The sequence below is a fragment of the Gottfriedia sp. NPDC057948 genome (assembly GCF_042887255.1).
Lineage (GTDB): Bacteria > Bacillota > Bacilli > Bacillales > Bacillaceae_G > Gottfriedia.
The window spans coordinates 421,837-464,438 of sequence record NZ_JBHVPN010000002.1; the positions used below are offsets into that span (position 1 = coordinate 421,837).

At 35.7% G+C, this 42,602-nt stretch carries 32 protein-coding genes, 1 tRNA gene, 1 other RNA gene and 1 pseudogene; 32 read left to right on the forward strand and 3 right to left on the reverse strand.

Annotated elements, in window-relative coordinates; all coding sequences use genetic code 11:
- The first annotated feature begins 47 nt into the window (after positions 1–47).
- The 11 genes from ACFVRR_RS05940 to chbG all read left to right on the forward strand — a co-directional run bounded on the left by ACFVRR_RS05940 (position 48) and on the right by chbG (position 8,153).
- Positions 48–120: transfer RNA gene (locus tag ACFVRR_RS05940), tRNA-Arg, on the forward strand.
- 205 nt (positions 121–325) lie between these two features.
- Positions 326–481, forward strand: a complete 156-nt coding sequence (locus tag ACFVRR_RS05945; RefSeq protein WP_387325789.1) for a hypothetical protein — start codon at positions 326–328, stop codon at positions 479–481.
- Between the two features lie 304 nt (positions 482–785).
- Positions 786–1,079, forward strand: coding sequence for a DUF6509 family protein (locus tag ACFVRR_RS05950; protein WP_335483863.1), 294 nt, complete (start codon positions 786–788; stop codon positions 1,077–1,079).
- 334 nt (positions 1,080–1,413) lie between these two features.
- A complete protein-coding gene (locus ACFVRR_RS05955; RefSeq protein WP_387325792.1) occupies positions 1,414–1,716 on the forward strand; it encodes a PTS sugar transporter subunit IIB in 303 nt (100 codons plus the stop codon).
- A gap of 43 nt (positions 1,717–1,759) precedes the next feature.
- Positions 1,760–3,118, forward strand: a complete 1,359-nt coding sequence (locus tag ACFVRR_RS05960) for a PTS sugar transporter subunit IIC (protein ID WP_387325795.1) — start codon at positions 1,760–1,762, stop codon at positions 3,116–3,118.
- A 24-nt stretch (positions 3,119–3,142) separates the two neighbouring features.
- Positions 3,143–3,463, forward strand: coding sequence for a PTS lactose/cellobiose transporter subunit IIA (locus ACFVRR_RS05965; RefSeq protein WP_387325798.1), 321 nt, complete (start codon positions 3,143–3,145; stop codon positions 3,461–3,463).
- A 442-nt stretch (positions 3,464–3,905) separates the two neighbouring features.
- Positions 3,906–4,208 (forward strand): PTS sugar transporter subunit IIB, encoded by a 303-nt coding sequence (locus tag ACFVRR_RS05970; RefSeq protein WP_097973524.1) that lies wholly within the window; start codon positions 3,906–3,908, stop codon positions 4,206–4,208.
- A gap of 44 nt (positions 4,209–4,252) precedes the next feature.
- Positions 4,253–5,608, forward strand: a complete 1,356-nt coding sequence (locus ACFVRR_RS05975) for a PTS sugar transporter subunit IIC (RefSeq protein WP_387325802.1) — start codon at positions 4,253–4,255, stop codon at positions 5,606–5,608.
- Between the two features lie 22 nt (positions 5,609–5,630).
- Positions 5,631–5,951, forward strand: coding sequence for a PTS lactose/cellobiose transporter subunit IIA (locus ACFVRR_RS05980; RefSeq protein WP_029715362.1), 321 nt, complete (start codon positions 5,631–5,633; stop codon positions 5,949–5,951).
- A gap of 72 nt (positions 5,952–6,023) precedes the next feature.
- Positions 6,024–7,361, forward strand: a complete 1,338-nt coding sequence (locus ACFVRR_RS05985; RefSeq protein WP_387325806.1) for a 6-phospho-beta-glucosidase — start codon at positions 6,024–6,026, stop codon at positions 7,359–7,361.
- Positions 7,362–7,436: 75 nt separating this feature from the next.
- Positions 7,437–8,153 (forward strand): chitin disaccharide deacetylase, encoded by a 717-nt coding sequence (chbG, locus tag ACFVRR_RS05990; protein WP_387325808.1) that lies wholly within the window; start codon positions 7,437–7,439, stop codon positions 8,151–8,153.
- A 54-nt stretch (positions 8,154–8,207) separates the two neighbouring features.
- On the opposite strand, the gene ACFVRR_RS05995 is transcribed toward chbG, so the two are convergent.
- Positions 8,208–10,928 carry a sigma-54-dependent transcriptional regulator gene (locus tag ACFVRR_RS05995; protein ID WP_387325811.1) on the reverse strand — a complete coding sequence of 907 codons (2,721 nt, stop codon included), beginning with the start codon at positions 10,926–10,928 and terminating at the stop codon, positions 8,208–8,210.
- Between the two features lie 148 nt (positions 10,929–11,076).
- Here ACFVRR_RS05995 and rpoN point away from each other — a divergent pair, with 148 nt between their 5' ends.
- The 9 genes from rpoN to ACFVRR_RS06040 all read left to right on the forward strand — a co-directional run bounded on the left by rpoN (position 11,077) and on the right by ACFVRR_RS06040 (position 21,533).
- Positions 11,077–12,378 carry an RNA polymerase factor sigma-54 gene (gene rpoN, locus ACFVRR_RS06000; protein ID WP_387325813.1) on the forward strand — a complete coding sequence of 434 codons (1,302 nt, stop codon included), beginning with the start codon at positions 11,077–11,079 and terminating at the stop codon, positions 12,376–12,378.
- 19 nt (positions 12,379–12,397) lie between these two features.
- Positions 12,398–12,631 (forward strand): glutaredoxin family protein, encoded by a 234-nt coding sequence (locus tag ACFVRR_RS06005; RefSeq protein WP_097973595.1) that lies wholly within the window; start codon positions 12,398–12,400, stop codon positions 12,629–12,631.
- Between the two features lie 192 nt (positions 12,632–12,823).
- Positions 12,824–13,852 carry a sugar-binding transcriptional regulator gene (locus ACFVRR_RS06010; protein ID WP_387325816.1) on the forward strand — a complete coding sequence of 343 codons (1,029 nt, stop codon included), beginning with the start codon at positions 12,824–12,826 and terminating at the stop codon, positions 13,850–13,852.
- Between the two features lie 41 nt (positions 13,853–13,893).
- Complete coding sequence (gene gap, locus ACFVRR_RS06015; RefSeq protein ID WP_097973513.1) at positions 13,894–14,901, forward strand: type I glyceraldehyde-3-phosphate dehydrogenase; 1,008 nt, start codon at positions 13,894–13,896, stop codon at positions 14,899–14,901.
- Between the two features lie 242 nt (positions 14,902–15,143).
- Positions 15,144–16,325 carry a phosphoglycerate kinase gene (locus tag ACFVRR_RS06020; RefSeq protein WP_387325819.1) on the forward strand — a complete coding sequence of 394 codons (1,182 nt, stop codon included), beginning with the start codon at positions 15,144–15,146 and terminating at the stop codon, positions 16,323–16,325.
- A gap of 78 nt (positions 16,326–16,403) precedes the next feature.
- The gene (tpiA, locus tag ACFVRR_RS06025) at positions 16,404–17,159 is read left to right on the forward strand and encodes a triose-phosphate isomerase (protein WP_387325822.1); all 756 of its coding nucleotides are present in this window, start codon (positions 16,404–16,406) and stop codon (positions 17,157–17,159) included.
- Complete coding sequence (gene gpmI, locus ACFVRR_RS06030) at positions 17,159–18,691, forward strand: 2,3-bisphosphoglycerate-independent phosphoglycerate mutase (RefSeq protein WP_387325825.1); 1,533 nt, start codon at positions 17,159–17,161, stop codon at positions 18,689–18,691. Before tpiA ends, gpmI begins: the two co-directional genes overlap by 1 nt.
- A 64-nt stretch (positions 18,692–18,755) precedes the next feature.
- On the forward strand, positions 18,756–20,051 hold the full coding sequence (eno, locus tag ACFVRR_RS06035) for a phosphopyruvate hydratase (RefSeq protein WP_387325828.1): 1,296 nt from the start codon (positions 18,756–18,758) through the stop codon (positions 20,049–20,051).
- A gap of 231 nt (positions 20,052–20,282) precedes the next feature.
- A complete protein-coding gene (locus ACFVRR_RS06040) occupies positions 20,283–21,533 on the forward strand; it encodes an MFS transporter (protein ID WP_387325831.1) in 1,251 nt (416 codons plus the stop codon).
- A gap of 96 nt (positions 21,534–21,629) precedes the next feature.
- On the opposite strand, the gene ACFVRR_RS06045 is transcribed toward ACFVRR_RS06040, so the two are convergent.
- Positions 21,630–22,190, reverse strand: a complete 561-nt coding sequence (locus ACFVRR_RS06045; protein WP_387325833.1) for a DUF2238 domain-containing protein — start codon at positions 22,188–22,190, stop codon at positions 21,630–21,632.
- Positions 22,191–22,396: 206 nt separating this feature from the next.
- On the opposite strand from ACFVRR_RS06045, the gene ACFVRR_RS06050 reads away from it, so the two are divergent.
- From ACFVRR_RS06050 to secG, 3 genes are all read left to right on the forward strand, one after another.
- Positions 22,397–22,618, forward strand: a complete 222-nt coding sequence (locus ACFVRR_RS06050; RefSeq protein ID WP_098565796.1) for a hypothetical protein — start codon at positions 22,397–22,399, stop codon at positions 22,616–22,618.
- Positions 22,611–23,540 carry an alpha/beta fold hydrolase gene (locus ACFVRR_RS06055; protein WP_387325835.1) on the forward strand — a complete coding sequence of 310 codons (930 nt, stop codon included), beginning with the start codon at positions 22,611–22,613 and terminating at the stop codon, positions 23,538–23,540. Before ACFVRR_RS06050 ends, ACFVRR_RS06055 begins: the two co-directional genes overlap by 8 nt.
- Positions 23,541–23,624: 84 nt before the next feature.
- Positions 23,625–23,858: a preprotein translocase subunit SecG gene (gene secG / locus ACFVRR_RS06060; protein ID WP_025569105.1), complete on the forward strand. Its 234-nt coding sequence runs from the start codon at positions 23,625–23,627 to the stop codon at positions 23,856–23,858.
- A 162-nt stretch (positions 23,859–24,020) separates the two neighbouring features.
- On the opposite strand, the gene ACFVRR_RS06065 is transcribed toward secG, so the two are convergent.
- Positions 24,021–24,512 carry a DinB family protein gene (locus ACFVRR_RS06065; RefSeq protein ID WP_098233456.1) on the reverse strand — a complete coding sequence of 164 codons (492 nt, stop codon included), beginning with the start codon at positions 24,510–24,512 and terminating at the stop codon, positions 24,021–24,023.
- A 276-nt stretch (positions 24,513–24,788) separates the two neighbouring features.
- Here ACFVRR_RS06065 and ACFVRR_RS06070 point away from each other — a divergent pair, with 276 nt between their 5' ends.
- From ACFVRR_RS06070 to ACFVRR_RS06110, 9 genes and pseudogenes are all read left to right on the forward strand, one after another.
- Entirely contained in the window at positions 24,789–25,529 is a 741-nt protein-coding gene (locus ACFVRR_RS06070) for an alpha/beta hydrolase (RefSeq protein WP_335477086.1), read from the forward strand.
- A gap of 65 nt (positions 25,530–25,594) precedes the next feature.
- The gene (rnr, locus tag ACFVRR_RS06075) at positions 25,595–28,051 is read left to right on the forward strand and encodes a ribonuclease R (protein ID WP_387325840.1); all 2,457 of its coding nucleotides are present in this window, start codon (positions 25,595–25,597) and stop codon (positions 28,049–28,051) included.
- Between the two features lie 94 nt (positions 28,052–28,145).
- Entirely contained in the window at positions 28,146–28,613 is a 468-nt protein-coding gene (gene smpB, locus ACFVRR_RS06080) for an SsrA-binding protein SmpB (RefSeq protein ID WP_097973496.1), read from the forward strand.
- A gap of 213 nt (positions 28,614–28,826) precedes the next feature.
- Positions 28,827–29,184, forward strand: a transfer-messenger RNA (tmRNA) gene (gene ssrA, locus ACFVRR_RS06085).
- Between the two features lie 247 nt (positions 29,185–29,431).
- Positions 29,432–29,797, forward strand: a pseudogene (locus ACFVRR_RS06090) (nucleoside hydrolase); the annotation flags it as partial.
- Between the two features lie 596 nt (positions 29,798–30,393).
- Complete coding sequence (locus ACFVRR_RS06095) at positions 30,394–31,824, forward strand: spore germination protein (protein WP_387325843.1); 1,431 nt, start codon at positions 30,394–30,396, stop codon at positions 31,822–31,824.
- 6 nt (positions 31,825–31,830) lie between these two features.
- Entirely contained in the window at positions 31,831–32,928 is a 1,098-nt protein-coding gene (locus ACFVRR_RS06100) for a GerAB/ArcD/ProY family transporter (protein WP_387325846.1), read from the forward strand.
- Positions 32,925–34,043, forward strand: a complete 1,119-nt coding sequence (locus ACFVRR_RS06105; protein WP_387325849.1) for a Ger(x)C family spore germination C-terminal domain-containing protein — start codon at positions 32,925–32,927, stop codon at positions 34,041–34,043. Before ACFVRR_RS06100 ends, ACFVRR_RS06105 begins: the two co-directional genes overlap by 4 nt.
- A gap of 763 nt (positions 34,044–34,806) precedes the next feature.
- The coding region (locus tag ACFVRR_RS06110; protein ID WP_387325852.1) for a S8 family serine peptidase at positions 34,807–42,602 on the forward strand (7,796 nt) is incomplete at its 3' end.

A 42,602-nucleotide genomic window follows, 5' to 3' on the forward strand; every position in this document is an offset into this window, starting at 1 on the left:
GATTGGGGCGACAGATAAGGTATACTTATTTACCCATATATTAAAATGCGTTCGTAGCTCAGTGGATAGAGCATCGGTTTCCGGTACCGTGTGTCGCAGGTTCGAATCCTGTCGAGCGCGCTAAAAGAATAAACCGAGTGATAAAATCTGTAAATTCACAGATTTATCACTCGGTTTTTATTTTTCCTCCGTTAACCACTGAATCTCAGTACAAAATCCTATCTTTACCCTACAACTAAAGATGTACTAAAACTCCATCCAATGAAGAATGGGTTCCCTTAACTTAAAATCATATATTTAAAGTAAATAAAGGGAGGTCATTCAAATGGATATGAATTCTTGGTTTCTTGAAGAAATGGCTCAAATCAATAAAGATGAAATAGAAAGAGAATTAAAATTTAATGAAACCTATAAACTGTACTCAACATCTAAAAAGAAAAAATACTGCATCGACTTAAAAATCATTAAATTCTATATCTAAACTGAAGACTGTTTAAAATATTTACTAAAAAAAGATCAGATAAATTTTATAAATATAAAATTTATCTGATCTTTTTACTCCTTCTATTTTTTTCCTCTATCCTTTTTCTTAAATATATGATATATTACTCTTTGCGATGAGCTAATTTGAGTAAGACGAGAGATATGCGCAAGCTAAACGCGCGGATGTGGCCGCCCGGTCTCTCGCCTCAAACGCATCAAGACGTCTGCTGCGGCAGGCGTCTTTCTTTTTGTTCATTTCTTTGTGTATAATAGTACATATTATAATTGAAGGGAATGTTTTTGTGTTAACGATTACAGAATACACTGTAGAAGAAATAAAAGATCCATTTGGTATCATTGAAGGGGATCGATATGAGTTTATACTTTATATCAATGTACCAGAGGATGATGAATTATATAATGAAAAAGGTATATACATAAAAGCGCTTTTTGGAGTAAAAGGCGACGAGTCGAAATTAATAAAATATGACTTGTATGAAGCTGAGTCAAATCAGTATTTAGATTTTGATTTGGAAGAAGATGAAGAAAAAGAAGTATTCGAATTTTGTAAAACTCATTTAACAGTTGAAGATTAATATTAATGTGTTATTAAATGACACACTTCAGCTTAGGAGATATCCTATTTTGGGTATTTAACAACACACTATTGATTAATTGTAAACACAGTACCAATTGTGTGTACACACATATAAAACACTAATATTTTGAATAAATGTTACGTTTTGAAAACCTTGATTTATCAAGGTTTTTTTGTTGTGATTTTAAATAAATAGATTTTTTTGAATATTGGCACAGAATTTGCAATATTTAAATTGATAACACAACTTGTCCTTGTAACGCGTAATTCTTTTGTCATTATTTGTAAAAATGTAAGCGTTTCACCGACGAGAAAAATTGAGGAGGTGTAGGATGAAGATCTTATTGGTATGTTCTGCAGGAATGTCGACTAGTCTACTTGTTACAAAAATGGAACAAGCAGCTAAGGCAAAAGGAATTGAGGCAACAATATGGGCTGTTGCTGGTGATGAGGCAAAAGATAATTTAGTCAAAGCGGATGTATTACTTCTTGGTCCTCAGGTTCGTTATCTAGTCTCAGAAATGAAGAAACTAGCTGAGCCTAAAGGGATACCAGTAGATACGATTAATCCGGTGCATTATGGATTGATGAATGGTGAAGCTGTACTAGAAATGGCTTTAAATTTGAAAAAATAAAACGGGGAATTAAAAATCTAGAGAGAAAAGAAGGTGTATTTGAATGATGCATTTTGCTGAGAAGTATATAATGCCTGCCGCAGCGAAGTTTGGTAATCAACGTCATTTGTTAGCGATCCGTGATGCGTTAATTGGAATGATTGCCATTACGATGATTGGAGCTTTTGCTGTACTTATTAATAACTTAGGTGGAGCAATCCACGGCTACGATAAAATGATGGAAACAGTCTTTGGTGCAAACTGGAAAACACTAGGCAGTGATATTTGGTGGGGAACATTTGCATTTATGACAGTATTTGCCGTAGTAGGGATTGCGCATAGATTAGCTCGTTCTTATGGTGATGAAGGTTTTGAAGCAATGCTTGTTGCATTAGCGTGTTACTTTGTACTTGTTCCACAATCATTAGCTGCAGTTTCTGTTACGTTAAATGGTGGTAAGACAGCTACAGGTGGAACTTGGGGATTTATTAGTTGGAATTCATTAAACTCAACGGCTTTATTTACAGGAATTATCGTTGCGATTGTTGCGACTGAAATTTTTGTACGTTTAGGTAGAGTGAAACAATTAGTTATTAAATTACCAGATGGCGTTCCACCTGCAGTATCAAAAGCATTTGCAAAGTTGTTACCTGGTATGTTAACAATCTTTATCGTTGCATTAATTGGCTTATTGTTCAGATTATACATTTCAAACGGCGTATTCTTTAATGAGTGGTTAAATTCAGTTCTTGTAAAACCGTTAACTGATGCAGCCGATTCATTAGGATTTGCAGTTGCGATTGCATTCTTTGTACATTTCTTCTGGGCACTTGGATTACATGGTCCAAATATTTTAGGGGGGATTACAACTCCTTTATTAACAACTCTAGGTAACCATAACATCGATTTATATGCAAAAGGTGTGACAGATCTAGATAAGTATTCAGTCTTAGCAGGGCCATTCTTAGATGCATTCGTATATATGGGTGGATCAGGTACTACAATCGGTTTGCTTGTAGCAATGTTCTTAGTTAACCGTAAACGTCATAAACAGATGATTGCTTTAGGAACACCACCAGGATTATTTAATATTAATGAACCTATTATTTTCGGTTTACCAATCGTGTTAAACCCAGTCTGGTTAATACCATTTATCTGTACTCCAATTATTTTAACCATTATTTCTTATTTAGCTGTTCAATCACATATTGTTTTCCCAGTTGTTTCTACAATCCCTTGGGTAACTCCACCAGTTATAGGTGGCTATTTAGCAACAGGTGGTCACTGGAGCGGTGCAGTTTTAGCCCTTGTTAACGTAGTGATTTCAATCGTTATTTACTTACCATTCGTTGTAGTAGCAGAAAGAATGGAAGCTAGAAAGTCAACTGAAACAACGACCAGTAGTAATTCATTAAATGTATAATAGATGTGAAGGAGAAGAGTGCAAATGCCTACCGACACAAATAATGAACAAATTGCATTTCAGCTTATATTACATTCCGGTAATGCTAAGAGTTTATTAATGGAAGCAATGTATAAAGCTCGTGATGGAGAGTTCGAGGAAGCTCGTAGAAAAGTAAACGAGGCAAATGCCGAACTTAGGCTGGCTCATCATTCACAAACTTCACTTATACAAAGTGAAGCAGGAGGGCAACAATACAAAATTAATATTCTTTTAGTACATGCACAGGATCATTTAATGAACACTTTAACAACAAGAGATTTAGTAGAAGAAATTATTTATTTACATGAGAAAATTTCACTTTAATAATTGCTAAAAAAAGTGGTGTAGACTAATTCTACATCACTTTTTTTCATAGATTACATAGAACAAATTGTATAATTTAAGTAAGAATCGAAAAGTGTTTTAAAACACTATAATTTAGTGTACTTAAATCATGACACACTAACAGGGTAATAACACACTAAAACAATTTCAGAAGTTTAACAAACTAGATTTAACACACTAGCTGTTTTAAGCTACTTTCCTTTTAAAGAAGAAAAAAAGATTTTATGACGATGAGTCCTTATAGGACAAGGTTTCATTGTGTAAATTACATATTTTTGAGAATGTCAGAAAAAGTTGGCACGCCATTTGCTATATAAAGAGTGTACAAAATAATTTAATTTGTAGATGCTACTAGGAACTGTTTCTTACTTTTAAACAAATCTGTAAGCGCTACACTAAATCTAAAACTGGAGGAATAACAATGAATATTTTATTAGCTTGTTCAGCAGGAATGTCTACTAGTTTACTAGTAACTAAAATGGAGGATGCAGCAAAAGCAAAGGGGATTGAAGTGAAAATTTGGGCAGTTTCGGGTGATGCTGCAAAAGAAAACTTAGATAAAGCAGATGTTCTTTTATTAGGTCCACAAGTACGTTATTTAGCTGCTGAAATGAAAAAAGTTGCCGAGCCAAAAGGGATACCAGTTGATGTAATCAATCCAGTACATTATGGACTTATGAATGGTGAAGCTGTTTTAGAATTAGCACTTAGTTTAAAAAAATAGTCATGTACGTTGCATACATTTAAACCAAAAGGGAGTCTTAAAAAATGATGAGTTTTGTAGATAGATATATAATGCCAGCTGCAGCAAAGTTCGGTAACCAACGTCATTTATTAGCAATACGCGATGCGTTAATCGGGATGATTGCCATTACAATGGTCGGTTCATTTGCAGTTTTATTTAATAATTTAGGTGGAGCGATCAAAGGTTACGACAAAATAATGGAAGCTCTTTTTGGAGTGAACTGGAAGACATTAGGTGGAGACATTTGGTGGGGAACATTCGCATTTATGACTGTTTTTGCAGTTGTAGGGATTGCTTATAAATTGGCACGTTCTTATGGTGATGAAGGATTCGAAGCAATGCTTGTTGCATTAGCGTCATATTTTGTACTAGTGCCACAATCATTAAACACTGTAACGGTTACATTAGAAAATGGAAAAACAGCTACTGGTAGTGTTTGGGGATTAGTGAACTCTACTTATACTAATTCAACTGCACTTTTTACCGGAATAATCGTTGCCATTATTGCAACAGAAATTTTTGTTCGCTTATCAAGAATAAAGCAATTAGCTATTAAATTACCAGATGGTGTACCACCAGCAGTTTCCAAAGCATTTGCAAAGCTATTACCTGGTATGCTAACAATCTTTGTGATCGCGATTGTTGGATTACTATTCAGATTATATTTATCGGATGGAGTATATTTTAATGATTGGTTAAGCTCAGTGCTTGTTAAGCCATTAACGAATGCTGCAGACTCTTTACCGTTTGCAATCGGTATAGCATTCTTTATTCATTTCTTCTGGATGCTTGGCTTACATGGACCAAATATACTAGGTGGAATTACGACACCATTATTTACAGCTTTAGGAAATGAAAATATTGATTTAGCAGCAAAAGGTGTTACAAAGTGGAGTGAATACAATGTAATGGCGGGCCAGTTCTTTGATGCATTTGTATTCTTAGGTGGATCAGGTGCTACGTTAGGGTTAATCATTTCAATGATATTAATTAATCGAAAACGTAATAAACAAATGATTGGATTAGGTGGGGCACCAGGTTTATTCCAAATTAATGAACCAGTTCTTTTCGGATTACCAATCGTGTTAAATCCAATGTGGTTAATTCCATTCATTGGTACACCAATTATCTTAACAGTTATTTCATATTTAGCGATTTCTTTAGGCATGGTTCACCCAGTAACTACGAATATTCCATGGGTAACACCACCAATTTTAGGTGGGTGGTTGATTACAGGAGGACATTGGACAGGTGCAGCCTTAGCAGCATTTAACTTAGTGATCTCAGTGGTCATCTATTTACCTTTCGTTGCATTACAAAGACGAATGGAATCTAAAAAAATGAGAGAAGCAGCAAATAATCAAAGTGCTGCAATGTAATGTAGTTTGAGGAGGATACGAAATGAGTACTTTAACGACAATTGAGCAAACAGCATTCCAATTAATCTTACATGCAGGAAACGCAAAAAGCTCTTTAATGGAAGGTATGCAGGCTGCTCGAGCGGGTAATTTAGAAGAAGCAAATAGTAAGATTGAAGAAGCAAAGAAAGAATTAAATCTTGCGCATCAGGCACAAACTTCGTTAATTCAAGGTGAAGCACGTGGAGAGAATGTTGAATTAAGTATCTTATTAATTCATGCTCAAGATCATTTAATGAATGCATTAACGATGAGAGACTTAGTAACAGAAATAATTTTCCTACATGAAAAATTAAATAAATAAGAGAAAATAGAAAAGTAGTTTTCTAGAATGACCGGGCTACTTTTCTCCTATCATATAGAAGGAGTGAAGAAAATGAGAAACGGTATTAAAATAGCAACAATTGGTGGCGGTTCAAGTTATACTCCAGAATTAGTTGAAGGATTTATTAAACGTTATGATGAACTACCTGTAAGAGAGTTATGGTTAGTGGACATTGAAGAAGGTAGAGAGAAACTTGAAATCGTTGGAAACCTTGCGAAAAGAATGGTAGAAAAAGCAGGAGTACCAATGGAAATTCATTTAACACTTGATCGACGTGCTGCTCTTAAAGATGCTGATTTTGTTACGACACAATTTCGTGTAGGCTTACTTGAAGCTCGTATGAAGGATGAGCGTATTCCTTTAAAATATGGGGTAATTGGTCAAGAAACAAATGGTCCAGGTGGTCTGTTTAAAGCACTTCGTACAATACCGGTTATTTTAGATATCGTTAAGGATATTGAAGAGCTTTGTCCAAATGCTTGGCTCGTAAACTTTACGAATCCTACGGGGATTTTAACAGAAGCGATTTTAAGATACACAAATTTCCGTAAAGTAGTTGGTTTATGTAATGTACCAATTCATATTCACATGAACATTGCAAAAGGTCTAGGGGTAGAAGCTGAGCGTGTGCATATTGATTTTATGGGATTAAATCATATGGTTTATGGAACGAAAGTATTATTAGATGGAGAAGATGTAACAAGTCGTGTTGTAAGTGAGTTTGCACGCCCTGCTGAAAGTATGACGATGCAAAATATTAAGGCAATGGATTGGAATCCTGATTTTATAGAAGCACTTGGAGCGATTCCATGTCCGTATCATCGCTACTACTATCAAACGAAAGTAATGCTAGAGGAAGAGCTTGAAGCAGCGAAAAAAGATGGTACGCGTGCTGAAGTTGTAAAAAAATTAGAAGAATCATTATTTGAATTATATAAAGATCCTAATTTAAATATTAAGCCACCACAATTAGAAAAACGCGGTGGAGCTTATTATAGTGATGCTGCATGCCGATTAATTTCATCTCTATATAACAATAAAGGTGATATCCAACCTGTTAACACAATGAATAATGGTGCTATTGCATCAATTCCAGATGATTGTGCTGTTGAAGTAAGTGCCGTTATTACAAAAGATGGTCCAAAACCACTTACAATGGGTGATTTGCCGGTTGCAGTACGCGGTTTAGTTCAACAAATTAAATCATTCGAACGTGTTGCTGCAGAAGCTGGCGTAACTGGTGATTATAAAACAGCATTACTTGCAATGTGCATTAACCCACTAGTTGGATCTGATCATTTAGCAAAACAAATTCTAGATGAAATGTTAGAGGCTCACAAAGAGCATTTACCTCAATTCTTCAAAAACGAAAAAGTGGCAGCAAATTAACGATTAAAAAGAGGGATGTAGCTCGAATGAAAGAGTGCATCCCTTTTTATCATACTAAAAAAAGGGGAATGAATGATGACAAAGCTTATTGTAAATGCAGATGATTTCGGGTATTCAAAAGGTGTAAATTATGGCATTATTGAAGCACATTTAAATGGAATAGTGAACTCCGCGACTATGATGATGAATATGTATGCTGTGGAGCATGGAATTGAATTAGCAAAATTACATCCTACATTAGGATTAGGTGTACATCTTGTATTAACTGCGGGCAAACCATTATTAACAGGTCTACAAACAATTGTAGATCAAAATGGGGATTTCCTTAAAAATAGCTATTGGTATGACAATCCAGTTATAAATGTTGAAGAAGTTGAAAAGGAATGGGATGCTCAAATTCAAAAGTTTCTTTCTTATGGATTGAATCCTTCACATCTAGATAGTCATCACCATGTACACATGACTCCAATTCTACACCCAGTAATTGCAAAGTTATCGCAAAAGTATAATCTTCCAGTCCGAATTTCTCCAAAGAGTCAAATAGACGGAATCACACCTTTTACGGATCAATTATTAACCGATTTTTATGGTAGTGATATTCCTATAAACTATTTTGAGACAATAGAAGACAGAATAAATAATCGTATTGAGTCAGTAGAGGTAATGGTACATCCTGCATTAATAGATAATTATTTAAAAAATGGTACATCTTATTGCTTTGAGAGATTAACAGAACTAGATATCTTAACGAACTCAAAACTTCCTAAGGGAGTAGAGTTAGTAAAGTATTAATATAGTGTAAAAAGCCAAAAGCCAGTTCCTTCATCGAAGTAACTGGCTTTTTTCTTATTTTATATAAAATTCTTCATCTAATCTGCTAATTTCATTTCTAGAATAAAATTCCATTAAGTAACATATTTCATCATCAGGTATGATAATGTCACAAGCATCCTCAATTTGTTGCATTATTTTTTTAATTTTTAAATATAGCATATAGTCACTATTTATTTTATCTTCTTTATCTTTAAATGGGATTAGAGGTTGTGAGTTTTGAATTCGGTCGATCATGCAACTCATATGAATAACAATTCCCATTAGATCCTCATTTTTGAAAAATGTATCTGTTTGGACTTGTATATCATTTAAGGCACGTCTAATCACACTAATTACTTTTTTAGCATCCTTTAAAGAAATAGTCTCTTGTAATGTTTCAGCCATTTTTAAATACGTTTCTTCATAAGTGATCAATTCTTGTATTGTCTTTGTAGCCTTCATATTTAATACATCCTGTAAATGAAACGTATTAAATGGAACATTTATATCAAAATTTGAAACAATACAAACGATACTTCGTTCTTTAGATATATCATTTAACATTTTTTGTAATTCATCTTTATTTAAAAGGCTAATTGGTACGATTTCTAGCATCTCTTTATCATAGACCAAGTTATTCGCTAGTATATTTTTAATGGCTATTGCACTTCCCTGACCAGTCAGACATGCAGTTAAAATGACAGAACGATTAAATTCAGGTTGTTTCGTTTTATTCGCATGAGAATTGATGAAGAAAGTAGTTAAGTTTCGCACGTCCTGATAAAGCTCGTCTAAGTTATAACCTAGTGTCGCTTTTCTAGAAGCTTCGATTACATGTGCAGTACTTACCATTTGAATCACTCGTACAGGAATTGAAAATTCAGCTTCAATTATGTCACCGATATATGATAGTGACCCCATATCGATGCAAAGTAGAATTCCATTTAATTTACCTAATGATTTAATATAATCTTTTACACGAATTAAAAAATCTTGAGGTGGTTCACTTAATGGCATATCAATACCGATAACTTCCTCGTTTTCTAGTAGCTCATTTGTTACATTTGCCATCTCTCTAGCAATACCATTACCGTGAGCTAAAACTATTACTTTTACATTTGAACTAGGCACTTTAAAATCTTCGTTTCCATAAACGAAAAACATCGTTATAAATGCTACTTCATCAAATGGGATTGAAACATTTGAAAAATCTTCAATCATTTTTACACATTCAATTGAAACGGAAAACTCTTTTTTATACTGATCTCTGATTTGCGTAATATTTGGATGATAAATTTTCTTGTTTGACTGTATACGTTGTAATAGCGTTTGTATATGTAGGCTAAGTGCAACAAGGATTTTTTCGTTAAATCTCTTACTTAATTTTTCTTCTGCTAGTTTTAGTACTTTTTCACTTAGTGAAACGATTTCAGGCTTGATTATTTTTTGGACATTTTCTTTACTAGATAGTTTACGATTTATAGAAGTTAAATAATGCGTGAAATAGCTTTCGATATCGTTTTCCATTAGTAAGGATAACTCGTCCTGAGCAACGCCACGTTGTTTCAGTTCTTCGTATTTTGTATCAATTCGGTCATAAATTGTATCTGCAGAGGGATCCAATTGTTGGTTACTCGTAATACCCTTTGTTGGTGAAAATTCGAAATGCTCGTTTAACAGTGTGACAGCATGCTTTACTTTTTTTTCAATGAATAAGCCTTCCTTAACATACCAGTTCAAATCAGTGCTATAAATACGTATTTTGTCATGTTTATGTGTAATAAAATCTGCGTAAGCCTTTGCACAAGCTAATTGAATGTCGGCTTTAAGTTGTCCGATATTGTTTTGACACGAATAAAATAGAAAAGAGCGAATAGTATTTGCACTTACAACAATCTCTTTTCCTAGACGAACACTTTCTTCCGTGAAAAATCGTTTAATCAGTGTCAATCTCTCTTCATATGTTCGATCACGAAGAGCTGGTAATGTAATGACCATTGGGATCCGGCGCGTAAATGTAGATAATAAAGTGGATCCGGGATCCTCTGTTGTTGCTGAAATGATTAAAACATTCGATGTTCGTTCGTTTTCTGTCTCTCCTAGTCTTCTATACAACTTATAATCAATAAACGTAAATAACATTTCTTGACCTTCAGGAGTAAGACGATGAACCTCATCTAAAAATAATATTCCATTATTTGCTTTTTCAAGTAGACCTTTTTGTTCTGTTGCACCTGTATAAGCACCTTTTCTTACACCGAAAAGCTGACCTAATAATAGTTGTGGATTATTTGCATAGTCTGCGCAATTAAAAATAATGAATGGAGAATCCTTTTCTAAAACATTCGAATGAATTGCGAAATCATGCATTCTTTTTGCAAAAGCAGATTTACCAACACCAGTCTCACCGAGAATTAATGTATGCATTCCATTTGGTGGATAGAGTATAGCTGATCTTGCTTTTTCGATGGCAGGTCTTAAACTAATATTTTCCTCATAGAAATATTCATATTGATAGTCTGAACTTGCTATCTTAATATGAGATTTATTCGTTTGTTGTAAAGTATGAGATAGAAGTTTAAATACGACCGGTCTAGAATTTGTTTTAATTAATAATTCTTCTTTAGCTAATTTATTTAAATCACTGCTAACGTTTGCTCTATCTAAACCAAGCTTTTGAGCAATCTCATTAGCGGTAAAACCTTGCTCCTTACTTTGAAGAAAAACTTCATAAATTTGATTTTTTCTGTTCATAATGGCCCACCCATCATAAAGAGTTGTATACTTTTACTATACAGGAAAAAGTAAACGTTTTCACTATATTTAAATTAGTATAACAATTCGTCAAGTACTATGAAAAAGATAAATATCGAGTAAAATAGTAATAAGGGAGTGAAGTAGTATGGAAATGAATTTAATGCAAAAACAATCATTGAAACTTGCAATGACTCAGGAACTACGACAAGCCATTACAATGCTTCAATTTAATGCCCAAGAACTTACTGATTTTTTATTTGAGCAATCATTAGAAAATCCCTTAATTGAAGTCGAAACTCCTTATAACGATTACACTTCTTCAAAAGTCAAACAACAAACTACTTCCAGCGGACAAGGAATGGAGTTATATACTCGCAGAACAGAAACATTACAAGAAGAACTTGTTAGTCAGTTAAATGAGTTGAGAATTGATAATGAGGAATATAAAATTATAAAATATTTAATTTATAACCTAGATAAAAATGGATTTTTGATGGAATCAGACGAAGAGCTTATACATGAATTAAATATTTCTTTCGTTCAATTACAAATCTGCATTGAAACACTTCAACGTTTTGAACCCTCAGGAGTTGGAGCAAGATCGGTTAAAGAGTGCTTATTAATTCAACTAAATGGACTTGAAGTTGATACAACTATTGCAAAACAGGTTATTAAAGATTATTTTGATTTGTTTGTTAATAAAAACTGGAAAGAAATAGCGAAAAAACTTAAGATTAGCTTACCTGATTTACAAAAAGAAATTGACTTAATTTTAACCCTTCAGCCAAGGCCAGGTTTAAATTATTTCCAAGACCAAGTAAATTATGTAGCTCCTGATTTAACAGTTGAAAAAATAGGCGGCGAATTTGTTGTACTGATTAATGATAAAATTATGCCGCGTTTAAGAGTACTTAATGAATACTCTTCAATTTTAAATGGTCAACATGAGAAGGAAGTTTCAACTTATTTAAAGGATAAAAATACGCAAGTTAACTGGTTAATGAAAAGTTTGGAAGAACGAAAATCAACGATGTTAGCTGTAATGAATTGTATTCTTCGAAAGCAAATTGCTTTTTTTGAAAAGGGTCCTGCAAATTTAAAAACGCTTACTTTAAAAGAGATAGCGGAAGAACTTTCATTACATGAATCGACAATTAGCCGTACTTGTAAAAACAAATATGTACAGACACCATTTGGTTTATATGAAATGAAGAAATTCTTCCATCAAGGTGTAAATGTGGACGGCGAGGAGCTCGCATCAACGAGTGTACAGGTATTCATCAAGCAACTAGTAGATGGAGAAAACAAAGAAAAACCATTATCAGATCAAAAGCTAGTTGAATTATTAGCTGAAAAACATGGAGTGGAAATCTCTAGAAGAACTGTAGCTAAATATAGAGATATACTTAGAATTCCTGGTTCATCAAAACGAAAGCGCTTTAGTTAAAAAGGAGAATGGGATGTCGATTAAGTTAACTTTATTTACAAAAGAGAATTGTGGATTATGCGAAGAAGCAAAAGATGCAATTCGTTTGGTTCAATCTGAATATGAAATCGAAATAAATGAAATTGATATTTATTCTGATGACGCATTATTAGAGGAATTTCAACTAATGATCCCTGTTATTCAAATGAATGGGGAAACAGTTGCATACGGAAAAATTCATAAAATTGACATATTAAATGCCATAAATGGGTAGTTATCAGTTGAAAGAAATGATTGACCCTGTTACAATGTAAATGTAGCAGGGTTATTTCACTTCTGGAGTAAATCTTGTTCAAAAAAACAACGTTGAAAAACGCTGTAATTTTTTTAAAACAAGTGGGACATAATATGTCATAGTGGGACACATTAAGACCCAGGTGAATACTCTGTGAAAGAGGAGATGAAAATGAACCAAGTTTTAAAGCTACAACAAAAATTATTACCTGATCTAATACCTGTTATCCAAAAAAGATTTCAAATCCTACAATATATACGAATTATGCAACCGATTGGTCGTAGAAACTTGTCTGCAAGTGTAGGGTTAACAGAAAGAGTACTTAGATCAGAAGTTGCTTTATTAAAAGAGCAAAGACTGATTAATGTTGCATCTTCTGGCATGACATTAACGGATGAAGGACTAAGCTTACTTCTAGACCTAGAAGAACCAATGCGTGAACTGTTCGGTTTGAAAAATATCGAAGACTTGCTTAAGGAAACATTTAATCTTAAAGAAGTAATCGTTGTTTCAGGCGATAGTGACGAGCTGGACTGGGTAAAAAAGGAGATGGGTCGAGCTGCTGTTGGTTGTATAAACCAAAGGCTAGAAACAAATAATATTGTTGCTGTTACTGGTGGTTCCACTCTAGCTGCCGTAGCTGAAATGATGAATGATGACTCTAAAGATCTAAATACCTTGTTTGTACCAGCGCGTGGCGGTTTAGGTGAAGAAGTAAGAAATCAAGCAAATACGATTTGTGCAAAAATGGCAGAAATGGCAAAAGGTAATTATCGATTACTTCACTTGCCAGATGAACTTAGTGAAGAAGCCTATCTAACAATGATGGAAGAACCAAGAGTAAAAGAGGTTCTTAATTTAATTCGATCTTCTTCAATTGTCGTTCATGGCATTGGAGATGCATTTACGATGGCAAAACGAAGACAGTCTTCATCAGAACAGTTAGAAATCTTAACTGAATCTGAAGCTGTAGGAGAGGCATTTGGATATTACTTTAATGAAAATGGTGAAGTTGTTTACAGAGTAAGAACAATTGGTTTACAACTGAATGAATTGGAGAAGATACCTTATGTACTGGGAGTAGCTGGAGGATCTTCTAAAGCAAAAGCAATGGCATCTTTCTTAAAGAAAGGTCATGTAAACATCCTCGTCACAGACGAAGGAGCAGCAAAAGAGTTAATTAAAGGATGTACCCTTTAAAATAAAAAAAGCTTCTACCTATTAAAAGGAGGAAATTAAAAATGGCAACTAAAATTGGTATTAATGGATTTGGACGTATCGGACGTATGGTTTTCCGCGCAGCTTTAAACAACCCAAACGTAGAGGTTGTAGCAATTAATGACTTAACAGACGCTAAAACTTTAGCTCACTTATTAAAATATGATTCAGTTCACGGTTCAGTAAACGCTGAAGTAGCAGTTAACGGCGATTCAATCGTTGTAAACGGAAGCGAAATTAAAGTAATTGCAGAGCGTGACCCAGCAGTTTTACCTTGGAGCGATTACGGAGTAGAAGTTGTAGTAGAATCTACTGGTCGTTTCACAGATAAAAAAGACGCTGAAAAACACTTAGGTGGATCAGTTAAAAAAGTAATCATCTCTGCACCAGCTTCTAATGAAGATATCACGATCGTAATGGGTGTAAATGATGACAAATACGATGCAGCTAGCCACAATGTAATTTCTAATGCTTCTTGTACAACTAACTGTTTAGCTCCATTTGCTAAAGTATTAGACGAAAAATTCGGTATCAAACGTGGTATGATGACAACTGTTCACTCTTACACAAATGACCAACAAATTCTAGATTTACCACACAAAGATTTACGTCGTGCACGTGCTGCTGCAATGAGCATGATCCCAACAACTACTGGTGCTGCTAAAGCAGTTTCATTAGTATTACCTCAATTAAAAGGTAAATTAAACGGTGGTGCTGTACGTGTACCAACTGCTAACGTATCTTTAGTTGACTTAGTAGTAGAATTAAATGCTGAAGTTACTGCTGAAGAAGTAAATGCTGCATTTAAAGCTGCTTCTGAAGGCGAATTAAAAGGTATCTTAGGATACTCTGAAGAGCCACTAGTATCAATCGACTATAACGGTTGCACAAACTCATCTACAATCGATGCATTATCTACAATGACTATGGAAGGCAACATGGTTAAAATCCTTTCTTGGTACGATAATGAAACTGGTTACTCAACTCGTGTAGTTGACTTAGTAGCTCACATCGCTTCAAAAGGTCTATAATTTTAATAAAAATTAATATGAGGGCGAGGGGATTTTCCTCCCCTCTTTTGTTTGAAAAAATCCTCTTTTGTCACTAATCCAACACAATATTAAAAAATACTCTAGAAATAAATTCCAATTGATATACATAATCTGTTAAAATTGCGGTGACAATATCACAGAATAGATACGACTTTATATGAGACGGATCGACCAGTGGGATTGAAAATGGATGAATAAAAACAATACTGGAGGCACCTACTATGAACAAAAAGTCATTACATGACATTGATGTAAAAGGAAAACGCGTATTTTGCCGTGTAGATTTTAACGTACCAATGGCAAATGGAGAAGTTACAGATGATACTCGTATTCGTGCTGCTCTTCCTACGATTCAGTATTTAATAGAAAACGGAGCAAAAGTTATTTTAGCATCTCACTTAGGACGTCCAAAAGGACAAGTAAATGAAGACATGCGTTTAAATGCAGTTGCAACACGTTTAAGTGAAAAATTAGGTAAAAACGTTATTAAAGCTGATGAAGCATTCGGACCTAAAGTTCAAGAAGAAATCAGCAAAATGAACGAAGGCGATGTTTTATTATTAGAAAACGTTCGTTTCTACCCAGGCGAAGAGAAAAATGATGAAGCTCTAGCAAAAGAATTTGCTTCTTTAGCTGATGTATATGTAAACGATGCTTTTGGTGCAGCACACCGTGCACATGCTACAACTGCTGGTATTGCTAAACATATCCCAGCTGTAGCAGGGTTCTTAATGGAAAAAGAAATTAATGTTTTAGGTAAAGCACTTTCTAATCCAGAGCGTCCATTTACAGCTATTATCGGTGGAGCGAAAGTTCGAGATAAAATTGGCGTAATAGAAAACTTATTAGAAAAAGTAGATAACTTAATTATTGGTGGCGGACTAGCTTATACTTTCTTAAAAGCTAAAGGCTATGAAATCGGTCAATCTCTTTTAGAAGAAGATAAAATTGATTTAGCAAATGAATTTATACAAAAAGCAGAAGCTAAAGGCGTTAAATTCTATATGCCAATTGATGCAATTATTGCTGACAAATTCGGTGAAGATGCTAATACTCAGGAAGTTGATATTGATAGCATTCCTGCAGATTGGCAAGCTCTTGATATTGGTCCAAAAACAACTGCTCTTTATGCAGATGTAATTAAGAGCTCTAAATTAGTCATTTGGAATGGACCTATGGGTGTGTTTGAAATCGATAAATTTGCACAAGGTACAAAAGGAGTAGCACAAGCATTAGCAGATTCAGATGCTTACTCAATTATCGGTGGAGGAGACTCAGCAGCTGCTGCTGAAAAATTCGGCTTAGCAGATAAAATGAGCCATATTTCTACTGGTGGCGGTGCTTCATTAGAATTTATGGAAGGTAAAGAGCTTCCTGGAGTAGCATTATTAAACGATAAATAAGTCTTATAGCTTTACAATATTTAGTAATTGAAATAGAGTAAGATGTTATATCTTACCAATTGTAGGAAGGTGTTTCTCATGCGTAAACCAATTATCGCAGGTAACTGGAAAATGAATAAGACGCTTAACGAAGCGATGACTTTTGTTGAAGAAGTAAAAAATAGCATTCCATCATCTGAAACAGTAGATTCAGCAGTTTGTGCCCCTGCATTATTTATTGCACCAATGTTATACGGTACAAAAGGAACTGAATTAAAAATTGGTTCTCAAAATGTAAGTGATAAAGATAGTGGCGCTTATACTGGAGAAATTAGCCCAGTAGCACTTAAAGATTTAGGTGTAACTTATGCGATTATCGGACATTCTGAACGTCGTGAGTATTATGGCGAAACAGATGAGTTTATTAATAGTAAAACAAAAAAAGCTTTCGAACACGGTCTTACACCAATTCTTTGTTGCGGAGAAACGCTTGAAGAACGTGAAGGCGGTAAATTTGAGGAAGTTATTCGTACTCAATTAACAGCTGATCTTGCAGGTCTTACAGATGAGCAAGTAAAGAATTTAGTAATTGCATATGAACCAATCTGGGCAATTGGAACAGGGAAATCTGCTACAGAAAAAGATGCTCAAGATTCATGTAAATTTGTTCGTGATGTTGTAGTAAGTCTTTATGACGAAACTGTTGCAGAATCTGTACGTGTACAATATGGCGGTAGTGTAAAGCCTGAAAACATTAAAGAATATATGGCTCAACCTGATATCGACGGTGCGTTAGTAGGTGGAGCAAGTTTAGAACCAGCTTCTTTCCTTGCATTATTGGAGGCTGTTAAGTAATGAGTAAACAACCAGTAGCGTTAATTATCTTAGATGGATTTGGTTTGCGCGATGAAACATTTGGAAATGCTGTTGCACAAGCGAAGAAACCAAATTATGATAGATATTGGAATAAATATCCTCATGCGCAATTAACTGCTAGCGGTGAAGAAGTAGGTTTACCTGAAGGACAAATGGGTAATTCTGAAGTAGGTCATTTAAATATCGGAGCTGGACGAATTGTTTATCAAAGCTTAACGCGTGTAAATAAGGCAATTCGTGAAGGCGAATTCGAAAAAAATGATACTTTCACCGATGCAATTAAAAGCGCAAAAGAAAAAGATAAAGCATTACATATTTTCGGTTTACTGTCTGATGGCGGTATTCACAGCCATATTAACCACATGTTTGCTTTATTAAAATTAGCTGCTGAAGAAGGCATGAAAAAAGTATATTTACATGCTTTCCTTGATGGACGAGATGTTGGTCCGACTACAGCTAAAAAATATATCGATCAAACAGAAGCAAAGTTTAAAGAATATGGTGTCGGAGAATTTGCAACAATTTCTGGCCGTTATTATTCCATGGACCGTGACAAACGATGGGATCGTGTAGAAAAATGCTATTGTGCAATGGTATATGGAGAAGGACCAACTTATACAAGTCCGTATGAATTAATTGAAGACTCGTATGCGAATGGTATCCATGATGAATTCGTTTTACCTTCTGTAATGGTAAAAGAAGATGGTACTCCAGTTGCAACAATAAGTGATGATGATTCAATCATCTTCTACAACTTCCGACCTGACCGTGCAATTCAAATTTCAAATGTATTTACAAACGATGATTTCCGTGACTTTGATCGTGGAAGTAAGTTCCCGAAAAATGTTCATTTCGTTTGCTTAACACATTTTAGTGAAACAGTACAAGGTTATGTTGCATTTAAACCAACTAATTTGGATAACACATTAGGTGAAGTTCTTGCTCAAAATAATTTGAAACAATTACGAATTGCTGAAACGGAAAAGTATCCACATGTTACATTTTTCTTTAGTGGAGGCCGTGAAGCACAATTCCCAGGTGAAGAACGTATTTTAATTAACTCGCCAAAAGTTGCAACCTACGATTTGCAACCTGAAATGAGCGCTTATGAAGTAAAAGATGCATTACTAAAAGAAATTGCTGCAGACAAGCATGATGTAATCATCTTAAACTTTGCAAATCCAGATATGGTAGGACATTCAGGAAAACTTGAGCCGACAATTAAAGCAATTGAAGCGGTTGATGAATGTTTAGGAGAAGTAGTTGATGCAATTCTAGCTAAAGGTGGAAAAGCAATCATTACTGCTGACCATGGAAATGCTGATGAAGAAATTACACCTGAGGGTGAACCTATGACAGCTCACACGACGAACCCTGTACCAGTAATTGTTACTGAAGAAGGTATTACGTTACGTGAAGATGGTATTTTAGGTGATTTAGCTCCAACTGTTCTTGATTTATTAAAAGTAGAACTACCAAAAGAAATGACTGGTAAATCACTTATTAAATAAGTGAACAGTTAATATAAAAAGTTATTAATTATGCGTATAACGCAACAAAAGGAGAGATTTTATTATGTCAATGATTATTGATGTTTATGCTCGCGAAGTATTAGATTCTCGTGGTAACCCTACTGTTGAAGTAGAAGTTTATACAGAAGATGGTGGCTTTGGCCGTGCACTAGTACCAAGTGGTGCTTCAACTGGTGAATATGAAGCTGTTGAATTACGTGATGGAGACAAATCTCGTTACCTTGGTAAAGGTGTTGAGAAAGCTGTTGCTAACGTTAATGACGTTTTAGCTGAAGAAATCGTTGGATTCGAAGTAACTGATCAAGTTTCAATCGACCGTCGTATGATTGAGTTAGATGGTACTGAAAACAAAGGTAAATTAGGTGCTAACGCAATCCTAGGTGTATCTATGGCAGTAGCTCGTGCTGCAGCTGATGAATTAGGTTTACCATTATACCAATACCTTGGTGGATTTAATGCGAAACAATTACCAGTTCCAATGATGAACATCATCAACGGTGGTTCTCATGCTGATAATAACGTAGACTTCCAAGAATTCATGATCTTACCTGTAGGTGCTGATAGCTTTAAAGAAGCAATTCGTATGGGTACTGAAATTTTCCACAACCTTAAAGCTGTATTACATGACAAAGGTCTAAACACAGCTGTAGGTGATGAAGGTGGATTCGCTCCAAACCTTGGTTCAAACCGTGAAGCTTTAGAAGTAATCATGGAAGCAATTGATAAATCTGGTTATAAAGCTGGAGAGCAAGTATTCTTAGGAATGGACGTTGCTTCTTCAGAATTCTACAACAAAGAAACTGGTAAATACGATCTTGCAGGCGAAGGACGCACAGGCGTATCTTCTGCTGAAATGGTTGATTTCTACGAGCAACTTTGCAATGATTTCCCAATCCTTTCAATTGAAGATGGTTTAGATGAAAATGACTGGGATGGTCACAAATTATTAACAGAACGTTTAGGTAGCCGAGTACAATTAGTAGGTGACGATTTATTCGTTACAAACACTAAAAAATTAGCTGAAGGTATTGAAAAAGGTATCTCTAACTCAATCCTAATCAAAGTTAACCAAATCGGTACATTAACTGAAACTTTCGATGCAATCGAAATGGCTAAACGTGCAGGTTACACAGCAGTAGTTTCTCACCGTTCTGGTGAAACTGAAGATAGCACAATCGCTGATATCGCAGTTGCTACAAATGCTGGTCAAATTAAAACAGGTTCTGCTTCTCGTACAGACCGTATTGCTAAATACAACCAATTATTACGTATTCAAGACGAGTTAGGCGAAAGCGCAGTATACCAAGGATTAAAATCTTTCTACAACTTAAGAAAATAATTTAATCAAAACTAAGTGCATTAACAAAAAACATAATCCATTATAGACACGTTAAAAAGAGAAGGATCGTCACCTTCTCTTTTTTTTTGAGCATAAAATGTTTTGGTTGAAATAATATTGTAATTAGCAATAATTGGGATTGATTATTAAAGAATCCTAATGTTAAAATAAGAATACGCGAACATTAGTTCTTGTGCGGAGAAATGTAATTGAAATAAGAGAGGGGAAAAAATGTCTAAAACTACTTCAACAGCTTCAAATCCTTCAATGGCTTCTTTGTTAAAAAATCCTTTTATCCAGACGATTCTTTCAGCAGGTTTGTTTATTCAAGTTGGTATTTGGATTCGTAATTTTGCAATCTTATTATTTGTCGTGGAAAAGACTAATGGTGATGCAACAGCCGTGTCACTGATTTCAGTTGCTGAATTTGCGCCGATTTTTATTTTTTCTTTTATCGGTGGAACTTTTGCCGATCGTTGGAAACCAAAGCGTACAATGATTTGGTGCGATCTGTTGAGTGCTGTATCGATATTTGTAATTCTGTTAGCACTATTATACGGAACTTGGAAGTTTATCTTTTTTGCTACATTAGTTTCAGCAATCTTGTCCCAGTTTTCTCAGCCCTCTAATATGAAATTATTTAAAGTTCATGTACCAGGTGAGCAAATGCAAGCAGGTATGTCCATATTTCAAACGATGATGGCAGTCTTTATGATTTTAGGTCCAGTAATAGGTACATTCGTATTTCAACAAGCTGGAATGCATGTTTCGATGGGAATTGTAGGTGTTGCTTTTCTTATGTCAGCTTTAGTATTAACAAGATTACCTAAAGATGAAGAAGAAGAAAAGGCAGAACATACAACATCATTATTGGAGGAGATGAAGTTAGGCTTCCAATACGTTTGGTCTCGAAAAATTCTCGTCTATTTAGGTGGAGTATTTGCAGCAGCAGGATTAGGTATAGGTCTTATTCATCCACTAGCTATTTTTTTAGTAACTGAGCGACTAGGATTAGATAAGGAATATTTACAATGGATCTTCGCTGCAAATGGGGCCGCTATGATTATAGGTGGTGGCCTAATAATGGTCATATCGAATAAGCTGGCACCACATGTTTTATTATTAATCGGTATGGCGGTCAATGCGATTGGAATATTTGTAATAGGTTGGTCGGAGATGTTCTGGTTAACGCTTGTTGCTGAATTCTTTATCGGACTATTTATGCCCGCATTGCATATTGGTATTAATACAATCATCTTAAAAAATACTGATGAAAAGTTTGTGGGTAGGGTTAACGGTATTTTAACACCATTATTTATGGGAGCTATGGTCATTACTATGAGCTTGGCAGGGATTTTAAAGGAGCATTTTTCTTTAATCTCTATTTATCAAGTTTCAGCATTATTATTCGTTATTGGGATCATCATTATGGTGCCAATGTTCAAGATTATGAAACATGTCGTAGTTGAAGTGAAATCATAAAATATGAAACCTGATTATTCATTTAGAGTAATCAGGTTTTTTTATTGTAACTACTAATTTTTATTTAATAGTTTCATATTATCCAATAAAATACTTTTATTTTTTCGACCTTCTAGCAAATCCAATTGCGATAATGAGTGCTCCAATTGAGTCTGCGATTAGATCTGTCATCGTATCAAAATTACCTCCGCCTTGAGTATTTGTTCCAAAAAAAAGGTCGCTACTAAATTCCCAAATTTCCCATAAGGCTCCACAAAATACTCCAAATGCAAATACAAATAGAAAAATGAATCCAGCTGACATTTCACTCCGAGACTGTTTGGTTGTCAATTTTCCCATTAAATCAATTGCTAAAAACGCGACTAGCGTGCCGCTTAGAAAATGTAAAAACGTATCCCACCAGCCTAAACTATAAAAACTAAGCATTGAACCAAGACATAGGGACCCTATTAAAAAAGCAAAATAAGAGAGAATAAACGGAAATGTAAATCGATTTTTAAAAAACTTATCTAATATGAGCGGCACGAGTGCACTAATGAAGCCACCTAGTGCGATTGGATACCGATAAGAATCGTCTTTCATGAAGAAAATGACGAACAAGACAAGCATTACAATTGCAAAGACAATGCTTAAAATTGTTTGAATGCCTCTTTTCATTTCGAATCCCCCATTCATTCTGTTTTTATCCCAATTCAAACATCGAAACAAAACATGTTTAATTAAAATCCAAAAAAATAGCTTAACTTTGACATAAAAAGTTCATCAAATTGATGAAAAATTGTTAAAAATTAGCATGGAGAATAAGGAAATCTAAATTAGTATTGAATTATGGATATGAGTGGCAATTAGTAGGGAGGATAATTATGAACTTTTTCGCATACTTAAAAGATTATATTTGGTATACTATAAAAACATATTTACTTCCATTTATTATTGTTATACTTTCAATAGTAATTGTTTTTTGGAGATTATTAGGTGATGAATTTACATTTAAATACATACGATTAGAAATAATCTATTTCACTTGTTTTTTCTTATTAGTATCTTTTACAACATATGAGATGAAGGGGCATAAAAATGAATAATTGGGAAGGATTAATTTCGGCGAAGGATCGAACAAAAATCTATTTGCGAAAATATATTCCTGCTGAACCAATTGCTGTGATTCAAATTGTACATGGAATGGCAGAGCATGGTGGAGCTTATGATAAATTTATTGAATATTTAGTTCATAATCAGTTTGCAGTGTTTATTCATGATCAAAGAGGTCATGGCAAAACAGCTGCGATTGAAGATGATTTAGGTTTTTTTGGTGAAGAAATTGGCTGGGATGAAGTTGCTAAAGATATCATTTTTATAAGTAAGATGATTAGAAAAGAAATAAAAGATATTCCTTTAATTCTATTTGGACATAGTATGGGATCTTATTTGAGCAGACGAGTAGTTCAATTAAACGGAGGACTATACGATGGGCTAATTATTTCTGGAACCGGATACGATCCAGGAATACTTAGAAAATTAGGCGTCTTTATTTCAAGTGCAGAGGCATTTTTGATTGGTGCCAATAAGAGAAGTAAAATTTTAGACTTTTTAACTTTTGGAAACTTCAATAATCATTTTAAGTTTCCTAAAACAAAATATGATTGGTTAACAAGAGATGAAGCTGAAATTGATCGTTATATAAAAGATCCATTTTGTGGATTTATTTGTTCTTCAAGTTATTATCGCGAACTGTTGAAAGGAATCGGAATTATTCATCGTAAAGAGGAAATAAAGAAGACACCAACTTCATTGCCAATTTATATATTTTCTGGAGATAAAGATCCAGTCGGTCAAAATGGTGTGGGTGTAAAGAAGGTTTATGAGCAATATAAAGATATTGGATGTACAAATATAAAACTGAAATTATATGAAGAAGGTCGTCATGAGATGCTTCATGAAACAAATAAAGATGAAGTTCATCAAGATGTAAAAACTTGGATAGAAGAAACAATCTTAATTCATTAAATAAGTGTTGTACTCTCATATTGAAGTATAGTATTCTTCATAGTAGAATAGGAAGTAACAGTACTTTACTGTGGAGGTGAAGAAATGCATACGTTTTTATCTGTACTTTTAATTATTGTTTCAGTACTTATGATTGTTTTAGTTTTACTTCAATCTAGTAAAAGTAACGGCCTATCAGGAGCGATATCTGGTGGTGCTGAGCAACTGTTTGGCAAGCAAAAAGCTCGTGGTTTTGAACTAGTTTTACAAAGAATAACAGTTGTTGTAGCAGTTTTATTCTTCATTCTAACGATTGCTGTAACATATTTTAAACTGTAATAAACAAGCTACCTAAAAGGGTGGCTTTTTATTTTGCTAAAATCGTAATAAATAGAACCTCAGGAATACAGAGGTTCATAGAAATTACTCTTAATGATTTGGCATAAAAAATACAGCCAAGTTTTTTGGCTGTATTTTAGTATGTAGACAAAATCTTAAATATTAACCTTTCATTGCAGCCCATTCTTCTTTACTTGGACCGTACATTCCAGGAATAGCTAATCCTGCTTGTCTCATAAGTACCGTCATTTGGCCACGGTGATGCGTTTGATGTGAAATGGCCATGCGAAGTAATGCATGGATCGGCATTTCAAGGAATCCAAAAGCGTTAATGATTTGATTTAAATCTTTTTCTTTCCATTCTTTTTGAGCTGCTTCAATCATAGCTTTACTAGCTTCTGCATATTTTTCAGTAATTTCTTTCGCAGTTGCAGGCATTTCTTCTTTGCTCATAGATGCTTCGAATTGTAATCCTGATTGTGAAATGATCGCTTTAATTGCTGTAGTTATATGCCAAGCTAATTCTCCCAAAGAGCTAAAATCTTCACCAATTGATTGATCTAGTGATTCATCTGTCATAGCATTTAGTAATTTGATTGTGTTTGCTTCTTCCATTTTCCATTCAGTAATAAATTCTTCAACATTATTAAACATAACGTATCCTCCTTTTGTTGGTTAAATGACCAACTTTATTATTACCACACCTTTCATTAAATCATAACTAGTTAATTAAAAAAACTGTTTATTGGTAAATTCTTCAATTGAAAGGTAAAATAAAAGAACAATTTCTTTACGTAAAATTAGTTGAATATTATTATTAATTATTTATATTGAAGATATCGATTATTAATTTAAATAAACAAAATCATTTAAAGATAATATAAGAGTAACGAAAGAAAAATGGATAGAAAAGTTTTGGAGTGAGTATATATGAGAGTAACAATGCCGAAGCCATTTACGTTTGAAGGTGGAGATCGAGCAGTTTTATTATTACATGGATTTACAGGACATTCTGCGGATGTTCGAATGCTTGGCCGTTTTTTAGAAAAGCAAGGATATACATGTCATGCGCCGCACTATAAAGGACATGGTGTACCACCAGATGAGCTTGTTCATACTGGACCAGAGGACTGGTGGAAGGATGTAATGGAAGCCTATCAATTACTAAAGGATAAGGGACATCAAAAAATTGCAGCGGTAGGTCTATCTTTAGGAGGAGTATTTGCATTAAAGCTAGGTTATACTGTTCCTTTGAACGGTATTGTCACAATGTGTTCGCCAATGTACATAAAAAGTGAAGAAATTATGTATGAAGGAGTTTTAGCTTACACAAGAGAGTTTAAGAAGCGTGAAGGGAAATCTCCTGAACAAATTGAAGTAGAAATGGAAGAGTTTAAAAAAACTCCGATGAATACATTAAAAGCTCTTCAGGGTTTGATTAAGGAAGTGCGTGAAAATGTTGATACAGTATATGCACCAACGTTTGTCGTACAATCTACTGTAGACGAGATGATTAATACTGACAGCGCAAATATTATTTATAATGAAGTGCAATCTGATCAGAAAAAATTAAAGTGGTACGAAAATTCAACACATGTTATTACGCTTGGACAGGAAAAAGACATATTACATGAAGATGTGCTAGCATTTCTTAATGAATTGGAATGGTAGAATGAAATCTTTCTGGACAAACTTAAACTAAATACCCTTTAACAGTTAGAAAAAGGAGGGAAAGTATGAATCAACAATGGAAAGAAAAATTATTGGAATTGATGAAAAGTGAACATTATAAGCCTTTAAATATCCAAGGGATAGAAGAGGCTATGGAGTTGACTGATGCAAGTGACTTTCGGGAAGTAGTAAAAACGCTCGTTATTTTAGAAGATGAGGGTTATATTGTACGTTCTCGAAATAATAAATATAGTTTACCTGATCAATCTAATTTAGTTAGAGGTAAATTAACGGGCCATGCTAAAGGCTTTGCGTTTGTCATTCCAGAAGAAGCAGGGGCAGAAGATGTTTTTATTCCACCGTCAGATTTAAATGGCGCATTACATGGAGACATCGTTTTAGCTCGTATTACAAAAGAAAAAAGTGATGCACGTAGAGAAGGGACAATTGTAAAAATTGTTGAGCGTGGTCAAACGAAAATGGTAGGTACATACCAAGCTCAGAAAAGTTTCGGTTTCGTTATTCCTGATGATAAACGATTCGGAAGTGACATTTTTGTAACAAAGAGCAATTCTCAAGGTGCTGTAGAAGGTCATAAAGTTGTTGTAGAACTTACTCAGTTTCCTGAGAATGGGAAAAATGCAGAGGGTATTGTAGTCCAGGTACTAGGACATAAAAATGATCCTGGTGTCGATATTTTATCGGTTATTCATAAGTTTGATTTACCTCAGGAATTCCCTAAGGAAGTAATGGATCAAGCAAATGCTGTACCGGATGAGATTGATGAATCAGCTATTGGTACTCGTCGCGATCTTCGTGATGAACAAATTGTAACGATCGATGGAGCAGATGCAAAGGACTTAGATGATGCCGTTACAGTAACAGCGCTTGAAAATGGTCATTACAAGTTAGGGGTACATATTGCAGACGTCTCATACTATGTGACGGATAACTCACCGATTGATCAAGAAGCACACGATCGTGGAACAAGTATTTACTTGGTTGACCGAGTTATACCGATGATTCCGCATCGTTTATCCAATGGAATTTGTTCATTAAATCCAAAAGTAAATCGATTTACACTTTCATGTGAAATGGAAATTGACCAAAGAGGTGAAGTAGTTAAGCATGAAATTTTTGAAAGTATTATAAAAACAACTGAACGAATGACCTATAGCGATGTAAATAAACTATTAGATGAGCAAGATGCTGAATTACGTGAACGTTACGAACCATTAGTCCCAATGTTTGAGGAAATGGCTAAGTTAGCGAAAATATTACGTAATAGACGTATGACTCGTGGGGCAATCGATTTTGATTTTAAAGAATCAAAAGTATTAGTTGATGAAGATGGTCATCCAACTGATATCGTCATTCGTGAGCGCTCAACTGCAGAAAAACTAATTGAAGAATTTATGCTAGTAGCGAATGAAACAGTTGCTGAGCATTTTCATTGGCTAAATGTACCATTTATGTATCGTGTTCATGAGGATCCAAAAGAAGAAAAGTTACAACGATTCTTTGAATTTATTGCATCATTTGGTTATACAGTAAAAGGTGCTGGAAATGAAATTCACCCGAGAGCGTTGCAACAAGTTCTAGATATGGTTCATGGGCAACCAGAAGAGACAGTCATTTCAACAGTTATGCTTCGTTCAATGAAACAAGCGAAATACGAGGCTGATAATCTTGGCCATTTCGGATTAGCAGCGGAGTATTATACTCATTTCACATCACCGATTCGTCGATATCCGGATTTAATTGTTCATCGATTAATTCGTAAATATTTAATCGAAGGAAAAATGGATAGTGAGACAAAACGTGAGTGGGATGATAAATTACCTGCAATCGCCGAACATGCATCCAATATGGAGCGTCGCTCAGTTGAAGCAGAAAGAGAAACTGATGATTTGAAAAAAGCAGAGTACATGCTTGATAAAATTGGTGAAGAGTATGAAGGGATTATCAGCTCTGTAACAAATTTCGGTATGTTTATTGAACTGCCAAATACAATTGAAGGATTAGTTCGAGTTGCTGATTTATCAGATGACTATTATAACTATGACGAACGTACTTACGCGATGATTGGTGAAAGAACAGGGAAAATATTCAGGATTGGTGATGAAGTATCTGTTCGAGTAGTTAATGTTAATAAAGAAGAACGTGCAATCGATTTTGAAATTGTTGGCATGAAGTCGAACAAACCTCGTAGAAGCGGCGGTAGAGGACCGGTTAATCTTGGCGGTGGCTCTGGTGGTGGTAGAGGACGAGGTGGACGCGGAAGAGGTTCTTCATCAGATCGAAATGGAGACAGCTCTCGCAGTGATCGTTCTCGCGGAAGACGAGGAGATAGTCCACGAGGAGATAGTTCACCACGAAATGAAGAGAAAGAAAGCGGACGTGGCGCTAAATCATCGAGAAATAAACGCGATGATCGTTTTAATCCAACGAAAAGCAAAAGCAAGAGCAAAAAGAACAAACCTTTTTATGAAAAAGTAGCAAAAGGTAATAAAAAGCGATAGTAATCATAAAGGCAGTGGACATCTTGTCCACTGCTTTATTGACTATTTTAGGTAATATTATGGTAAAATAAGTAAAGATAGAGAGGTGTTATTTATGCCAAAAGGTGAAGGGAAAGTAATTGCTCAAAATAAAAAAGCGTATCATGATTACTTTATTGAAGAAACGTATGAAACAGGTATCGTTTTACAAGGTACTGAAATAAAATCATTACGTGCTGGAAAAGCTAATCTAAAGGATTCCTTTGCACGAGTTCAAGGTGGAGAAGTATGGCTTCATAATATGCATATTAGTCCATATGAACAGGGAAATCGTTATAATCATGAGCCATTACGAACTAGAAAATTACTACTACATAATAGAGAAATCGTAAAGTTAATTGGTTATACAAAGGAAACCGGTTATACGTTAGTACCTTTAAAAATCTATTTAAAAAATGGCTATGCTAAGCTATTACTTGGATTAGGTAAAGGTAAGAAGCAATATGATAAGCGTGATGATTTAAAGAAAAAAGAAGCAAAACGTGAAGTAGAACGTGCATTCAGGGATCGTCAAAGAACCTAATTGGATAAATGTTGAAGCGCTGGAATTCTGTTTTTCTTTTAGAAACAATTGTTAATTGCAACTTGAGATGGATATGCTATAATAAGTTTGTAAGTTAATCAGCAACACAAATTGCACGATGTGCAGTTTTTATAAATTATGAAGCCTTTGCTTTATGCTTCGTAAGTCACTCATAGCGAACAGATCTGAATAAGTTCTGGGAGCATTTTATATGGGGACGTTACGGATTCGACAGGGGTAGTTCGAGCTTAAGTTGCGAGTCGAGGGGTCGGCCTCGTTAAAACGCAAAAGCCAATAACTGGCAAAAACAACAATTTCTCTTTAGCTGCTTAATTGCACTAAAGGCTCCTCCTGTGTATCGCCCATGTGCATAGCTTAGAGGGGTTCACTCATTAGTGGGCTACGCCGGACCTCACCGTCTGAGGGGAAAGGAAGAGATTAACCAGACTAGCTATCAGGAAGCCTGTCATTGGGCCAAATGGTATGCGAAATTCTAATACAGTGACTACGCTCGTAGAAGCTTAAGTGCCGATATTCTTGGACGTGGGTTCGACTCCCACCGTCTCCACCAATACATACTGTTTGGTGGTTTTTTTGTGTTTTAAAGCATAAAAGTGTACTCCAAAAATTAATAATGCTAGACCTAATATATACTAAATCGAATCAGCCATTTCCAGCAATAACAGATCTGATGTTTTTATCAAGATTTCCCCAGATTTGTATTTATTTTGTAATGATGAATTTATATTTCTCATAAAATTTAAGAGCGTAATCAAAAAATTAAAAGAACTTGTCAATTTTATATAAGGAGGAAATATATAATGAAACAAGTTCTCCTTTTTACAGATTTAGGTATTGATGACGCCTTTACGATTTTATATATATTATTTCGTAATGATATTGAATTGGTGGGAATTGTTGCTAATTATGGAAATGTAACAAGAGAAAAGGCTATGTGGAATATAAATTATTTAAAATACATTACTGGAAGAAAAGAGATTCCTGTATTTCTAGGAGCATCAATCCCACTAACTGGTATAGGTATTAAGACTTTTCCAGAGGTGCAGGGTGATGGGTTTGGTCAAAGTATTGTTGACTTACGTGCAAAGCCAGATCCAAATTTCAAAATGCATGGTGTAGCTTTTCAGTTCGATTATGAATTATTTAAGACTGATATTATTAATACATTTTTAAAGAAACGATTTAACTAGCTTAAAGGGTTAAAAAAGAAAAATCATAAAATATGAAGTATTAAAAATAAACGCCAACACCATTAATCATGGGTTCGGCGTTTATTTTTTTAAAGAACTTAAGTTACAGTTGATAAATGACTTTATAAATTTACAAGAATTTCTTGCTCTAAAATGTATAATACCTCCAACAATAGTTCCATCATTTGAAGAAGATAACATAAGAAGGACGCTAAAACAATTGATAAAAACAAATACATAAGAGCGCTCTTTATTCGTGCTATTCAACAAACGCATGCGTTAGCCAACCATGAAGAAAGCATAGCATGCAATCATTGATCAGGTTTGAACTCGGTATTCTGGCCCAAATTGATAAAAAAGGAACGAAAAGCATCAGTGTTTCTGCTTTTCGTTCCTTTTTTTGTATCTTTACTGTTGTTTTATCAACTTCCCCAGTTAAGATTTGTTCATGATAAATAGAACATCAATACAAACATTTGGTATTTTTCTCCAAAATTAACATTCATTACTTAGTAAGGAAAACAAAAGAAATGGAAAAATAAACATAACTTTTGAATAGGAGGTTCTTCATGAAAACAGAATCACTTCTAGATTTAAACGAAAAAAAACTCAGAGAGATGTTACGTCATACCTCCGATTTTAAAACAAGTGATGTTCGAGTTGGTGAAGAGTGGTACCGTCTTTACTACTTAGATACGATGATTGACTTATCTGTCGTGCAAGAACACATCATCCGCCCGTTGCTTCATAGCCAGTACACGAGTGTTCGTGAAGCGGTCAGCATTCTAAATTATCAAGAAACTGAATGGTTATCAGACGTATTAAAAGCACTAGTCGCAGGAAAAACGGTGGTTCAAAAAAATGGTGAAACCATTTGTTATTTATTAGACACTGAACTTACAAGTGATCGGTCCGTTTCCATTCCAATGAATGAACGTGTTTTACGTGGTTCTCATAAGGCACTAAATGAAAATATCGATACAAATGTAAACATGTTACGCAAATTAGTGGAAACACCAGATTTGATCGTAAAAAGTTACACACTTGGGCGTCGTTCGAATACAAAAGTGGCCGTTTTATACCTGCATTCATTGGCGAACGAAGTCGTCTTAATGGAATTGGAGAAAAAAATCGCCAGTATTGAGATCGATTATGTCGAGTCACCTGGTTTTGTTCAGGAATTAATAAATGATGAACAATTTTCCCTCTTACCGAAATTTCTCATTTCTGAACGGACAGACCGTATCCGTTCTTATCTAATGGATGGGAAAATAGCCATTTTAACAGATGGGTCACCGGAAAGCGTGATCCTTCCGGTTTCATTTTGGTCCTTTTTTCAAACACCAGATGATTATCAGGTTGGTTGGATCGTCGGAAGTACGTTTCGTTTCCTTCGGGTTTTTTGTTTCATCTTTGCCGTTTCATTACCAGGACTGTATGTAGCGCTCGTCACATTCGATCCACGGATTATTCCATTTGAAATTGCCTTGTCACTTAAAAGTTCCATGCAATTGGTTGCTTTACCTCCGATTTTAGAAGCGTTAATCATGCTTGTTACGCTCGAAATCTTACGCGAAGCAACCGTTCGACTACCAAGTCCAATCGGTCAATCAATTGGAGTAGTTGGTGGAATTGTCATTGGGACAGTCGTTGTTCAAACGAATCTGATTTCAAATATGATGGTCGTTGTTACTGCGCTCACGGGTGTATGTTCATTTATTATTCCTTCATACGAAATGAGTAATGTCGCACGAATCATGACTTATCCCTTCTTAGTGATGGCGTCTATTTTTGGATTAATCGGGATAGAGATTAGCTTCTTTTTGTTATTAACACATTTAGCTCGGATTCACACGATTGGTATTCCCTATTTTTATGCGTGGTTTACCAAAGATGCGATAAAAGATACCCTATTTAGAGCACCAATCAAACGTCTAAAAAAACGGCCATTAGAAAGTGTCGCAAAAGATCTGACGAGACTAAATAATCCAAAGGGGTAGTTGACAATGATCCATCTAAAAAAGATTTCAATTAACCAACTAATATGCCTTGTGATTACAACGCAAATTGGTGCACACGTATTGTCTATCCCGTACGCCGAATCTCGCCATACAGGACATGATGCATGGATGTCTGTTTTGGTTGGAGGTGTGTTTTCACAATTAGTGATACTTGTGATTTATCGACTTGGTAAGCGTTATCCTACATTAACATTTCAGCAGTATCTCTATCAGATTGTTGGAAGACCTATTGGTGTTATGTTAAACTTTTTGCTTGCCCTTTTTTGCGCACAGAATTGTATCATTGTTGTGATTACTTTTGCAGATATCCTTCATCGGTGGGTGTTGTATGAAACACCTTGGATCGTACTTGTCGGTTTTTCGTTTATGATGGCAGCCTATACCGCATCATCGTCTTTAAGAAGTATTTCGACCGTCTCACAATCCGTACTCACCATGATCGTTATTTGTGCGTTCATTATCACCATAAGTGGAATGGGTAAAGGGAGTTGGCTTCACCTCTTACCAATTGGCACACATGGAATCGTGGCAGTCTTAAAGGACTCGGTTCCAACATTTTGGGCGTATACTGGATTCGAATTACTTTTATACGTTTTTCCATTTGTACAGTGTAAAAAAAAGATTGAGATATTTTTTGCAATGTCTGCGGCAAACGGTATTACGACATTCTTTTATGTGTTGATAACCGTCATCGTCACGTATAATTTTAGCGAAAAACAAATTGATACCATTACAGAACCAATGGTGTTCATTTTACGCAAATTCAGGTGGCCTGTCGTGCAAAGTTTAGATATCGTCTTCATTACGATTTGGTTATCTGTCACAACGGCAACCGTCTATACGTACTTATTTTTGTCTGCACGGTATGTCGCAAATATACGAAAAAAAGAAATCAATCGTCATTCTTTATTGGTTTGGCTGATCGCAGGTTTAGGCTTCGTCATTTCTTGCTTTTTCGTTGATAGACAACGAATTTTTCGTTATTCCGATGTTCACAATGTTTTTTCTTTCATCGTGATCGTCGTGATACCAACAGCACTATTGTTTGGTTCGATTCTACGTGAAAAGGTGGCGAAAGGATGAGAAAAGTTGTCATTTTACTGTTGTTGTTGCCACTTTTAACAGGCTGTTGGGATCGCTTACCTTTAAGAAATTTACAATTTGTCGATATAGCAGGATTCGATTGGAATGAAAAGAATCGTGAAATCGAATTAGATTATGTCATCACCAACATAAAAAGTACTGGTCCAGGTTCAGGTGAACCAATTGGTGAGACGATTGAATTAAAAGGACCGAATGTTGTTGAAGCCGTTACGCAAGGGCAGTATATCGATCAAGCGCCTTTTTTAGGGATCAACACAGGGATTTATTTGATGAGTGAATCTTTTGTGAAAAAAGATCCAATTTTACAACTTAATTTTTTATTACATGCACCGTATGCGTCTATTAACGCACCCGTTGTAATATTCCAAGGGGACTTATTAACATTTTTAAAGACCACTCCAAAACAGAATGGAAAATTCACTGGTAATTTTTTTAGGTTTAACAGGGAATTAGATAAAAATAATATCATTAATAGTGTGACGATGATGCAATTATTACAATCAAAAGAAGACGAATTATCAAATTTTGCGATTCCAGTTATGAAACAAAATGAGAAAGGTACAGAATTAGTTGGTGCACTATTATTTAAACACGGGAAGGATACAGAAGTAGAACTTAATAAAGAACAATTGAGTATGATTAGGTTACTTACCGGAAAAGCAAATGGAAGACAACGATATAGTGGTAAATTAGAGAAAGTTAGCGAAGAAAAGAACGCTTATCGAAGTTACAGCTTTTCATTTAAAAAAGGAACCTCAACGATTCGTGTGATCCCGCAATCAAAAAGACCACCAAAAGTGAATCTCAATGCTAACATCGAAATCGTTGTCATCAAATTAGGAAAATCATATCACCAACTTGATGCAAAATATGTGAATAAAACCGAAAAAGAACTAGGTAAACAATTAGACAAAAAAGCGTTAGAGACCATTCAAATCATGCAAAAAGCGAATTGTGATTTACTTGGAATAGGTGAAAGGATTAAGGCGTTTCACCCAAAAACTTGGAAAAATATAAATTGGGAAAAGGACTATCCTAAAATGCAGATCAAGCCACATTTCAAGGTACATATCTTAAATGTTGATCGAATGTAAATTTCCCCGATCTTCAGGTAATTTGGGTTACAAACAAAGCACACATGAATAGTAAAACCTCACAAAAATGAAGTGCACCCCAAGTGTTAGACACCGTCTAATATTTGGAGGTGCATTTTTATGACTTAATTTACGATAAAGGAGAAATTAATTGCCTTAAAACGATACTTAGAAGGGGATGAAGAGCAAAGGAACATTCGAAACCTATCGGAGTAGAGCATTCTGTATTTCGAACATGGATACAACAGTAACACGGATATACCTGGATTTTAAGAGGTTTTTATTTTTTTAAACTCCTTCCGTTTTTATTGAATTAGATTAAATCACCTAGCATGAAATTCATTTTCCATTTACGTAGATTGAAAAAATGTCGAAAAATCAATAATAAAAAGTAAATTTTATTAATGAAAATAATGGAATATAGAAATACATAATCAAGATTTTAATAAAAAAGTGAGAATTCCCCCAAAATTGACTATTTTGGTATTAATTTACCAAAAAGTCAATATAACTGAATTTTTAGGTCTTTTAGGTTGAAAAAACGGGGTAAAAAGACTAGTTTCGTAGGAAAAATGATAAAATATGATAATTTTTATTTCAATACTAATGTTTTTGTTCGTCGTTTAACTACAATTTTCTGCAAATTCCCCCAATGTAGCTTCATTACTTTTTAAAGTATTATTAAGTCACAGAATATAATTATTTAATATTTTTAAATATTATATTAAATAATTATCAGGACGACTAATAGTGGGGGAGTAACATGAAAAAGAGACAAAAGAAACGAACAATATCGGCTGTTGCGTTAAGTAGCGCGATGTTGCTGAATATGGTCTTACCACAAAGTGCCATTCTTGCACATGCAGAGTCGAATGTCGATCAGAAAAGCTCATCTGATGGGAAATTTACAGCAGATGAAGTGAACCGCATTTTGGCTGGATTAACACCAGAACAAAAAGCGAGCATAAATAAGCTGACTGGTGCGGATAACACACAAAAAATCCACGTCGATCAGAAAGATTTAAAAAGCGGAAAAAATATTGACGTAATCGTTCAATTTAAAGTGGATCCAGCAAAGATTCAAATCATTAAGCAATCACTTGAAAAAGGAAGCGCAAGTACGCAAACATTTGCTACTGATTACGCAGGGGCAAAACAAAAAGTTGCGGATGCACATGCGAAATTTAAAGTGTTTATCACGACGCAACCGGGTAAGCAAATCACTGGTGGAAAAGAAGTTCCTTCAGATATCCACATCACAAGAGAATACACGGATGCATTTAACGGGGTAGCACTATCGGTACCACCGAGTATGGTTGAAGCGATTGCCAGCCAGGCGGATGTTGCATCTGTCTGGTCAGTGGTTCAATACGAAGTAGAAGAAGGAACGCCTTCATCTGGCGAAACACAGACAGCTACTGAAGCGACAGCAACCGGAAAACCAACTGCAGGACTTTCATTATTGGGTGTTGATAAACTACACGCAGAAGGGAACACAGGGAAATTCCTGTCAGGTTCAAGACAAGGTCAACGAGTGAAAGTTGGGGTACTTGATACAGGGATTGATTACAACCATCCTGATTTATATAAAGTAACTCACGATGCGGACGGTCATTTATACGAAGGACATGACTTTGTTAATTCACAAGTTGATGAAGTTGGAAACGTGATCCCAGTAGATGATCATGACCCGATGGAAACGATCTATCCGGATTGGGAGGCCGCAAGAGAAGATTCACCTGGAAGTGTATCTTCTAATTACAAAGATTATATTACGGAGCACGGTACACACGTATCAGGTACGATTGCAGCAAGTACGACAACGAATAATAACGTTTTTTCAGCGAATGGTGTTGCATCAGATGTTGAACTTCACGGATACCGCGTACTTGGGCCTGGTGGACATGGCTCTGGTTACTCTGTACTAAGCGGAATCGACCAAGCAGTAAAAGATAAAATGGATGTCGTGAATCTATCGCTCGGTGCGAATATTAATGACCCATTTTATCCAACGAGTATCGCGATCAACAACGCAACCTTACAAGGTGTTGTTTGTTCAGTTTCTGCAGGAAATGCAGGACCAGGCGTCGCGACACTTGGTTCACCAGGAACTTCACCACTTGCCATTACGGTTGGTGCAAGTACCGTTCCAGAACAAATTCCTGTGCAAACCTTAAAATTCGGTAATACGCCTTATCAAGCGCGATTATTCGGGAAACATTTCGCAGACGCTGATGATGCGTTCAAAGGATTGTCGATTCCAATCGTCGATGTTGGATTAGGAAGTAAAGATGATTATGCAGGAAGAGACATGAGTGGAAAAATCGCCCTTGTGAAACGCGGAGGCGATACTTTAACTCAAAAAATGGCCAATGCGAAAGATTCTGGAGCAAAAGGGATGATCATTTGGGATAACCAAGCGGATGAAGAAACTCAAGGGTATAATCCAAACTTTTTAGGGATTAGCGCTGACAATGTATATGCAGTTTCGATTACACAAGCACAAGGTGAATCACTCGCTAACGCAATCAAAGCCGATCCCGGGAACGCAAAAATTACGTTCCCAATGACGCTCGATGCCCCACTCAACAAACCGGCTGATCAATTGGCATCGTTCAGTTCAACAGGACCAGTAAAAGATTGGAGCATCAAACCAGACGTCATCGCACCAGGTGTTGACATTTTCTCAACGCAACCATACGATGTGTGGGAACCAAATAGTGATAAAGATTATAAATATGCCTATCAATCATTGTCAGGTACATCAATGGCTGCGCCTCACGTAACAGGGATTTCAGCACTTGTGTTAGCTGCACATCCGGATTACACACCAGCCGATGTCAAAACGGCATTAATGAATACAGCAAAAGACGTGAGTACCGATTCAAAAACATACAGTGTGTACCAAATAGGTGCAGGGCGTGTGGATCCAGTTCGAGCGGTTCACTCAAACGTCAAAATTCAAGTATTAGACAAAGCGACAAGCATTACAAATATCGATGGGCAAGATCAGTATACACCAATCGATAACACGACAGGTAGCTTCTCGTTTGGTTTTAATGGACGCGGAGAAGGAGCGAAACCTGGCTCGGATGATGTTGTCAAATCAAAAGACTTCACGATTACAAACCAAGGTTCAACAAGTAAAACGTTCAAACTAAGTTCAACCTTCATCACAACAAAATTTGCGGGTTCAAATCCAGTTGGACAAGGTACCGGAAATAATGTGAAAATCGACTTTTCAACCGGCGAGTCAACTGTAACGTCTTTAAGTGTGGACGGAAGCAGTTCTGTAAAAGCAAAAGCGACGATTACCGTGCCAGCAAATGCACTAGACGGTACGTATGAAGGATATGTAACGGTTGTGAATGCAAATGATGCCAACGAATCATACCGCATGCCGTTTACCATCACTGTTGCTGAAAAAGGAATTGATTTTAGTGTAGACGTCAAAGCGATGACACTGACAGAGCGTTATACAGGAAACTATAACCCAAATGGGGGACAACCTGGTTCAGGATATAAGTTTTCTGTTAACAGTTCAATGGATAGTGCCTATGTTCTATTGAAAGATAAAGATGGAAACTATATCGGAGTCGTAAATAATCTTAGCAATATCAGTGGGACTGTTCCTGGGGTCATTTATGGTCCTATACCAATGCTTGTTAATGGACTCTATTTACCATTTACAAAACCATATAATGGCTCACTTGATCAAGCTGGAATCGGGAAAACGCCTGCGGTGCTAAAAGAAGGTGCCTATTCGGTTGAGATGATCGCAACTGACAAGGATGGGAAAAAGTTCACAAAAGAAGACACACTTTATGTCGACTACAAAGCACCTACCTTAACGATGGATAGTGATTCGCAGCCGGGTATTTATGAAATCGACCCAACTGGATACAATCCAGGACAAGAGGTGAAGAAGTTTTATGGTACCGTTTATGACTCGAATATTGATGTCATGAAAAATAATGGCGAAACGACGTTAAAAGATTACGATACGCTTAAGCCTGCACCTGTCAATCAAGGGCAGAACACAGTGTTTGGTTATCAAGATGGTCCATTTGTCACGAAAATATTCAAAACCGATGGAAATGGTCGTTTCGATTTCGGCTTAGAACCTGATGACATTAAAGCAAGTGGAATGAAATTTGTCATCTATCCTTCTGACTATGCTGGAGCAGGCGACTGGTATACAACGAAGAAAAAGTATTACTTCATCAAAAAAGGTTCGCCGTATGTAACCGTCACAACTTCTGGAGGTGTAGACCCAGCACTAGAAAGCAAAGGGAATGTGGTTGTTGAACCGAAAAAACCATTTAAAGTATCACTAGCGACGAAAAATGGAATCGGAATGACTGGCGGTACCTTTACAATTGAAGCGGACCCTACACTTGAGTATTCGAACATTAAGCTTTCAGACGAATATAGTAACTATTTAAGAAGTAAAGATATTACACCTACACTAACAGTTGGTCAACTTTATTTAGATAAACACACAGGCAGAAATTCAATCGATGTGACCATTTCTGGCGTTTCTGAAGCAGGCGCACTGACGAAAGACACGCAAGACATGAAGATTTTAGAAGCAGATTTGACTTACAAAGATGAAAATGCATATGTTGGCCCAATTGACGAAAGTTTCGCTGTCGAAAAATCGAGCTTAACATTGGTTGGAAAAGACACAGTCGTTCCGGCTTTCTTAACGAATATGCCACTTGTCAAACAACCGAACTCACAAGTGACGGGTCCTCTGTTTGCAGAAAGCTTCCAAGCAAACAGTCTAAGTGGATTTTTTGCGAATATTACGAAGGATACAGGCGCGTTCGTGACGGCAAAAGATGCCGATGGCAATACGTATGTAACGGATAACACAAGCAACGCAAACACCATTCAATACCAAAATCAATCGACAGGCACGTATTCGATTATAATGAAAGCAAGCGACAAACCATATTCAATTGAAACGTATATGCCAGGTCATTTCAAAGGCTATCAAACAACGCCAGTCATTGGTTACAACAAATTTGGTTATCAATCAGGCTCATACTTTAATTTCGCATCAATGAACACACCACTTTTACTTGGTGGAGATGTAAATGGCGATAATGTGATTGATATGAAGGATTTAGTTTCAGAAATCCAAGCATATGCTGATTTCGATTTTCTAAAAGGTGTTTCAGCACCTTCTAAGGAAAAAGCGGAATTCTTTACAAATTCTACTGCTCATCGAAATAATGACATTAGCTGGGCTTTCTCAGGACTGAATTCGTTTGGCAGCTACTCTTTCAGTAATATTGATTACAATGATTTTTACTATATCTTTAAAAATTTTGGTCAGAAAAATCAAAGTGCGATTGCTGCAGGTAAGGTAGTCCCAGAACCACAACTTACTTTGACAGAAAATCTATCTATTACATCAAATAGAGGAACTTATACTGCTTCTTCTTATGATTCGAAAGTTAAAACCTATACCTTATCTACTGGTAATGGTCTAGGCGAAGTAATGGCAATACTAAATTTTGCAGGTCCGACGCAAAAAACATCCGTCACGCAATTACCAACTTTCCAAGACTTGAAAAATGGTTCAACTGTTTCGTTAATCCCAACGAGCAATGTCATGTTAGATGATGTTATATGGCGAAAAGCGATTACAAAGGTTGAATTAGGTCTAGGCGGTAATTTCACTGACGTAACGAATGCAGTTGTACCAAATACAACCGTTCCAGCAGTATCGATTACATCCGGCTACGTCAAGAATGACCCGACACAAGGGATCGTATATGTACCAGCTACACTAACATTACACGGTTCATTATTTAAAACGACTGGTACGTACACGGTTCGTATCACGGCTGCAGGCTATCAACCAGTCACGAATAGCTTTACAATTGCATCAGTGCCAATTGCAACGCCTACCATTCCAATGGTCACTGATCCAGCAAAAGCGCATATCGGAAACGATATCACGTTTAACTATACATTTGCTGATGACGCAAATTGGCGAAATGGCATCAATAAAATCGTTGTAAAAACAGCGAATTTTACAACAGGTTTGGATATTACGAATCTAAAAGATGGAAATGGTAATCTGTATTACGATATTTCACAAACAGGAAAAATTACATTTAAAGCCGATTTATTTAAAACAAATGCAAAAATTGATCCGAATGTCAATACGTCGTATAATGCAGCGATTAATCCAGGAGGAACGAACTATTTACCTCAATTGTATAAATTCGAGATCAACTCAATCGGTTTAGATGGAACCATTTACCCGACAGTAACGATTGGTGCAGATGGCACGAGTGCGGCTCAACCAATTGGATATGGCATTACCTTTGACTCAAAAGGTGGAAGCGCGATAAATCCAATTTCATTCGGATTTAAACCAAGCAATTCTCGATATAATGGAGGACAGTTTATTTTCAATAGTATCTCTGCAAATCGAAGTACGCCACTTTCTAGCAAACCTGGTTATAATTTTGTTGGTTGGTATAATGTCGATCCAGTGACGGGTGCATTAACGACTCCTTGGGTTGAATATAATAACTATGCTTCAGATATAAAGGTTGCGGCAAAATGGCAAGTGAATTACACGCAAAACTATTCACCTGTTGATGTGTCGAAACCAGATGGTGATAATTTAGGTGGTACTGTACTGGGTGAAGGTCCTGTTACGATTAAAATCCCAGACTATACAACGAACACACCATGGTTAAAGACAAAGAACGATATCGCAAAAATTGACGCAACGTACAGAAAAATGAAAGCAGATGGTACGTTTGAAACAACAGACAGTACGTATACATTAGATCCAAGTACGTATAATTTAGTTGATAATGGTGACGGTAGTGGTACGTTAAAGTTCACAACGGCGACAGAGGCTTATGCGACTGCTCATCCAAGTGAAAAATTTGCATTTAGTCAAGCGCCAAGTTCAACTGGCTATCAACTAACACTAACGGCAACAACAGGAGAAACCGTTCAAATTCCAAGTGTGAAGCTGGGTTATCGCCGACACATTGATTTAAATGGAGGCACATTAAATTCACCAGGTGATGTATTCTTCAGTGACAAACTAGTCAACGGAAAAGCATTTGGTATTGATATGACTACAGCAGCAACAAAAGTAAAAAATGGCAATCTTTCTATGATGCCAACCCTTTATTATGATGCGGCCGGAACAAGCGGACAAGATGTACCTATTTCAACAGGAACTGGTAAGGTATTGAAAAACAATGAAACGTACTACATCGCTTGGATGAAAACACCACCTCAAGTCACAAAAGATGTGGTTGGAAATATTGTTGGAAGTGATATTACGATCGCCTTTACAGATGACGGAACGTGGCGAAATAATATCAAGAAAGTCAGCATTGGTTCAAAAGTACTAAATGCGGGTACTGATTATAAACTAACGTATGATTCAATAACACACAAAGGTTCAATTACACTTGATAAATCATTATTTACAGCAGGTCAAAAAGTCAATGTTACCATTTCGTCAGAAGGGTATTTGGATGCGACTGTTACAGACCAAGTCATTGGTTACACAGTCACTTTTGAAACAAACGGAGGCGATGCAATCGAACCACAAATCGTTGACTCACGTGTTACAATGCCAACTGACCCAACAAAAGTTGGTTATAAATTTATGGGATGGTACAGTGACGAAGCGTTAACAACGCCGTTTGATTTCACAAGCATTGTCACAAAACCAATTAAACTGTATGCAAAATATGCCTTAGCAACATCAATCGTAACAGCAGATACAACTGATAATGCGTTAGGCAATGAGATGACACTCGAATTTAGCGACAGAGATTGGGCAAATGCAATTACGAATATCAAAGTGGCTGGCTCATCTATTGATGCAACAAACTACAAAATCGATGCAACAAATGGCACACTGACAATTGATCAGAGTGTATTCAAAAAAACAGGTGACTTTATCATCAGTATTAGTGCAAAAGAATATGCAGATGTGACAGTGACGCAAAAAATCGTAAACGGAAACATCATTCACTATGTTCTAAAAGGTGAAAAAGCGCCATTTGAGGTAAAAGACCAAATCGTCGTACGTCGTATTACAGAACCAACCGTATACGGATACGATTTAAAATGGTTCGCAGATGAAGATTGCACAATCCCTTGGGATTTCACAAATTCTATTTACTCTGCAAAAACAATTTATGGAAAATGGTCACTTCATAAGTTTAACGTTATTTTTGATAAACAAGATGGTAGCTTAGTTGAAAGCAAGGCGGCAGAATATAAAACAACAATTACAGCACCAACAACTCCAACAAGAACTGGTTATACATTTGTTGGCTGGTATAAAGATTCAGCAGGACAAACTGCTTGGAATTTTGCAACTGATATAGTAACAGAAGATACAGTTTTATATGCGAAATGGAGCATAAATAAGTATTCTGTTAAATTTGATAGCCAAGGTGGTAGTACAGTAGCTGATCTTACAGCAAACTATAACACTACAATTGCAATGCCATCTTTCCCAACAAAAACAGGTTATACATTTATTGGTTGGTATAA

What these genes read in the sequence shown, in the direction of transcription:
- ACFVRR_RS06070 (WP_335477086.1), top strand. Translation starts at nt 24,789, where the DNA reads ATGAGAGTAACAATGCCGAAGCCATTTACGTTTGAAGGTGGAGATCGA.
- ACFVRR_RS06095 (WP_387325843.1), top strand. Translation starts at nt 30,394, where the DNA reads ATGAAAACAGAATCACTTCTAGATTTAAACGAAAAAAAACTCAGAGAG.
- ACFVRR_RS05995 (WP_387325811.1), bottom strand. Translation starts at nt 10,928, where the DNA reads ATGAACAGAAAAAATCAAATTTATGAAGTTTTTCTTCAAAGTAAGGAG.
- ACFVRR_RS06040 (WP_387325831.1), top strand. Translation starts at nt 20,283, where the DNA reads ATGTCTAAAACTACTTCAACAGCTTCAAATCCTTCAATGGCTTCTTTG.
- ACFVRR_RS05970 (WP_097973524.1), top strand. Translation starts at nt 3,906, where the DNA reads ATGAATATTTTATTAGCTTGTTCAGCAGGAATGTCTACTAGTTTACTA.
- smpB (WP_097973496.1), top strand. Translation starts at nt 28,146, where the DNA reads ATGCCAAAAGGTGAAGGGAAAGTAATTGCTCAAAATAAAAAAGCGTAT.
- eno (WP_387325828.1), top strand. Translation starts at nt 18,756, where the DNA reads ATGTCAATGATTATTGATGTTTATGCTCGCGAAGTATTAGATTCTCGT.
- ACFVRR_RS06050 (WP_098565796.1), top strand. Translation starts at nt 22,397, where the DNA reads ATGAACTTTTTCGCATACTTAAAAGATTATATTTGGTATACTATAAAA.
- tpiA (WP_387325822.1), top strand. Translation starts at nt 16,404, where the DNA reads ATGCGTAAACCAATTATCGCAGGTAACTGGAAAATGAATAAGACGCTT.
- ACFVRR_RS06055 (WP_387325835.1), top strand. Translation starts at nt 22,611, where the DNA reads ATGAATAATTGGGAAGGATTAATTTCGGCGAAGGATCGAACAAAAATC.
- ACFVRR_RS05965 (WP_387325798.1), top strand. Translation starts at nt 3,143, where the DNA reads ATGCCTACCGACACAAATAATGAACAAATTGCATTTCAGCTTATATTA.
- rpoN (WP_387325813.1), top strand. Translation starts at nt 11,077, where the DNA reads ATGGAAATGAATTTAATGCAAAAACAATCATTGAAACTTGCAATGACT.
- ACFVRR_RS06020 (WP_387325819.1), top strand. Translation starts at nt 15,144, where the DNA reads ATGAACAAAAAGTCATTACATGACATTGATGTAAAAGGAAAACGCGTA.
- secG (WP_025569105.1), top strand. Translation starts at nt 23,625, where the DNA reads ATGCATACGTTTTTATCTGTACTTTTAATTATTGTTTCAGTACTTATG.
- ACFVRR_RS06105 (WP_387325849.1), top strand. Translation starts at nt 32,925, where the DNA reads ATGAGAAAAGTTGTCATTTTACTGTTGTTGTTGCCACTTTTAACAGGC.
- ACFVRR_RS06065 (WP_098233456.1), bottom strand. Translation starts at nt 24,512, where the DNA reads ATGTTTAATAATGTTGAAGAATTTATTACTGAATGGAAAATGGAAGAA.
- gap (WP_097973513.1), top strand. Translation starts at nt 13,894, where the DNA reads ATGGCAACTAAAATTGGTATTAATGGATTTGGACGTATCGGACGTATG.
- ACFVRR_RS05955 (WP_387325792.1), top strand. Translation starts at nt 1,414, where the DNA reads ATGAAGATCTTATTGGTATGTTCTGCAGGAATGTCGACTAGTCTACTT.
- ACFVRR_RS05985 (WP_387325806.1), top strand. Translation starts at nt 6,024, where the DNA reads ATGAGAAACGGTATTAAAATAGCAACAATTGGTGGCGGTTCAAGTTAT.
- ACFVRR_RS06100 (WP_387325846.1), top strand. Translation starts at nt 31,831, where the DNA reads ATGATCCATCTAAAAAAGATTTCAATTAACCAACTAATATGCCTTGTG.
- ACFVRR_RS05980 (WP_029715362.1), top strand. Translation starts at nt 5,631, where the DNA reads ATGAGTACTTTAACGACAATTGAGCAAACAGCATTCCAATTAATCTTA.
- ACFVRR_RS05945 (WP_387325789.1), top strand. Translation starts at nt 326, where the DNA reads ATGGATATGAATTCTTGGTTTCTTGAAGAAATGGCTCAAATCAATAAA.
- gpmI (WP_387325825.1), top strand. Translation starts at nt 17,159, where the DNA reads ATGAGTAAACAACCAGTAGCGTTAATTATCTTAGATGGATTTGGTTTG.
- rnr (WP_387325840.1), top strand. Translation starts at nt 25,595, where the DNA reads ATGAATCAACAATGGAAAGAAAAATTATTGGAATTGATGAAAAGTGAA.
- ACFVRR_RS06045 (WP_387325833.1), bottom strand. Translation starts at nt 22,190, where the DNA reads ATGAAAAGAGGCATTCAAACAATTTTAAGCATTGTCTTTGCAATTGTA.
- ACFVRR_RS05960 (WP_387325795.1), top strand. Translation starts at nt 1,760, where the DNA reads ATGATGCATTTTGCTGAGAAGTATATAATGCCTGCCGCAGCGAAGTTT.
- ACFVRR_RS05975 (WP_387325802.1), top strand. Translation starts at nt 4,253, where the DNA reads ATGATGAGTTTTGTAGATAGATATATAATGCCAGCTGCAGCAAAGTTC.
- chbG (WP_387325808.1), top strand. Translation starts at nt 7,437, where the DNA reads ATGACAAAGCTTATTGTAAATGCAGATGATTTCGGGTATTCAAAAGGT.
- ACFVRR_RS06010 (WP_387325816.1), top strand. Translation starts at nt 12,824, where the DNA reads ATGAACCAAGTTTTAAAGCTACAACAAAAATTATTACCTGATCTAATA.